Source organism: Microbulbifer variabilis ATCC 700307 (assembly GCF_000380565.1).
GTDB classification, from domain to species: domain Bacteria; phylum Pseudomonadota; class Gammaproteobacteria; order Pseudomonadales; family Cellvibrionaceae; genus Microbulbifer; species Microbulbifer variabilis.
Window position 1 is genome coordinate 1 of the sequence record NZ_AQYJ01000025.1, and the last position, 57,671, is coordinate 57,671.

Genomic DNA, 57,671 nt, shown 5'->3' on the forward strand with positions numbered 1-57,671 from the left:
GTACTTTTCTACAGAGTTGGCGCCGGTCTGTACAACATGAATCTCTACGGGCACACCTTCGTCGCCAGTGACAGAAGACTTGAACAAACCACCGGAAGAAGCGTCAATACGCTTGGTGAAAGTGACTTCGCTCAGGCTGGGGCGAGAGGCTTCACGGTTGGAGGTAGCACCAGCTTCCATGGTGATACCACGGCCAACACCAAAGTTGAAGCTGTCAACTTCGATCCAGTCTTCGTAACCTTTGGCGGTGACGTTGCCTTTGGTGGCTTTGTTATTGAAGTTCATGTAGATAGCCATGGGGATTCCCTCTTGGTTGGCTTTTGATGTTGGTGGTTAATCCTTTACCAAAGCGATGAAGCGGTAGCTCAGGTAACGTCGCAGTGGCAACTGGGGTGATTTAAACAGAGAGAAAAGCAAAAAAAAACTATATTTTTTCGTTATTTAATCGACTCTGGCACCAATTAACTGAAGCCCTTTTACTGTTGTTGGGAATATGCCTGCTGAGCGTATTCGACTCTGACACCAATTAAATATACAGACAATTACAGTTTAATTTTCCGTCTCGCAAAAATTTGGAAGGATTTTGAAAATTTAAGAATTGCTAGCTCTCTTATATTAATTGAAATTATTTTAATAGGGGCAGAGTTGAAAGATAAGATACGTATTGTTTGGCCTAGTGGCTCTTCGCCCGGCCCAGAGCAAGCTGAAAGTGGGTTAACGGAAGATGGTGATGTCACTGTCGTTGTGCGTCAGGATGCTGCCGGCTCCAATGACCGTCCACCAATTCCTGGAATTAATCATCACTGGTAGAATTATTAATATGGAAGAAGCTTGCCACATTGGATTAACCAACTGAGTGGTACCAAAGGGAACCGCTTTAAATCGTGCAGTTGAGCTGACACAGTTTATCTCTCCCCTTCCCTAGCCAGTTATTCATTCCGATAAAGGGGCTGCCATTCGCAGCTAAGGACAAGGTCTTAAAGACGGTCAGAGTATTGAAGCTGAATGCTTAAGCAACACACGGCACATGCAGCAGTTGCAGGTACCCTAAATTCTTCCGATCGTCGAACCATTATTCGGATGAGTGAAGAATTCCTTTGGAGTTACTTTCGATTTTACCGAGCTGATCAGTGGACCTATCGTCTATTCGGAGTAAGTGATTGTTGAAGAGGTTGGTGCCCTATCATGCCAATAGTTTTCGTGGTGATAGCGCTTGTTCTGATTTGCTGAATTAACGACCTATTGCGAGCTCCCTCTTTAATAACAATATAACCCAGCTGGAAATAACAAATGGAGCGCTTAAAATAATAATATCAGCACCCATAAGGGCCATCGCAATTGGAACGGTTAATACACTACCTGCAAGAGGGGCTAGCCACTGCTTACTTCCATTTGATAGTGCAATAGCACTCAGAGATGCGTTGTAGCCAAAGATTCCAGCTAGGATTAGTGTTGGTGGTAAAGCTAGGAACATGGCCAGGAATGTGGCAAGCAGTCCACCAATTATGCTCCAAAGCGCATGAGACTTATTCGAAATGAAAAGTCCAACTAAAAAGCAAATACCGGTAATGGCATTGTTTTGAAATATAATCTGACCTATACCTTCAAATATCCCCCATGTTGAAATTTTTTCATTCATGGATGTTACGGCTGGCGCTAGGTCCTGTGTTGGGGCAAATATCCATATAGCCCATATCACCAGAATGTATGGTGCAGTATAAGGCGGAAGGAAAATGTGAAGCATCATAAAGCGTATGATCAATACTGTTAGAGCGCTTCCACCAATAATTAATAAAATAGTAATTGGGGATGGAGCATATAATAAGAATATGACTATACCGATCAAGGCTCCATTGTACCCAAATAATCCCTCTTCAATGTGTTTCACAGGGTAATGCAAAATTCCTGCACAAACGGTCGCTGTGATAACACCAAGTACTGCTCCAAGAGCCATGGTAACCGAATTAACTGCTACTCCGGATAAGAATAAAACACCACTTAATGCGTTTTTTTGAAGGATGACTTGGCTTACGCCTCTGAATAGACTAACTAGATAGTATCTGATTTTTGTAGGTGTCGACTTTGTCATTGAGATTTTACTAGGGACTTTTGATGAGGTTTTTACTCTTCGGGCAATCGTCAGCAAGTGCTGCCACTTGATTTCGGTAATCTTCATTTAGGATTGCTATGTACAAACTATTGCTCCTATTTTTCTACTTGATTATGAGATGCTCTATTAAATTATATGGTGTTCTCGAGGAAGCTTTGAAGATTAGAGTGAGGGAGCTTGTACTCATTAAATTTCTGTCATGATGATGTGAGTAAAGTGCGACGCTAGATACAGCATGTAAAGGCTACCCTATGTGTCCAGCTGTAGTGACTACGGCACGCTAGGTGATTAAGTTGGAGCAATATGTCGCGATACACTCGGAAACGATAACCTCAGTATGGCCGGGCCTTCGTCCTGCCAATAAGACAAGAGTGTAATTTCCAAGTGCTGTAAAGAAATAGTCGATGCGCTATGCCCTAACAAAATACCAGTCAGCTTAGCTGACTGGTATTGGGCTATATTGGTCGCCTTTTATGTTATTTGATCACAGTTACCTGGGCCGGAACTGGTATGGACCCACCCTACAGAAAACTAACTATAGGGCGGGTGTCAGCCTAATTACTGAGCACTAGCGCTAAGAGTAACGCCGGAGTAGTCTGAGTAGGCGCGAATGCTGATATACCAGGTGCCTGCATCTGGATTGCTGATATTGCAGCTTTCATCATTGCCCCATTCGTAGGGACGGCAGTCATATGCCGTGCGGGAAGGCTCTTGGCCGTAGCGCACGTAGAGGTCAGCATCGCCAGAGCCACCTTCCATAACGGCGCTCAACGTTGAGGCTCCGCTATTAACATCAATGGTGAAGTGCTGCCAGCTGTTGCTGGAACCAGTAAGGCCAGTCTGTTCCCAGTTATCGCTACCGCCACCGCCGTTACCTCCGGTGTAGCTACCTTCGAGGCTCACGCCGGAGAAAGAGCTATAGCCACGCACCATGACGTGATAAGTTCCGCCCTGTACGTTAGCGATGTCACAGGTTTCGTTGTTACCTGATGTGTAGGGGCGGCAGTCATAAGTGCTGGTAGTCGGTGCGCTGCCAAAGCGAACATAGAGGTCAGCATCGCCGCTTCCACCAGACATTTTAAAGGAGAGGTCCGTGGCATTTTCGGGGACATCCAGGGTGAAGTAAATTTCCTCACCACTGCTACCCTGGATACCGGTCTCAGTGACACCGTTTTCGAGTTCTCCGCCATCGTTACCACCACCGCCACCATCACCACCGTTGGCCATGGCTACGGCCGCAGCTGCATCGACTATACCGGTACCACAGCTGTTGCACGAAGCAGGGAAACTCCTCGCGGTGCTCGTGAGAATTGATTCGACTTCGTCTGGTGTAAGACTGGAGTCTACGGAATAAAGCAATGCCGCAGCGCCTGCAACGTGGGGCGCAGCCATGCTGGTGCCCTGGATGTAATAGTAACTGTCACTGCCGGGGTCAGTGGTGCCGTTGTTATAGGTGGAAAGAATGCCATCGGAATCGTTGGCGAAGCTCTGTGCTCCTCCTGGCGCTGCAACGTCTACCACATTGCCGTAGTTAGAGTAGTAAGCACGGCCGCCACTGCGATTAGTCGCAGCGACTGAGATCACCCCATTACAGTTCGCAGGGGTAAATTGGCTTGCATTAGTATTGCTATTACCGGCGGCTACAACAACGGTAGCGCCGAGGCTGCGAGCGGTATTGATGGCATTCTGCGTGGTAGTGCCGCAGCTGCCGCCGCCGCCAAGACTCAGATTAAGCACCTGGGCAGGATTGGCGTTGTTCGGCAGGCCACTGACAGAACCGCCGGCGCCCCAGATCATGCCATCGGCAATATCTGAGGTATAGCCCCCGCAACGGCCGAGTACACGTATTGGGACTATCTTGGCCTCGTAGGCGACACCGGCAATGCCTATATTATTGTTGGTAACCCCAGCGATAGTGCCAGCGACATGGGTGCCGTGCCAGCTGCTGTTGCTTGAAGAGCTATCGCCGCAAGTTCCAGAACTATACCAATCACCGGGATCGGTAGCATCACTATCGCGGCCATCGCCATCCACTGAGACGAAGGTATCGGAAATCATATCGTAGCCCGGCAGAATATTGTCTGCCAGGTCGGCGTGGGGACGATAACCAGTATCGAGCACTGCAACCACTGCCCCATTGCCCTGGGTGACATCCCAGGCTGATGGAAGATTCAAACCGCCGGTGGTTTCATAGTAGTGCCACTGATTGAGATAGCTTGGGTCATTGGGTACAGCCATCGCTCGCATGATCAGATCCGGTTCTGCGTATTCAACATCCGGGTCCTGGTTCAATCGCTCGATAATTGCGTTTACTTCAGCTCTATTTTTCCGACCTTCCAGGCGCATTACCTGGGCGCCAGTAGCCATACGACGTAGGTGCTGCATTTTATGGCCGGCACGACGGGAGGCTTTTTCTACCGTTTCCTTTGCCATGATCGTAGCCCGTCCGACCTTAGCGCTTTCCTTGTACTTCACAATGATGCGATCAGTCAGCAGTGTGTTGTCCGCCTCTTCCGCATGGGCAGCGAAAGGCGCTGTACAAAGTAACGAAATTGCACTTGCCAGAGCTGTCTTTTGCAAAAGAATTTTCAATGATGATTTCATTATTGTGGTTTCTCCGAAGTTATTTTTATCCAAGTATCAAAAAATATTTTGATATTTGGATACTTCTGAACCGCCCTGTCTTAGCTAAATAAATTCGCTAAAAGGTAAACCCAAAAACTGCTCAATTTAGGATTATTTAGTTAGCCAGGGCGAAGTTGGCACCACTGTTTCATTTTTGGTGCGAATCTATAACGACTTAGCAAATATTGTCCTCATCGAAGACTCTGAAAGTGACGTGACCTACAGCGACAAATTTAAACTTTTCATAAAAAATTTAAGTGATGTGTAATTTTCCGCAAAAAAATCGTGATGTGGTTCACGGGGGATGCCAAGGAAAGAGGTTAATAAAACTCTTATGAAAAAAATTATGATTCACTTTCGTTGAAATAATATAATGTTATATCATATCAAAATAATTTTTCTTAACTAGAATTGCCAGTAGTTGGGAAGCCGCCTTAGTAGGGTAAAAAGTTGCCTTTCACATCTGAGATAGCAAAGAGTTCCTGTTGATATTTCCTCAACATTTCAACTTAAAGGAACTTCGACTTAGCAGCCTTGGCCTTCAATACGCGATACGCGTCTTACGGGTTTGTCGGGGAGTGGGTCCGGATTATGCGCCTGTACTCTCTAGATCATTGAGCGTTGCCGGGAGCTGTGAATGGAGTCTCGCCATGTTGGGTCTTGTATCAAGTCCAACTCGATAACGCCTTTTTGAACGAAACAACTCCACGGCATGGACCAATCTTAGAGGATTGTTAAAATAATGATTAGCGACACCCACCAAGGGTAGTGAATTCCGTGTTTGTCGATACTCCACTTAGTTTTCAGCATTTATATTGTTAAGTTGTAGTTTGTACCAATGAAAAATTTTTTGAGAAAAACCTACGTTATTTTAACTTCTCTTTTGGCGACAGGAATGCTCGCAATGAACATTCTTGCTAAGGACAGATATTCCGAGATCCACGGTCCTGTAATTTTGTATGCCTTTACTTCTCAACTTGTACTTTGGTTGCTGGTAATGCCAGCTCTATTTCTGAATAAGAAATGGGCATACTTTGCGTCCATTTCTATATTGCTGTTCCAGCAACTGACGCTTGTTGTACAGGGAACTTGGAAACTAGATACTTTCGGATTTTTTGGAATCTCTTTGATATTGTTTCACTGGTTTAGTGATGGGGAACTCTTCACTAAAGGAACCTCCAGACAAGCCGTTAAAACCGATCCGTCGAATAGATATGCTCCACCTCAATCGGAGTTGTAAGCGCCCATGGGTAGGTTTTGGCCTACCCCAGTTCCTCAGAGTCCAGATATTGAAAAGAGCTTATGGTTCTCAATTAGGCTTAGAAAATCATTGATTTTTTTGTCACTTAAGGACTTTGATTTACGAGAAACGCCTAGCCGAGTACCTATCTACACTAAACATCAACTCATATATATCAGTGAAAGCGAACAAAAGCTTAACGATCACAGCCACTTTACAAAAGCGGCTGAAAATTACACTACCCCTATTCCAAAGTCAGCCACGAGAGGACTGAAAAGCTTTAAGGGGTATCTCTAACCAAGAGGATGAGATCATTGAGCGGGTAGTTGTATTTAGACATTGCCCATTGTGGTAATTTGGCGTTCAAAGAGTTTATTTTCAGCCGATGTCACAATGAGCCAAAAACCGCCTGCACAATTCAATATCCTGATCGTTGAAGACGATCGTGAGCTCAATAATCAACTCAGTGAAATGATCCAGAGCGCGGGGTATCGGGTGAATGCCTGCTATGACGGCAATAGCGCACTGTTGCAAGCTGCGAAGGAACAACATCAGTTAATTTTGCTCGATTTGATGCTTCCAGAAATGGACGGTATTTCCTTGCTTAAAATATTACGCAAGACAAACCAAGTGCCGGTCATAATCCTAACGGCTATGGGGGCCGAGGAGGAAAGGATCACTGGACTGCGCCAAGGGGCGGATGACTATGTGGCTAAACCATTTAATAAGACTGAACTGCTATTAAGGATTGAGGCCTTATTGCGCCGGAGCCAGCCTGTGCAGGCAGAAACTCTCAACCATATGGAAATCGATAACCTCCATCTCAACCTAAATGCTCAGCAAGCTTTTGCCGGGGAATTGGCGATTGAATTCACTGCTATCCAGTTCAAGCTGCTGTGGGAGCTGGCGGTGCATCGGGGGGAGGTCCTGAGTAAAGCATACCTTTCTCAACAGGTTCTCAACCGCACTTTAGGTGCTTATGATCGCAGCTTGGATATGCATTTAAGTCGGATCAGACGTAAGTTGGCCTGTGCAGGTTGGCGTGGAGACCGGCTGCAGACAGTACACGGCAAGGGGTATTGTCTAAAATGAGCCGCAAACTCCTTTGGAAGCTTTGCCTCCTAATTACCGCAGGTATAGTCGCCCTCTTTTACACGATCAACTCCCTGACCATCCGTACTGAGGAGCAGATGAGCCTGCTTGAGCCATCTCATCGGGAGGAGTTGAAGCAGTGGGGTCAGGAGGCCGAAGCACTTTTTCTCTCTGGCGATAATTCGAAGTTAGATCGGTGGCTAAAAGCATTGCAGAAACAGGAGAATACCTGGGCCACCGTTACGCAGTATGAAGTGACACATATCGCTGGTGAGAGGGGTAACGAGCATCGCTATATCGGATACAACCTGGGCCGCGATGTTGAATGGAAGGTTCACCTGTATTTTGAAGATAATCCGGTGATGGAAATCCCTTTTGTAACTAAGCAAACCAGCCTGTTGATACTCCTTCCCGATAGAATGCGCCCCGGCGGCTACTGGCAAACTACCCGGCTGGTGCTTCAAATACTCCTCCCCATGGGGATTTTGGCCTTAGTCTCTCTATTGCTCTACCGCCACATTATGAACCCCCTGCGCAAACTGGAGCAGGCAACTCGGGAGTTCAGCCGCGGCAACTTCGATATACGTGTACATCGCCAACTGGGCAATCGCGACGATGAGATTTCCCAACTGGCAAAAACCTTTGATCAGATGGCCGCTCGTATTGGTGAGCAAATTGTCAATCAACGCCAGTTGATTGCAGATCTCTCCCATGAACTGAGAACCCCTCTCACTCGCTTGGATATTGCTATCGAAAGTGCCAGCACTTCACATTCAGATGACAAAAATATCCAGCGCATTCAACGGGAGTCCTCCCATATACGGCGCTTGGTGGAAGATACGCTTACCCTTGCCTGGCTGGACAACGAGCAGCCTTCCGCAGGCATTGAAAATCTAGATCTGGTAGATCTTATCGATGTGATTGTGGAGGATGCCCGGTTTGAATTCCCCGATCGCACTATCTGTACCTACTTGCCAGACTCTGCGGAAATAAAACATTCCAATCACCAAGCGGTTGGCCAGGCCCTGGAAAATATACTGCGCAACGCAATGCGCTATACACCGGAGGGGCAGACCGTCCACGTCCTTCTTGAGAGAAACCGGGATGGAAACTTTGTTATTGATGTTGAAGATTCTGGGCCCGGAGTCCCAGAAGCATTATTGGACAGCATTTTTAAACCGTTTTTCCGGGTGGATCAGTCGCGTACATCGAAATCCAAGAATTTTGGCCTTGGTCTAGCCCTGGCGCGGCGCCAACTAAACAGTGTGGGCGCTACAGTGGTGGCCTCCAACCGCCCTGCCGGGGGCTTGTGTATGAGGATCATTCTTCCGGCTCAACCACCGATGTGCTTGGAGCCCGCATAGGCCAGGACTTTAGAAAAGCCTGAAGCAATCAAATGTAACAAATGCAACACCGCTGTACTTCATAAGTGCCAATAGGAATAATTCGCATTTGCAAATAAGTGACTCTGTGAAGGACAGCGAAATGGCCCGCAACATTTCTCACAACAAATACGCGTTAGTCCCCTTTATGATATCCAGCGCTCTGGCTTCTGGTATCAGCCAAGCCCAGCAGACGCAGCAAGAAGGTCCGACTGAAGAACCTTTAGAAACCGTGGTAGTTGTCGGCGTCGCCACAGATACCGAAATCACACCTGAAGAACTCGATAAGCAGCAGGCAAATGATCTTAGCGATATTTTTCGCCAGATACCGTCCGTATCTGTAGGTGGATCGCTGGGTATCGCTCAAAAAATTTACATCCGCGGTATGGAAGACACCCTTCTCAATGTAACCGTTGATGGTGCCCCACAAACCAGCACCCTTTTCCACCATATAGGCCGGGTATCGATAGAACCAGAGTTGTTGGAAAAAGTTGAGGTGCAAGCTGGAGCGGGCGAGGCTACCAGCGGGGCCGGTGCAATTGGAGGAGCAATCCGCTTTGAGACCAAAGATGCCGATGATCTGCTTGATGAAGGTGAACAGCTTGGCGCAATGGTGAAAGGCGGTTTATTCAGTAATGATGGCCAAAAGGCCAGTGCCTCAGTTTATGGCAAGCTCTCTGACAGCTGGGGACTACTGGGTTCATTTGTGACGGTTGATCGCGATGATATGGAGGATGGCGACGGTGACACTATCTATGGCACAGCCTCCGACCAGGATCTCGCATTTATAAAATTGAGTGGCAATTTATCTGAAGATCAAAAACTGAGTGTCAGCTTTGAACAGCGGGAAGAGTCCGGGGAATTCAGCAAGCACCCCAACTGGCCCGCCCTCCAGAGAGCCATTCTCTACCCAATGGAAACTGAACGACAGACATTTGTCGTTAACCACCAGTTTTCACTCAATGAACTGATCAATCTGGAAACAACGGTTTACCACACAAAATCAGAGGCATGGCGGGAGCTATACGATTACAGGGCTTCCGTGGAATCCCTTGGCTTTGATTTGCGCAATACCAGTAGTATCGGCCAGCACACCATCAACTACGGTATAGAGGCCCGAGAGGATGAAGTGGAAGGCCTGGAGGGGGGGCTCTATTCCTGGCTTGAAGAAGGCCAGGTTCGCGGTGCCTATATTCAGGATCATTGGCAGGCTACAGATGCTCTGTTACTGAGTTTTGGACTGCGCTACGACAAGTATGAGTTGGAGCAGGTAACCCATGATGATGAAGCCGATAGCCAGGGCTTCAGCCCCAATATTGGTATGAGCTACTCGTTTACTGATGCGCTCACCCTCACCGTGGGCCATGCAACAGCGATGCGTGGCAAGGAGGTTGGAGATGGATTTACACTTTGGTCGGCAGAACTCGCTCCTGACCTGGATCCTGAGACCGTCGACAATACCGAGCTTGGGTTAGAATATAGCCAGGATGGCCTTGGGCTAAAAGCTGCTATCTACCGCAGTGCTATCGATGACGTTATTTTTGATCAGGTAGGGCGTCCAGTTTACTACGAAAATATTGGTGAACTTGAGACTGAAGGATTTGAACTCAGTGCCTCTTATGTGTGGGATCAGCTAAGCATCAGCGCCGCATTTAATCACAATGATTCGGAGCTGAATGGAGAGACTGTAGAGGGATATGAACACAACGGTTTGGCGAATGCTCGTGGTGATACATGGAACCTGACTGCCAGCTACGCGATTACAACTAAGTTGGAGCTGGGCTGGAATTTCACCCTGGTACAGGACTTGAATGATATTGAAGTCTTACATCGCTCAGTAGAAGTTGACGACGAAGTCGACACCACCCAAAAGGTCGATAAGCCAGGTTACCAAGTACACGATCTTTACTTGCATTGGGAACCTGGGGCAGATGATCGCCTAAATGTGAATTTAGCGGTGCAAAACCTGTTTAATGAGCATTACCGGGATCACTCCAGCGTAGCGGATTATAGCGATATCCCTGGATTTGGTAACGTAGCTGGCATTTATGAGGCAGGTCGAGATATTCGACTATCGGTAGACTACAGATTCTAATTTCCTCTAATTATTTTATTTACTATCAGGGCGCAATGCACTTGTATTGCGTCCTTTATTGCTTATGAAATCCAGAAACCGTTTATTGTGGATCAAGCTCCACACCTACTTTTCCTGCTTTTTTTTACCGATTGCAATATTATACATTGCCACTGGTGTACTTTATCTTTTCGATATAAAAGGCGGTGCTGAAGAAGAATATGAATATACTCTCTCATTGCCTGAAGGATTACCCAAAAGCGAGACAGAAACCCTGGGTGTTGTTTCCCCACTTATCGAGCCCAAACAAATCGCCCTGCCCTCGGATTTTTATCTTGAAGATGAATACATCGGTTGGTATGGCTACAAACGGGAAGTTTATCTAGAGCCGAACAAAGACCAAAATGGGGCTACCCTCCACATCAAGGAGCATGACCTCTGGCATCAGTTTTTACTGATTCACAAGGGGCATGCCGGACCTGTGTTTTGGTTGTCGGCAATTATGTTGGGGGCAAGCCTGGTGTTTAGTTTGATCAGCGGATTGGTAGTTGCTTTTGCTGTACCAAAATTCAGGAAAGCTGCCGTACAGTTTACCTCGCTTGGCCTCATCTCCCTGATTATTGCTTTTTTTATGGGAGGGAGCGGGATATAACTATATCTGGCATATCAAGATTTTAAAAAAATGGCGTATCGGAGTGGTTTACCATCACAAGCAATCGACCTGATACGCCAAGGGCGTCCCATTTTATAGATGCTTTACTTTTGTTGGTTCGCCCTCTTCATTAAGTCTGATTCTGGTAAGGATTGTGAAGATGATGCGTCTTAAGTTGTATCTTAGCTAGCTGAATCCATATTCTTACTCCAGGCCATAGGCAAAAACGCATCATCAAGACTGACTTTAAGATTGTGAGTGGAATAATTTGAGAGCACTTTAAGGCTGGTGCCAACAATCACTTCTAAAACAGCCTCCTTGGTATAACCAGCTGCGAGAAACCTCTCAACCTCTTCTTCTGTTGCCCATCCACGTTTCTCATTGATAAGGATGCAGAAAGTCCGTAACGCCTCGAGCTTAGGATCACCAATTGGCGTGCCGTTGCGTAGTGCCTTGACTACCTCCTTATCAACACCAGCCATTTTGGAAACTGCCGTATGTGCAGCCATACAGTAGGTGCACCCATTCAGGCGACTATTTGTCATCAAGATTATCTCCCGCTCTGTTTCACTCAAACGAGATTTATCAAATAGCTCCATAAGCGTTAGATAGCTCTCTACCATTACGGGTGATTCAGCCATGGTGGCCATTAGGTTGGGCACAAACCCCATTTTTTTCTTAGCGGCTTCTAGGGTTTTTTTAGAGGCATCTGGAGCTGTTTCAATTGTGTATCTTGTAAAATTGACCATGAGCTTTACCTTTATATTGCTCGATATAAAATTGCATTGAATATCCACAAAGTTTTGAACCATCAAAGCAATTATCTCAAATTGCTCTGTACCTCTTTGGCACTTGTTTTGTGTTAAAGAGGTACAGATGTTGTCCCACTATGCAGCCGTAGACTGACTCAACTTATCAAGCACTGGAAATAGGTCATTCGGCTCAGGACGACGTGTATAGTCAGGATTGACTTCCGCATAGGTGATAACTCCATCAGTACCTATGACATATCTTGCGGGCATAGGTAAATTCCATTCTCCATCACGGTGGATGATTGGGAGTTCGACTTTGAACATCCTGTGGAACTCAATTACATAGGGTTGCAATGTCCAGCGGATACCAAACTTGGCAGCGAGTTCTCCTCCCTGGTCAGTAAGAATTGGGAAGCTCAATTTGTTATCTCGCTGGGATTTACGACTTTCAGCGGGGCCTTGCATGGAAATAGCTACCAGAGTTGCACCACGAGCTCTGATTTCGTCGGCAACCTCTTCCAGTGCCCGCAGCTCAATATTGCAGTAAGGGCACCATACCCCGCGATAAAAAGTTAGAATGACGGGGCCTTTAGCGAGGAGTTCATCCAAGACAACTTCTTTGCCTTCAGAGTCTTGCAATGCAAAATGTGGGACTTTCTCTCCTACTTTGATTGACTGCTCAACCTGACCACTATCAGCCAATTCCTTGGAGGACCGAGCAAAGGCTTCGAGCGCACCTGCTGGGGCCTGCTTCTTAAACACCTCTTTAAAAGCATCTAGTTTCTCTTGAAGAGACATAATCTATTCCTCTAATCGTTTAAATTTTCAGCCTGGGGCGATGGGTAAACTCCGATGTAACCAAAAGGTTACGAACATGACTCTTGAATTAGCCTTCAAGTAAGTATCTACGCCAAGCCACTATCGAGAAGATTAGTTACTTTGAAATGTGCTATAAACATGCTATTTTGAAACTCATTGTATCCACGAAGGACACAATCAATGTTTCAGCAAGCTCATTTGAACGAGATAGTCGTATTTATCGCTGTAGCCGAGCATGGGAGCTTTACAAAAGCTGCAGCATCATTGAACTCAACCAAATCAGGCACGGGTAAGGCCGTTAAGAAGCTTGAGGAGGAATTGGGCCTTAAGTTATTCAACAGAACAACACGCAGTATCAGGTTGACAGAAGAAGGCAAGATATTTCTTGATGCCGCTAAACATGCGATTGAAACAATCAATGACGCTAGGTTACTGCTGAATGCTAGAAAGGATGAACCCGCTGGGCGCTTACGTATCAATTTACCGATAGGAATTGGTCGAAATATTGTAAGTGCTTTAAAAAACTTCACGCAGTTACATCCCAAGGTTACTGTCGAGGTTTCTCTTTCAGACAGCCTAGAAGATGCTATCAGAGGTGAATGGGACGTCGTTGTGAGAATCGGTAAACTAGAAGATAGTTCTTTTATCGCAAAAACATTGTGCGAATCCAAACGTATCCTGTGTGCTTCGCCAAAATATCTATCACAAAAAGGTAAACCTAAGACTTTAGAAGAGCTGAGAGAACATGACGCGCTTGTATTTCGAGCACCTACTGGAAAAGTGAGAGCCTGGTCATTTCGAGAAAATGATGGTTCAATTATTGAGTTTTCCCCTTCCCCACTGGCAATATTTAGAGATGGACGAACTTTAATAGACGCAGTTGTTTCTGGTATGGGTATAGCCCAGGTATACGATAAAGCACTCGACTCTTCTATTCAGAGTGGAGAAGTTGTTGAGTTATTTCCGGAGAAAGTGGTGCCTGGCCCACCTGTTAGCGCACTGATTCCTAGCGGGAGAGCTATGCCTGCAAAAACCAGAGTTTTCATCGATTTTTTGAAAAATGAGCTTAATTAAGCTTCCGGATACTAAATGTAATAATCCAAATACCATCTGGTGCTGGCTCTGTTGTTTGATCCAAAGGTTCCAGGAAGTCTGTAAAGCTCAGCACTACAACTTAATCCTTAGCAGACGAGTCCCCATTTTTATTGGATTCTCAGCTCCAACATTATTCTCTATTATATGTCATATTAACTAACATATCTTTGAGCCCAGGCTCCAATAACATTGCCGACATATTCAGCATCTGATTTCTTCATAAGCAAGTGATCGGCTTTATCTAAGGAAATAAAACTTTTTGGATGGTGCGCAGCGCCAAATATTTTTGCAGCATGATCAATAGAGACAGTACTATCTAGTGGTGAATGCATAACTAGTAAGGCTTTCCTTAATTCCTTAAGGTTTACCAAGATGTCTGCTTCATTGATGTCATCGATAAACTGCTTTTTTAGTGTAAACTCTCGGCCAGCAAGCACCACTCTTGCCTGTCCTGTTTTATTGATGTTATCGAGCTCATCTTTAAACATATGCTGGATATGTTTAACATCACTTGGAGCGGCTATAGTAACAACAGCTTTGGCTGTCTTTAACATACCAGCAGCTTTTAATACGGCAGCACCACCAAAACTATGGCCAATTAGCAATTTGGGTGCTTCAAAGCGATTTTCAATTTCATTGTAAGCACTAAGCAAGTCCTCAACATTAGATGAAAAATTGGTATTGGAAAAATCTCCATCACTGTTGCCTAACCCAGTAAAATCAAATCTTAATACTGATATTCCTTTACTAGTTAATGATTTGCTAATAGCGCTCGCAGCAATGATATCTTTTGAGCATGTGAAACAATGAGCAAAAATTGCATAGGCCTTTGGATTCCCGGCGGAATTCTCTAATTTACCCTTTAATTCTACGCCGTCACGATTTGGAAAATTAAACTCCATAATGCTATCCAATATATGTTGATTATAAGGCATTCTAATCTTAACAAAGAAAAACCCCTCTCTATTATAGAAAGGGGTAAATGAGTAGGTGATAGTCTTCTATGTACCAATTGATACAAGATATGCCTGTTGCTTAGCTCGATAGAATATTCTTGCTTCATATAATCGATATCCGCTGATTTGAAGGCACTCTCACTATCTTTACCTGATCCAGTTAATATTTCCGAATCTCCAATAATGTGGCTAGCTAGAAACTGATCCTTCGCTCTCCATGGGCCAATAGAAAACCTCTATAAAAACATCAATAGAAGCTTTGTTATGCAGTACTTTTAAGAGTTGGGGTAGCTTTTAAAGTCTGCGGCTTTGAGCTTTCAAAAACATGTAGGAATGTTGTAGGGTTTGGGCGTCTCCGATAATTATCTGTCTCATCGCCAAATAGCACCTTACCCTCTTCATCTAAAGCTATCACTGTCGCCATAACCGTATCTTTAGGATACCCAGGCATTCCCACAGGGGAACCATCAATGTCTTCAATACCTAAAATTTTTGCTCCCTTCAGATCTTCATCTTGAAGAATTTCAAAGTGATTAGGCAAGTCAAGTTTCCGCGCAAGATTTTGTGAATTGTCGAAGCCCTGATTTGAAATAAATTTCACACTCACATCATATTGCTTCAACTTTTCAGCATACTTCTTTACCTCTTTTAACTGGTTCATACAGAATGGGCACCAGTTTGCTCGAAAGAAAACCAATAGCGTTTTGGTCCCACCAAAAGATGATGAAGAGACATCAGTTCCATCCAGTCGATTAAAATGCATTTCAGGCAGTTTCTGACCTTTTGATATAGCTTTGCTCTTTCCACGGTTGTAGTAGGAAAATGACCATATATACCAATGAAGAGACACAAAGCCCAGAGCAGTAATTGCAACAGAAACATATTGAAGCAAAGATAGTGGAGCCTGATTGAAATAAAGTGTATAGGCAACTAATGCAATACCTGCAAAGTTAATCACCTGAATAACCGGTAATCTTTCTGACGTTCTTGAAATACTGAACACATTTGTTATTACCATCAAGAAAAATGGTAAAGGCAAAGTTGCTAAAAGTGCCCCTATCCAAATCGGGTTGCCCCCAGACACATAGATCATGATGCCAGCCGCTATGCCACTTAGCATATTGGATAGAATCATTGGTAAGATAAGTTTTGTTTTCATTTCAAGCTCCTAAAGCATTTAGTTAATGTTCAAAACTTGTGATCTACCATAGTGCACAGTGTTAATTTGATAATCCTCTTAATTAGAGGAACAGAGTTTCCCAAATGGACACAATCGAGCTTACTCGATAGATCCATGGCCATAAATATCAGGACTTACATCAATATGTATCTAGGATTATATGAGGTTCCTGGGATATGTCTGCTTTCAATAGCTGACCTGATAAGAGGCGACCTCAGTTGTTTGCCCTGTGGGAGTAAGCTCCTTATGCGCGCTTTTGCCACCTGAGGGGACATATCTCTTGCATTGCATATCTGCTATGGGATGGCCAATAAGTCAAGCGATGAGATATTTGAAGCTACAGTAGTGAAAAAGAAATTATCAATATTGCTTTGACAACGATGATCCGCATGATAATCATGGGTTGACCCCCAATCTTATCCCTATTGAGGGAAAGACACCCCATTGTCCGCTCCAGCTACTTCAACTATTACATGGACCTACAAAGCCGCATTTGACTTTGCCAAAGTAATTAATGGTCGTATCGCTTTCTATCCGAATCAAGTGGTAACCAAAAAGGTTAATGCCTTATCATAATATTATAAATATTGGTGATTACACCGGTATAAGATAGACGGCTATTAGAACTGTACCGATCAATCCATATGACAGCTGGAATACAAGTATTCTACGGATTTCCTTGAAGGCTTAATGCGCCCTAAAGAAAGTAGAAACTTTGCCATTTGTTATACTTCCCTACCTTTCTGCTGGCACTTGTAGCGAAGGATCACCCCGCCCGATTTAAGGGTGTCCGCCCGCATGAGCTCGAAATTCTTCTGGATGGCGTCAGCTTTGAAGAGAGGTGAGCCTGCTCCAAGTACGATGGGTGCAAGACATATCCGGTATTCGTCTACCAAGCCCCTTGCGAGCAGAGTAGCCACAAGGTCTGCGCTTCCGAAAACGAAGATATCTCTCTTCCCTGTCTCCTTCTTCAGCTTGCTAACGTGTTCGACGGCCTCGCCTTTTAAAAGGCGAGTGTTTGACCAATCGGCGGTCTCAAGTGTGCGCGTGATGACAGCTTTCTCAAGTGAGTTCATCATGTCCGCAACCGCCCCGGTTTCATTCCGCCAATGACTGGCCATCCCCTCGTAGGTGCGACGTCCAAACAACAAGGTGCCGATTTCATCGCCCTGCTGAAGAGAGAAAGCTTCTAACTCGTCGCCCCACACGGTTCCGTGATGGTCCAGCGCCCAGGGCGTAGTGCCTTCAAAGTACCCGTCCAACGTCATCACATTCCAAACAACTAAACGCCTCATATCCTGTTTCTCCTAAACAAGCGCAAGCATAATCTTGAGCAACAATCGTAAAATGCAACCTTGAGATCGCGTGCAATCAACTGCAGCATAAAGTGCATAACCAATATTCAGCACGCCCGCGAGCAGACCGCCATTGAATACCGCTAACCCCTTTTTTTAAATGAGCAGATGAATCCTTCCCGTTGTAGCTGGATGATGTGTGGCGGGCACCCGTATTAGCCATATTCGTTGTGCCTCCGCCACCAATGATACGGCTGTGTCTGCTGAGTGCCGTCGGGAGCCTCTTCCCAGTTTTCCTGACGGCCGAGCGGTGTGATATCCAAAAGAGTCCACACCGTGCCAAGTGTTTCGACACCTCGGCCGTTAGTGAAATAGGTTCGATAGAGGTCCTCTCCATCGCGATAGAAAACGTTGATACCAAATCCGGTAGCCACATCGAAATCAGCGTTGAAGCTGTCCTTGGTTTCATACCAGGGGATTGCCCAACCCATACGTTTCCGGAATGCCTCTATCTCAACGATCGGTGCTTTTGAAACAAAGACGAGAGAGGTGTCTCGGGCATGCAGATGGGCAAGATGAGGGATCTGATCGGCGACCATGCAGCAGCCTTCGCACGGGCTGGGATCAGCGGGTTTCAACATATGGTGGTAAACGATTAGTTGTGAATGGTCATCGAACAAGTCAGCCAGAGTCGCAGTGCCTCCTGGACCCGCAAAGGCATAATTTTGTTCGATCTTCACCCAACCCGAATACCGTCGCTTTTCTGCCAGCCGGTCGTGCGCTCGGGTCAGCTCCTTTTCTGCTTTGCGGAGTTCAGCGAGTTCATCCTTCCAGGCCTCTGGTGACAGGATCTGCCGGACGACTCCGGAGATCTCCTTAGTTTTCCTGCTCTGAATTAAAGCCATAATCAGCTCCAGATCTTGAGTTAAGTTGAGAAGAGTACTTCCCCATGAACTCATACCTCCTCGGCCGCCGCCTCGATCGTGGCGATATCGATCTTACTCATGGACATCATCGCCTTAAAGGCACGCTTCGCCTTGTCACGATCAGAGTTCGTTGTCAGATCCAGAAGTTGTCTCGGTGTAATTTGCCACGAGTGGCCCCAGTGATCCTTGCACCAACCGCAGGCGCTTTCCTGCCCACCATTACTGATGATCGCCTCCCAGTAGCGGTCGGTTTCTTCCTGATTCCCGGTGATAACCATGAAACTAACCGATTCATTTGGTGTGAAACGCGGGCCGCCGTTCACGCCAATAAACTTGCGCCCGAGTACGGTGAATTCGACAGTCAGTTCACTGCCTTCCTGACCGCCGGGATAGTCTGTCACCGCTCGATTAACTCGGTCTACATGACTATCTGGAAAAGTTGCAGCGTAGAATTCTGCCGCCTTCTTTGCTTCGCCATAGTCAAACCACAGGCAGTTTACGAGTTCGGTCATATGTATTCTCCTATGTTTTGGACAGTTTGATTGTTTGCTCTAATAAAAATCTTTGGTATTTACAGTCATATCGCATCCTCCGTCGGATGCTCTGCAAACCATTCGACGATTTTGGGCATCTTCATCTCAAATGGTCCGCCAATGTAAACGTTGAGAACGCCGGTGCGTTGATTGCTACGGTTTTCAAAGTCGTGCTGGACGCCGGGGGGGATCAAAATGACAGTGCCTTTTTTTGCATCGCGCCACCGCTGGCCTACCAGGAAAGACATGGTGCCTTCCAACACATAAAACAGTTCGATCTCAGCCTCATGTGAGTGCGCGCCGAAGCCTTTGGTGTTCGGCTCAATCCACCATTCCGACACTGAGCATTGATTTGCGGTCTCTTCACCGTCAGCTTTGAAAATTGCTGCAATGCGCCCCATATCGTAACTGCGTCCGCGTTCAGGTTCGATAAAGATCCCTGCTCCTGTTGTATTAGTCATGAATGACGGCCTCCGTTCCTCCCGAAGAGGATGTTCTGTTACCTCACTCAGCATGAAAAATATTGTCTAGGACCGCTTAGCCAAATCAGCGCTATACCAAAGACCGCTCTGCACGATAGTGAGTCGTGGTATGTTCACCCATGCTTCGCTTTTATCGTTCCATAGCGCCTTTGCCAGCAATTATTTTTTCGCGGAACTTCGCTATTCTCGAAATGCGTGTAGCGGATTTCTTGGCTGAACTAAGGTTAAAGGTATAGCTTCGCTGACGCCCCGGCGTTAATGCATGAAACGCTTCTGCAAGCTCAGGATCTCCATCCATGGCTTCTACCAGCTCATCAGGGAGTTCGATATCGCGTTCTGCTCTTTGGGGCTTAATACCTGCTCTAGCGTATCCTTTCGCTTCCTCGATATAAGCCCGTATGATTGGTGCAAGCTTTTCCACCTGATCATTGGCCTTCAGGAGGATCATGTGCGGATACTGCGTATTCGCGCCTCGCTTTTGAAGAACACCCTCATGATCCTTCATCAGTGCAGCATTCATAAAGCTAATGAGGAATCCCTCTCGAAATGCCCCCAGGATGACAATATTTCGACCGGCAAATATATAGCAAGGCTGCCCCCACTTAACGGACTCTTCCAGATCCATGCTCAGGCAAATCCGTTGCAAATCCGTAAGGCCAGGTTTCCATTTCTGGGTTGAGCAATCGGACGTTGCGAAACGCTCACAACGTCCACAACCTTTTGAAAAATAATCTGCGATATCTGAAATCATGGCCATAATTGGTTGTCCCGCACGAGCAAAGTCGCACCCACTATCAAACTATCATTTTCCCGGAGTCCGATTTTGATGCCCCCTCCCCTACGGCTTCTGTCTTTGAACCCTCGTAATTCAGCATCCATGGCGTTCCATATTTATCCGTGAGTAAAGCAAAACGTTCAGCCCAAAATGTTTCGACGGGGGCCAAATCTATGGCTTTTGCTTCCTTTGAGAATACGTTATAGATACGATCAAATTCCCTGAGCGATTTAGGCGGAATAAAAATACGGAAACCTTGCGGTTTCTCGTACATTTCGCGGGAGTTATCAGAAGCCATCAGGGTGGCACTGCCCAGTGTCATGGCCATATTCATAACCATATCGTCGCCACCGGGCATTCTACTTTCGGGGTTGGGCGCATCTGCATTTAGGAGGGTGCCCCAGATCTTGCCACCGAGTGTCTCGGCATAATGCGTCATCGCCTCAAGGCAGTTTCCATTGAATGTCAGGTAAATGATGGGTTGCATAACTATCGAGCTCCTTTCGCTATTGTCTCAACGTCAGCTTCTGCGTTTTGATTCCATCTAAACTTGAAGTCTTATAAAGGGGGCGGACTTCAATTTCATATGCACCTTCCATAGGGTTTGGACACCGAGCTGCCCATACCATCGCTTCTTCAATATCACGTACTTCCCAAAGCCATAAACCTGATACGAGTTGCTCGAATTCCGGGAATGGACCATCAACTACTGATATTGCACTCCCATCAGATACAAGACGCTTCCCTTCTGCCGTGGGCTTGAGGCCTACCGCTATGCGTCGGATATCGGCGTCGAGAAGTTCTTCATTAAAGCGGTCCATCGCATTACAAACAGCCTGTGAGGGCAATTTGCCTGCCTCACTTGCCGCCGTAGCTTTGATCAGTACCATAACCAGCATTCAAAATTTCCTTTCATTTACGCCAACATGAATTTGGGCTGCCGGCGCTAATCTTATTGAAGGGAGAAATCTCCAGTGGTGATACTTCCATCCCGCATATAGGTCACACAAATAGTGCCACTGTCTGTCATCGTAGATTGTTGTACATGGAACCCAATAGGGATTACACCGGCACCAAAGAGGCGCTTTCCTTTGCCCAGAATCAAAGGAAAAATCAGCAATTTAAACTGATCAACCAGGTCTGCTTTGAGTAGAGTCTGGATAAAGTCAGCACTGCCCGGTACCAGTAAGTCAGGACCATTGCTGGCCTTGATTTCACGAAGTCGTGCTACCGGGTCATTACCCAGCCATTCGCTGCCTTCCCAGGTAAATTCGGGTTTCGTGCGTGAAGCGACATACCGTGTTGTGCCATCGATTTTTTTAGCCATCTGGATTTCGCCATCATCAACGCCTTCTGGTGGAGGATCAGCAGCTACTTTTGGCCAATAGGCAGCAAAAATATCGTAAGTCCGATGGCCAAGCAGCAGCTCGAATGGGGATGCGAACACATCCCCCATAAATTTACCTACACCTTCATCGAAATAGGACGCCACCCATCCACCATGCTCAAAGCCCCCTGAAGTGTCCTCCTCTGGACCACCGGGAGCCTGCATCACGCCATCCAGACTAACAAACGTGTTTACAATGATTTTTCGCACACAGTTCTTCCTTGGTGATTTTGTTGATCAAAATGGCGTCGCAAGTTGTGCTTAGGCTATTGCTTTCAATCACCATTGAGACTTGAAGAGATAGGTTATTGATCTTCTTTATTCGACTTCCACCCTTGTTGCTTCCAGGTAAGCGGCGAGATTAGAAAGAGCGCACTGCCATCCATTGCGTGTTCCGTCGATCATTCCCAAACCGACCAGAGAGGCGATCTGTATCGTCACCTGGAGTTCAGTCGCGCGCTTATTTTCGCTAATCGCCACGGTGATCAGAGAGGCACTCAATAAAGAGTCGTCTGTATATACACGCTCGGTAAAAAGCAGGCGATGCGGCCTACGGATGTCGTAGTAGTGTGTTTCGACCCGGAATTGCAGATCATTCTTTTGGCCGCACCGATGTACGTCAAGGCCTCCGGCGCGAAAGTCGTTTTGAAGAAACTCGATTGCCTCATCCTTAGAGGGTGCCCCCCATAATGAGCGGGTTTTTGGGTTTTCCCATGCTGAAAAAACCTGCTCTGCCGGTGCTTTGATTGTTTTGCTGATGGATATGGTGTCGTGCGATAACTGTTGGCTCATGTTAGCCCCTTTGCTTAATAGCGGTTCCCAGGCTACCGACTAATAGTTAGCTGATTGGATAACTATAAAAAGCAATAACAGTTAGGTCAATGGATAACTTACTAGTGGCGCAAAAGAGTAAGAGAATTGACCTCTATCTGCTCAAAGTGAAGCGCAACGACATAACAACTATGATCGGCAATGTCATAATGGGGTGCGATATGTGAACCGATCACGCCCTTTATTTCTTTAACAGAAGATCAAGTAGCCGGCTATTGGGATGGAGGGATGACCTACAGCCTTGTAATGTGGCACCCTGTATCTTTATCGTACTCAATCATCCTGTCCTTCAGCGCCAAGTGCTTCGACAAAGCTCGCCATTCGTGCCATTCGGCCTTCCCACTGGGCCGTCTGTTTATTAATCCAAGTTTCTGCAGCTGTCAGTTGCTTCGGCTTGATCTCGCAGGTTCGTACGCGGCCAATTTTCTTGGATCGGATCAAACCCGCATCCTCCAGCACACCAATGTGCTTCATGAATGAAGGTAGTGCCATTTCAAACGGTTTAGCGAGCTCGGTGATCGATGCCGGTCCGCTGGTCAGGTGCTGAATGACAGCGCGGCGCGTTGGATCTGCTAAGGCTTGGAAGACTGTATTCAGATTTTCGTGATTGTTACCCATTCGACTAAGTATATAGGTGTAAAATCGTTAAGCAATGGCCGCAGTTTGGTAATGCCCGTTAAAATCACCCTAATAAAAGTGCTTCATCCCATCCCTATACCAGCCGTTATTTGGATGCACCGTTGTGGAAATAGAATTACTGCAGGAAAAAGCTGACATACCGATAGCAACCCGGATCACCTTATCGATCAAGGCAATGAAAACTTTTCAGGTTCATCAGTGAAAAGCTTATGGCCAGTATGTTCAAGCCTGCCATCCAGTCAGTCATCAAGAGGACCTATGCCTTGTTTGGCCAGTTCTGCTATGCCGGCTTTCATGGCTTCTAGCGCTTCCTTAGGATGGCCCTGCCATTCCTTCACCTCGCCGATAACGCGTAAAGGTTTATGAGACCGGAATGACTTTGTAGGGTTACCGGGAAACCTTTTATTGGTCACATTGGGGTCGTCTTCGATTGGACCCGTCGCCTCGACGATGTAAATCCGTTCTGGCCCGTCACCCAGCGCTAGTTCCGCTCCCCAAACCGCAGCATCAAGTGTTCGCGCGAGGTAAATATGGCCGAGCGCCTTTTTGCCGAAATTCGGATTACCTCCCGGCATAAGCATATCTCCCATTTCGAGGTCCGCGCGCGTTCCGTGATAGTAAGTCCATTCACGGACTTCCGATTTAACTCGTACCCGCCCTTTCGATCGATGTGACATATAAGGGTGGCGTGGTGCACTCTCAACTAAAAGCTCGGTCGCATCCTCTATATCACCTTCCGTCTCCACGATATACACTTTCGGTGGTCCATTGCCTTCGGCGAGTTCTGCGGCCCATATGGCTGCATCCAAATTGGGCGACATGTAGGTATGCAAGGTCTCAACATTGTCACCTGCTATGCCAAATGGGCCGCCGGGCGTGACAACATCTCCTGGGCTGAGATTTTTTCGGGAGCCGTGGTAAAACTCCTTCATGCCAGAATGAACCGTATGGCTCTCTGATTCGCTGCTTGGCTGTTTATCATTCATGCTTAAGGAACCTCCATGTATTTTGAACTGGTCATGATTGGCCTAAGATCATGAGCCACCAAATTTCGATTACGCCCTGGGCAACCGCTTAAGACATTTGGGAGACTGTAATAATCCTCTCTTCGAGATAAGAGGTTGGTCCTGTTTATGAACGCCTAACCTGACCGGTTTTCCGTCAATCTAGTCATATTTTGAAAATCGTCTTTACCGGCGCTTTCGAGAGCAGCAATATCGGCATTTTTATTTCCATCATGGTTTGTTGGCCACATCCCCTGCTTTCCTGTCGGGCAACGTGAGCTCTTAAATCAGTACTCCCGGGGCAAAATGATTGCCAGGGGCTGAAACACTGATGAGTGCGCTATCTGAGGTACAACTGAGTTGCCATATTGATTATAGTTAGCCTACAGGGTAACTATAGTGGATAACAAAATTAGGTCAACATGTCACTATTTACGGCCGAATATAGGAGGATAAGCCCCAAGTAGCCATGATATCTCTGGAGCGCAGTAAAGATATGTTTTAGTGTTAACAGAAAGCAGGCCCCCCCCCTGATAAAAAGAACAAGGTATCATCGTGATCGATTTTTCCTATCAAGCGAATGTTCGAACCAAACCTATCTCCTACACGGTCAGGGCAACACCGGAAGCGGTCTTTACTGCCTGGGTTACGCCGAGCATGGTTGAAAAATGGTGGGGCCCCGACGGTTTCACTACGCGCGTGCTCAATCTCACGGCAGAGGTTGGCGGGAGTTTTGCTTTTGAGATGACAGCTCCAGACGGCAGCTCTTGCGTAATGTCTGGAGTATATCGTTGCGTCGACAGACCGAAGTTACTGAGCTTTGAGGTCCATGAACATTGCAATCTCAGCTTGCCACATGGCACAGAACCGCAAAAGAATTCGTCATTGGTCGAAGTTGTGTTCAGAAGCAGTGAACTTGGCACTGTCGTTTCGCTTACGCATACACTTCTTAACCCTGACTACGCAGAGTTGGCGGTGGTCAGCTGGGCCCAATCACTTCGAAGTATGGACGCCCAATTTTCCGGATCGGTAAATCTGATCTGAGATGGCAAGGTATATTGATGGCAGTCATGAGTCTGTACACAACTTACCACGCTCACTAATTCTTAGACTAAACGCAAGTCAGCGTACTGCAGTGGTCAGTTTACATAATTGTTCAGCCGTTCTTACTTTCCATCCCTACGGCTGGAATTAAGGTTGGCTGTCTCTCAGCACATTGAACAGAACTAATAGCTTTGACTTCTTAGTGAGTAGCTAGCATCAGACTCAACTTAATTGCTTTCAAGTATTAGAAAGAGCATTAAAAGCCGGTATTGAAAGGCCAGCACTATAACCACCATCTACATTAATGGCTTGACCATTTATAAATCCACAGTCACTTGCTGCTAAGAAGTGTATAAGCGCTGCGATTTCTTCAGGTTTTGCTATGCGTTGCAAAGGAACCGCGGTTTTTTCCATTGCAAGCTGTTGCTTCCCTCCTCTTGCATGAGCCATTGGTGTATCAACTGAAGTAGGGCATACTGCATTAACTCTAATATTCCTGTCTCCCAATTCGAGCGCTGCCGTTTTGGTAATACCAATGATCGCCGACTTTGAAGCAACATATGGCCCCAAATAAGGTACTCCTGATATTCCGGCAACTGACGCGATATTAATAATTGCCCCACCTTTTTTCATATATGGCGCGGAATACTTAATACTATAGAAAACCCCTAAAGTATTAACCTTAAAATTCTTCATAAAATAGCTATAACTACTATTGCATAGTGAACCGTAGCCCTCATTAATTCCTGCGCAATTAACTACGATATCAATCCTCCCATATTTCTTTTCTGTCATTTTCATTAGCTCTTCAACTTGGGGCTCTATAGAAACATCTGTTTGTATATAATGCCCTCCCCCAACCTCCTGCAATACTTCTTCTCCTCTTCTGCGTGCTGCAATAACAATTGTTGCGCCTGCCAAATAAAAACGTTTTGCTGTGCTCAAACCTATCCCAGAGCTTCCTCCCGTAATAACAGCAACTTTATTCTCCAAGCTAAAAAAATTACTCATAATGTTTGGGTCCTACCAAAATAAAATTTCAGACACATTAATCGAGAGCAGCTCGAATATATATGTTCAGTATTATTGATCAAGCAGAAATTCTGAGGTGCCTCTTAATTAAATTCATTTGAAAAATAAGTGGTTGACCTATCATATGCCAATAAGCTTCACGTATTAAACTAAGTGCATTCAAGTCTGGCCCTGTGTGACTTAGCGAATCACCTCAATTGACATAACCCTATAACGATGATGGCAATATAGGGCTGACTATAAAATTGGTTCACATTAAGAAGCATTTGGCTCTATGCTTTTGGGAATTTATTGCAATTTTATATTGCGATTCATAATATCTGGTGAGGCTTAATGCCGGACTGAAAAATAAAACGACAACACGAACCACCTATAAATATTAAACATTATTAGAATAATGTGGAGAGGACCTATGAGAAGTTATTTAATATCCATTTTTTGTTTGCTGTTAACGTTACCTCTTTATTTGCCGGCAGATGACGGTAGAAAATATCGTTTGATGGAGGAAATCAATTCCGATCAGGTAGATTTCAAAGATTCTCAGAAAAATAGAAAATCAATAGTAAAAAGAGGAAGGTTTAATGGTGAGTTGCGAAAAATAGTAACTGGTGATGAGTTGGAGGTTCTCATAGATGGTAAGTTATCACGATTTAAAACCAAGAATGTTAATAGGAAAAAAAATAGAATCTCTTTTGCTGCATTTGGTCAGAGGAAAGGGGATTTTGTAACGATTGCCGAGAATAATGGTAATGTTGTAGGGTCTATACAAATGTCCGGAAAGCTATACAAAGTTAGGCCGGGTGAAGGTAATACTACAGATATCATAGAGGTGCCTACCGCTACCCTGATTGATCACGATATTAATTATTACGAAGATTTCCCCATGGATGTAGGCGAAAGACCTTCAAATATTGATTCTAGCTTGGGGTCTTTGGATTCAGCCGAAAAAATTACTGTTATTGTCGCATATACCAGTAATTTTGAGAGTGACGCTGGTGATGTTGTCGCTTATATGGATCTATTGGAAGAGGAAACAAATATTTCCTTCTTAAATAGTAATGTAAATACATCCGTTGAAATTGTACACTCATACAAAACAAGTTATGAAGGTAGTGGTGACTTTTATGTTGATAGAGATTTTTTCTCTAACTCAGAAAACCCAGAAACATCTGAGTTACTTCGCCTGAGAGAAACATATAAGGCGGACATCATGATGGTATTGACCGGGAATTCTGGTTATTTCTATTGTGGCGTAGCCAGAGAGATTGGTGCAACCGAATCTACAGCTTTAGCCTTAGCCAGAGAAGGATGTGCAGCTGGATACTTCAGCTTTGCACATGAGATTGGCCATCTATTCGGAGCAAGGCATATTATAACACGTGACCCCAGCATGGAGCCTTTTTCATATGGCCACGGATATTGCAACTCTACGCCATCTACATGGAGAACAGTAATGGCTTATGGTTGCCCATCAAATACTGGAGGTCCAAGGATCCAGCAGTGGTCTAATCCAGGTGTATTTATCAATGGTGAAACCACTGGTTCTATTAATGTGGAAGATAATGCCCGGGTTTTAAATGAACGAGCATTAGAAGTTGCTAACTTCAGGGTATCTGAGGCTTCTGAGTAATATCTAAAGCGTTCAAAGTTATTTTCGCGGGTAGTTTGACAGCTCGGTTTGTATTTTCAATGAGAACTGAGCTGTCATATCCTACCCTCTCCTATCCCACCTGAGCTGGATGGAGATAAGCATCACTCAGAGAAAATTACTGCATATACATTGACCATATCAATCAATTCCAATCGAAAGCAGATTTTAGATAAGATAAAGCCCATTGACCAACGTCATTTCTGATATCACGATTCGAGCTCGGGTCCTTGATGAGAACCACCGGTATCCAAGGGACGGGATAGGCGTATTCGAATCTGTTTCTCAATCTCGATAATTGCAAACAGCGCAACACCTACACTAACGATAAGTATCCCATCCTGTAGAGATACGGCTTCGGTGGAGAAGATGCCTTGCAAAGGCGTGAAGTAGGTGATGGCGAACTGACCTATGGTAACTACGATCACCGCTAACCATATGACCCTGGTTCCGCATACCGCTTTCCATGTTAAGGAAGTACCGTACATATTGCGGATAAAGAAAAGGTGGAATATTTCCATTACCACCAGTGTATTCATTGCCATAGTACGAGCTAGGTCGAGGGAATACTGCCGCTCAATTGCATAGGTGTAGACCCCGAATACGCCGCAAAGAAACAGGATGCTCACCAGTGCGATATGCCATATCAGTACGCCTGTGAGCAGTGGCTGGCTGCGAGGACGAGGTGGGCGGCACATGGTATTTTCTTCGGTCGGCTCGAAAGCGAGGGCAATACCGAGAGTGACCGCAGTGATAAGGTTCACCCACAGAATCTGAACAGGTGTTATCGGCAGCACCATACCAAACATCAGCGCCACAATAATGGTTGAGGCCTCCCCAGCGTTGGTTGGAAGGGTCCAACTGATTACCTTTTTGATATTGTCATAAACCGTACGCCCCTCACGTATGGCGGCGTCAATTGAAGCGAAATTGTCATCGGCCAACACCATTTCCGCAGCTTCCTTGGCTGCCTCGCTCCCTTTTTTGCCCATCGCAATGCCGACTTCGGCACGCTTCAGTGCGGGCGCATCGTTAACACCATCACCGGTCATGGCAACGGTCATTCCGTGGGCCTGCAGGGCAGTTACCAGTCGCAATTTGTGTTCGGGACTGGTGCGGGCAAAGATGTCGACGTTCAACACTTCTGTTCCCAGTACCGTATCGTCGAGATTATCAATATCCACACCGGTCAGCGCATTTTCAGTGTTTTGCAGGCCTATCTGTTGCCCAATAGCTATGGCGGTCGCCTTGTGGTCACCAGTGATCATCTTCACTCGGATACCGGCCCCTTGGCATTCCGCTACTGCCAGAATCGCCTCCTGGCGGGGTGGGTCAATCAAGCCAACCAGGCCGAGAAAGATCAGCGCATTATCCAGGTCAGTTTGTTCCAATACGGTATGTTCAGGTTTTACGGGCTTGGTGGCCAAGGCCAGCACCCGATAGCCTTGTGCTGCAAGTTCGTTTACCCATTCCTGCCAATAAGCCTCATTCAGCGGAGCAGTGCCTCCCTCAGCGGTACGACTGCTTTCACACATCCCCAGAATCTGTTCTGGTGCCCCTTTAACAGCGATTAGCGCATGGTTTTCATGGTTATGGTCCAGGGTGGCCATGAACTTGTGTGCGGAATCAAAGGGAATGATATCTGTGCGAGTCCATTGATGGCGCGCCTCCCCGCCATCCATTCCTGCCTTGGCAGCAAACGCCAGAAGCGCACCCTCCATAGGGTCACCTTCAACAGTCCAGACACCTTCGAGTTTTCTAAGCTCTGCGTCGTTACATAGGGTTGCTACGCGGGCCAACTCGAGCAAAGGCGAAGGGCCTGATATGGAGGTCGGACTATTCTCGTTTGAGATATCCCCTAGTGGCTCATAACCAACGCCCTCTACGGTATACCGGTGCTGAAGCGTGATCACCGATACGATGTTCATCTCGTTGCGTGTAAGGGTTCCGGTTTTATCTGTGCAGATCACCGAAACCGAGCCCAACGTCTCAATGGCTGGAAGACGGCGGACAATGGCATTTCGTCTCGCCATGGCCTGCACGCCAACTGCCAGCGTAATGGTCAATACTGCCGGCAGGCCCGCCGGTATGGCTGCCACCGATAGACTCACGACGGCCATAAACAATTCGGAAAAATCGTGATGTAAAACAAATAGCCCGAAGGCGAAGATGAGCGCGGCAACTGCCAGGATAAAGAATGCGAGCCATTTAGCGAATATTCCCATCTGCTCCACTAATGGGGTTGTCAGGGTTTCGACCCTGGCAAGCATACTGCTGATACGCCCGACTTCAGTTTGGGCTCCGGTCGCTACTACCACGCCCATGCCCTGCCCGCTGGTAACATTGGTACCGCTGTAGGCCAAACAGGTACGATCACCTAGTGCAGTTTCGATGCCAACCGGATTGGTTCGTTTTTCTACGGCAAGAGACTCCCCTGTCAGTATTGCCTCCTGGATCTGCAAACCGTGAGTCTTCAACAGCCGAAGATCCGCTGGTACTTTATCACCAGCTTCAAGTAATACTATGTCGCCGGGAACCAGCTTCTCGCTATCAACGGTATATCTCTGGTTACCACGCAATACCCCAGCCCGCGGTGCCAGCATATGCCGGATAGCATCCATCGCCTTTTCAGCCTTGCCTTCCTGAATAAAGCCGATAATGGCATTGACGACAACCACGGCGAGAATTACCCCGGTATCCACCCAGTGTTGAAGCAGGCTGGTGATAAACGCAGCCCCCAGAAGAACGTAGATCAGTATATTGTCGAAGTGCGAGAAAAAACGTCGCAGCAGCCCCTTCCTCGGTAGTGCTGGCAAGCGATTGGCCCCATAGATTTTGAGCCTTGCGAGTGCTTCACTTTCGCTAATACCTGCTGAAGTCGTCTTCAGTTCGGAAAGGACTTCATTTTGTGGCAACGCATGCCAATTCTTCTCAGGTCTCATCTCGAATCCCTGGTGGATTCCATTTTATCTCCGGCTGAGAATAGCAATAACCTGAAGCCTTCTGGGGTGTGCAACATACAGGATGCATGAGCTAGAGTTGTCTATCTGCAGATTTAAGGAATTCCATATTTCTCTGCCAGCCGGTCAATTTCTGCCTTGGACCTGGAATTATCGGGGCATTTAGCCCGAAACCATGAATTTAAGTCGCTATTTGTGTTTCCAGGTGGCAAGTCTTTAACATTAAAACATCGGTCCCCAACCTCAACAAAAGTGCCTGTAGTCGTTGTATACATGGCTTCTGTGCGTTCAAGCCGCCGAACTCTATTGCGTTGCTGCGCTAGCTTTCTCTCTAAAACCGGATCAAAAACTGCGGGTTGGCTTCTGGTTTCAGAGTCGCCAGATGCTTCTAATGTTGGCGTCGGCTTTTCCATACCTAGGTGATCAGGATTCTGCGGCTGATCGATTTGCTTACTGATTGTTGAAGAGGAATCTGCATTGGTTATTGATCCGCCATTGATATTAGGTGTCGAAGGCGCTTCCTCTATTACATTGTTGCCGATTGTTTCCGCGGTATAACCCTTAAGCTCCTGGGATTTTATATGGGAAGGAGGTAGTTCGGTGTCATCCGTTCTGGGTACTTCTATTTTCTTATTCACCGACAAGTTGATTTCAAGCGGAGATGCAATGCCTGGTGACGTATCTGGTGCAATTGACATCGGTATAATGAGCAGCCCTATATGCACAGCAACAGCAATAACCAATGATATAGCCAGTCGCCGGACATTTATTGTTGTCTTGCTATTGCTGCACAAAGAAGCCGTTATGTTTAAATCCATTTACTTCGTGGACCAAATACTCAGTAAATTTGATCAAAATCCTTGTTTCAAAAGGCAACTGATGATCGGTAAGCTTGGAGATAGGACTCTTTAAAGGCTCGAAAGTTCTAACTCTAATTATAAGATTACAATTTGCCTGCCGACAAAACTAATGTTCAACCTTACGTTCAACCACTATTTACTTATTGAGAACCAAAGACTGAGTGATAGAGGGAAGGCTTTCCAGATCAGACTGACGGAGAGTTTTTATTGAAAGCGAAGCTTGGTTATTACTCATATTCTCTTTTTATATATTAATTTTGCGAAATAGTTCTCACGAAAACCTAAAAACCTTCCAGGGTGAGTTAATCTTTTTGCAGACTCTTTTAGATATTATCCCAGTTGTAGGTATCGACTTGTTAAGGCAGTTGTACTTTCGGTCATACAGTATGACATTTCGAATGTTACCGACAGCAAATACCTATAAGCATTTAATAGTCATATGAGACAGCACAGTAAGAGCTGTTTAGAAATCACTAATAAAATAACAGGAATAATAATGAAAAATATCCGCATAATATGGTTGTTTCGACGCTTGCAATCGGTTTGCTTGGCATTAATGGTCAGTACTGTTTTTATGGGTTCGCCACTTGTAGCGGAAACTGATCCGTACACAATGTTGGTGCAGTTCAATCTCTATTACGATTATGAAACTGAACAACGCACCGATGATCACGCTAAATACGCCTTAGAGCTTCAGCGACGTCTTACATACTCAACACCCATTCGCTACACCCAGGTATTGGCGACACATAATAGTTATAACTCTGATGCTTATGGTGCAATCTGGGTCGGTGCAGAACAATCCCTTAGGGTAAAAGATCAGATTGATGTTGGGGCGGAAATTATAGAATTGGATTTACATCAATTCAGTGGTGAACAGGTTTTTTGTCATGGATCATTTTATTGTAACTTCTGGTTCGACCCTCAGCGTGTCCCCATTGCAACAGTACTGGGAGATTTGAGAGACTGGGCCTATAAGCAAGACCAACACGGCACTAATCGAACAGTAATAGTACATATAGAAAATGCAGTATCCTCTGGTGCTCAAACCACTTTTAAAAATCATCTTATCAGCCAAATTGGCCTGGATTATATTTACACACCGGAAGACTATAAAGAGGACTTTCCCAACGGCCTTGAAGTGGCTAATCACAAGCGAACCTCACTTCCTTCCCGTGAGCTATCAAGAGAAAAAATTCGGCAGCATGATGGCCTGAATGGCAAGAAAAGATTCGTATTTTTCTGGACAAAAAATGACAGCGATACCGATGATAATCATGAAACATTCGATGTAGTATTTGATGGCTGGGGCGGATTGAACCGGCACTGGAAAAGTGGCGACGATGATAGCCTGGACAATTGGGATGATGGCATCAACACGGTAGAGCACTACGATGTCAGTGCCACAGATAGCCGGTTTCAAAATAAAGGTCTATGGTCTTGGGGCGAGGGTGAGCCCAATGACCATGGCACAGGTGAGGACTGCGCCGCTATTAGAAGTGATGGGCGCTTCAATGACCGCCGGTGCGACCGAACCAGTGTATTTGCCTGCAAAAGACGTTTAAATGGTGCCTTGCATGCAGACGATCTAAAGGATGATGGTGCCGCAGACTATCCCCTTATGTGGTCACTGACAACAACAAAAGGCGCATGGCCAGATGGAGAGAGTGAGTGTCAGGCGCTGGGCTCCCAATGGCATTTTGACGTGCCGCGCAATATGGTGGAATCCCTAACATTAAAGGATAAGTTAGCGGTTGCTGGTGAAACGGTTGCCTGGATTGCTTACACCGACCAGGATAGCGAGGGTACGTCGGAAGGTGACTTCGTTATAACAACTGTCGACTACTAATAACTTTATGTTCTTCGCCTAACCACCACCATGTGGTTAGGCTCTCTAACCCCTCCCCCCTTCTTTCACCCTCATATGCGAGAGAGTTAAGAGGCGAGATATTTGTCGTTATCCTTAAAATTCGCCAGCTAGACTTTATCCAATCAAAATTAAGGACTAGGCACGACTTCTAAGGAACTCATCTATGCGTATTCCCGCTATCTCTCCAGATGATCTTAACGAAGAGCAGATACCTCTCTACGACGACATGAGCGATGAAATGAGTGGCTACTTCTCTGGATTCGTCAAAAAACGTAGGGATGGTGCTCTGCTTGGCCCTTGGGCACCGGCTCTCTACTATCCGCAATTTGGCAAACCCTGGTGGGAAAATATCAAAGCCATTGCCGCTAAACCCAAGCTTCCAAAGTTGGCTCGGGAAGTTGCCATCCTAGCCACCGGCGCTCACTTTAAGGCGGGATATGAACTCTATTCTCACACTGCTATCGGTGAAAGCCTTCACTTGGATTCGGATAAAATTGCCACCATTACTGCAGGGCAGCGTCCCCACGACCTGACCCGGGATGAAGGGATCGCCTACAGCATTGCTACCTCGCTTGCCTCTGGAGGCAGGCTTCCTGAGGCCACCTGGATAATGGCAGTGGACGAATTTGGGGAAGATGGGGCTGCAGAGCTGATCTTCCTGATAGCTGGATATCACCAGTTATCAGCGATTCTAAATGGCTTTGATGTTGCTATTCCCAGTGAAGATACTTAGGTCTTAGCCTCTGGCTGCAACAAAAATTCCACTACTAATCAATAAAGCTCCTGAACCACACTTCAGAGCAGGCGCCTTGTTTGAATTTCCGAATGAGAGCTTTGCCTTGATGGAAAAGTAGGCATAACCTGCCATAACACTGCCCACTGACAATGTTGCTATCGTGAAGATAGCGAAGATATCGGTTGAAGTAACACTGGTCAGGTCGAGAAATGCTGGGAAAAAGCTCGCATAGAAAAGGATAGCCTTCGGGTTGCCCAAGGTTGTTAGCAGGCCTAACAAAAAGCTCGAAAAGATACCGCCACCACTTGATTCTGGTACTTTCTCTTCATTTTTGATGGCCTTCCCTTTACCAGAAGTGAGAATCAGGTTCACTCCGAGCCAGATAAGGAATGCCGCTCCCGCATATTTAATGATGACAAAGAGGCTACCCATGGCCTCGGCCAATGTGCTTAGCCCTAGTAGAGCCAATAGGATAAATAAATAATCGCCTGCAACAATTCCGGCTGCAGCGATCAGGCCCTGACGCAGGCCTAATGTAAGGCTGCGGGATATCACTGCCAACACGCCAGGCCCTGGAATAAGGGCTAGCACCAGCATTGAAGCGAATAAAGCAAAGGAAGCTGAGATAGTCATTGTGCGTTATCAGTTGGCAATTTTCCCTGCCAGCGATTCTAGCGTTTAACAAATCCTCGGCAACTGTTCTCCGGGTAATCGCTGTAACAAACGGTCACAACCCAGGCTGTTCCGCAGTATTACCTGGGCGTAGCCCTCGCCTTCAACACGACCTATGATTTCGCAAGACGTACCCACGTCAGTTTCACGCAGGGTTGCGATAGCCAATTCGGAAGCGCTTTCGGGAATGATGGCTACAAAGCGCCCTTCATTGGCAACATAAAGTGGATCTAACCCCAGTATTTCACAGGCTCCCTGCACTGCCTCACTAATGGGGATGCTGCTTTCCTCCAATACAAAGCTCCTGTTGGAACTCTCCGCCAATTCAACCAGTGCAGTAGCCAATCCGCCACGAGTAAGATCCCTCAGGCAGTGGATTTCAACCCCGGCCCGCAGCAGTTTGGATACAGCGCCGTTGAGGGGAGCACAATCACTCGCCAGGCTGCTTTCGAATTCAAGGCCTTCGCGGCTGGCCATTATGGAGATTCCATGACGACCAATATCTCCCGAAAGCAGAATCAGATCCCCACTGCGGATACGACTGGGGTCTATAGATTGATTGCTCTCCAGGACGCCGACTCCACTGGTATTGATGTAGATACCGTCACCTTTGCCTCTTTCCACCACTTTGGTATCGCCGGTAACCAGCTTCACTCCGGTTTTACTGGCTGCTTCTGCCATTGATATCAGCACCCTTTCCAGTATTGCCAGTGGCAGTCCCTCTTCCAAAATGAGCCCACAGCTGAGGAACTTCGCTTCAGCTCCTCCCATTGCCAGGTCATTTACGGTGCCATACACCGCTAGCTCACCGATGTTGCCGCCGGGGAAAAATAGTGGAGTGATTACAAAGGAATCGGTGGTAAAGACCAACCTATCGGCATCCCAGGGAAGAGTTGCGCTGTCATGGGCTTGCGATACCCAGGAATTATTAAATAATGGCTGGATATAGTTTTTAAGCAGACGCTGCGTCATCTCTCCGCCACTGCCGTGGCCAAGCTTGACGATCTCATCCGTTTTTGTGGGCAACGGACACTGGATGTTCACGGGGTTTTTCCTGTTGGCTGTAGCGATAATAGGCGGAGCAGGCGCCCTCTGAAGAGACCATTGGAGCACCCAGAGGCTGCTCCGGGCGGCACCCCTTTCCAAAGTGGGGGCAATCTTTGGGTTTTTTCTGGCCCAACATAATTTCGCCACTGATACATTGATGACACTCGGCAGTGCTAATGCGTATGAGATCAAATTTTGACTTGGCATCCAGTGCGGCGAACGCATCATTAAACACAAGGCCGCTCTGGGGAATCCAGCCAACACCACGCCATTGCTGCGCTGAAACCTTAAAAACTCTCCTTATCAGTTCCTGTGCTTGCCGGTTGCCAGCTTGCTCTACCGCGCGCAGATATTGGTTTTGTACGCGGTAAGCACCCTGCTCCAGTTGGCTGATGCACATCAGGATTCCCTCAAGGATATCAAGAGGTTCAAATCCGGTAACAACAATGGGGATATGGTGCCTCTGTACGAGTGGCAGGTATCGCTCATAACCGGTGATTGAGCAAACATGGCCCGCTGCGAGAAAAGCCTGCACACGCGATTCTGGTGAGGAGCAAATGGAATCAATTGCTGGTGTAACCAGAAATTGCGACACAAGCATGGAAAAATTATCCAGTGCTTTATGTAGGGCTTGGGAAGCCGCTATCGCATTGGCTGCTGCAGTGGTTTCAAACCCTACCGCGAAAAAGACCACTTCCCTGGATGGATTTTGCTCGGCAATCTGCACTGCTTGTAGTGGTGAGTAGACAATTCTGACATCGCCACCCCGGGCTTTGACTGCAAGCAGATCACTTTCTGAACCCGGTACGCGCAACATGTCTCCAAATGAGCAGAAGATAACTTCAGGTATGGATGCAATGGCAATTGCGCGATCGACCATTTCAAGAGGGGTCACACAAACCGGGCAGCCGGGACCATGAACCAGCTCCAGCTCTTTGGGGAGTAATTGGTCCAGACGATTCTTAACGATCGCATGGGTCTGGCCACCGCAGACCTCCATTAGCGTCCAGGGCTTTGTGGTGACTTTGCGGATTTCTGTAGCTATTTTCCGAATGTTATCGCTTTGGCGATACTCATCAAGGAATTTCATGGCCTCTCCAGGGTGCCTGACTCGTCCAGAGCATCCAGGTAACGAAACACCCGCTCGGCTTCTGCTTCCTGAATCTGGCTGATAGCGATTCCCACATGGACAATCACGTAGTCACCGACTTGTGCATCGGGCACCAGCGATAAGTTGATTTCCCGTGCTATACCGCCGAATCGTACCTTGCCCATGCGTTCCAGCGGCGAGTTGCCGGTGATTGCTTCTACCAGGCCGGGGACCCCCAGGCACATAGTGCTTAACCTCCCAGTGGTTGGCCGGCAGCGGCCATGCAGTGGGCGTAGTACACCTGGCCAAGGGCAATACCTCCGTCATTTGGAGGTACCTGGCTGTGTGAGTGCACCGTAAAGTTGTACCGCTGAAGCAGAGAGGTAACCGTTTCTGTCAGCCGCTTGTTTTGGAAAACCCCACCCGACAAAAAAATTTGCGGCTCAGCAACTTCTCCAGCTACAGACAGGATCATCTGGGCCAAGGTATTGTGAAATGCCACTGCGCGCTGCGGTAAGGATCTTCCTTCATCATAAATTAACGCACTGACACTGGGTGCCCAGTCTAGTTGCCAGCGGTTGCCCCGCTTTTGCAGATCGAATGGATAGGCATCCCGGCTTTGGATACCGCGAGCCGAGTGCTCCAATGCCTGTGCAGCCTGCCCTTCATAACTGGTATGGCTTCTGAGACCAAGCAGAGCGGCAACAGCATCAAATAAACGGCCGGCACTGCTACATTGTGGGCTGTTAATTTCCCCTTTCAACATAGTGACCAGGTTTTGCCGCTCACCGCGGGAAAAACAACGTTTGATTAAATCGTGCTGCAGGGCCACGAAGCCGGATATTTCGTACAATAGCCCGGCTGCGGACCGTCGTGGTTCACGTACGGCTTTCTCACCACCAGGCAAAGGAAAAGTCCGCAGGCTGGCAATATTTTTGACGTCAGAATCGCCATTCCAGTAAAGGAACTCGCCTCCGCGAACCACACCGTCAATATCATAACCAGTGCCATCCCAACAAATACCAAGTGCGGGGCCACTGTGGTTATGCTCTGCCATACAGGAGAAAAAGTGCGCAATATGATGTTGCACACCGAGTTTTGGGGTTGGCTTACTAAGCGCCCAGCGATGAGAGTTAAAGCCGGGGTGCAAGTCGTGAACCAGGGTATGTGGCTCGCACTGCTGAAAGGCAGTCAGATCCTCGATGGTTTTGTCGAAGCGCTCAACACTGGTGGCGTTCTCCAAGTCACCAATGTGTTGGCTGGAATAGATCCAACCGGAATGAGATAGGGCCACTGTATTTTTTTGATCTGCTCCCAACCCCAAATAAATGGCTGGGTGCTCAGTACTTTCCTGCGTAATTTGTGGGCGCATGAGTGGAAGAGGCGCAAAACCACGGGCTCGGCGCAGCATGACAGGACGATTATCAATCACCCTGAGTACGGAATCATCAAGGTGGCGCAAAATCCCGCGATTATGCATAAGGAAACAATCGGCAATTTTGCCAAGCCGGGTCAGTGCTTCATTATTTTCAGTACAGATTGGCTCATCGGCCAGATTTCCACTGGTAGCAACCAGCGGTGCACCATATGTCTGGACCAAGAGCTGATGTAAAGGCGAAGCAGGAAGCATCACCCCCAATTCTGGGGAATCAGGAGCTACCAGGTTATGTATTCGCTGCCCGGCATCAGCTTTTGCCGCTAGTAGAACAATCGGCCTTTCGGGAGACGTAAGTAAGTCGGCTTCCACTTTGGAAACCTCACAATCCCGGTGTACGGCTTCCAGTGAAGGATATAAAAGCGCAAAGGGTTTGTGTGGACGCTGTTTCCTTTTACGCAGCTTCTCCAGTGCTGCGCCATCAGCTGCATCTACAAGCAATTGGAAGCCACCAACACCTTTTAACGCAACGATCTGTCCGCTGGATATCTCCGTCACGGCTCGTTCCAGAGCGTGCTCATTTGGAGCCAGCACTTTGCCTGTGCCATCAGATAATTCCAGTTGCGGGCCACATTCCGGGCAGGCATTGGGCTCAGCATGAAAACGGCGATCGGAAGGGTCTGTATATTCTTTGTGGCAACTGTCACAAAGGGGAAATGCAGACATGGTGGTATTGGCCCGATCATAGGGGAGCTTATCGATAATGCTGAAGCGTGGGCCGCACAGGGTGCAGTTGATAAACGGATAGTTATAACGCCGGTCGTTGGGGTTTGCCAATTCGGCCAGGCAGTGATTGCACGGCGCTAGATCCGGAAGGATAAGGGTGGACTTTTCTGCATCCTTTGCACTTGCACGTATCTCAAACCCGCTGTCCCCTTTTATAGGAACGAGTTTGGTGAGGACACTAAGGATTTGACTGTGAGGTGGTTTTTCATCCGGGACCCTGCGCAAAAACCCCGCTATATTCAGGGGATCGCCTTCTACCTCTAGCCGCACGCCACCACTATGGTTGACCACCCAACCATTGAGTTTACATTCCCTGGCCAAGCGATAGATAAATGGACGGAATCCAACCCCCTGCACCAAACCTGTAATTTCTACTTGCTGGCGTTCATTGTCCATCCTTGGCCTCAAACTGAAGATTCTCCAGGATAATGTCCTGGGCCTCGGCATGATGGATATCAGTGAGTACCTCAATTTCCAGGCGCAAACCTTCCAGGGCAGTACCGAAAATTTCCTGCTCGAAGTGCTCGCGAAGGTGTGTTGGTGAAATATGTGCCAGTGCCCCAAGGCGCAACTTAGCCCCAACAACCTTGCCATCTTCAGCGGCGGAAAGTTGTTGAATCTTTTCGATCAGGTTCTTAATCAGTGATTGTTCGTGCATTGCTGACCTCCATTGTCAGCCTGTACAAGTTCAGTGATTTGTTGCTCCGCGAGAACTGCCCCCCTCTTTACTTCAGCCGAGAGGCGATTACCGCAGGTAAAGTTCTCTGCGCATATAGCGAAAATCTCCAGCCGTCGGGGCAGTAGCCGTACATTCTTTCCCAGCTCTATGGCCTCTTTCAGGTTGAAGCCATGACTGGAGGTATTGCACAAGCTGGGGGCCAGCAAGTCTGCCAATCCATTGGCACGGATTAAATCTCCCTGCTTCCGCCCACTCACTTGAACCGCATCTACCAGACAAACCCGGCGATCTTTCCACTGCCCCAGTAGACCAACCATATCCCCGCCGCTTTCATAGAATTCTGCAGCATGGCCTAGGGATGCTTTTAACTTTTGAAGTAAAAAGGGACCTACTCCATCATCGCTGCGAAAGCGATTGCCCAGGCTGATGAGTAACCAGCGTTCAGAGACTTCCTGGTTGGTCATGTTGCAAATGTAGCTGCAGGAAGTGGGTTGAGCAGGAAATACAGGGGTCATAGTTACGAATGGCGCGCTCACATAAACCTTGTAACTGGTCCTCCGGCAAGTGCATAAACTTTGGCAGCATCAGGCGCAGGTCTTGCTCGATTGTTTTCTGGTTTTGTGAAGTGGGAGCAACAATTTTTGCGTGGGTTATCTTGCCCTGTGCGTTGATGCCGTAGCGGTGGTACAAAAGTCCACGTGGAGCTTCGGTAGCGGCGCAGCCACTGGCCTTCCGTGGTTTGACGGTGAGGTAGGGATGGGCTGGAGGCTGGTAATTCTCGATAATCCGCAGTGCCTCATCGAAGGCATAAAGCACTTCCAGGCAACGCACCACAATGCTCTTGAATGGGTTGGTGCAGGGCGGCCTAAAATCCAGCTCTTCTGCCACTTGCTTGACCCTCGAAGAGAGGCGGGAATAGTTAAGATTGAAGCGCGCCATTGGCCCGACCAGGTAGGCGCCGCGTTCGATCAGAATACTGTGAAGAGCGGTGCTGTGCGGTACCTGCTCTTCACGAAAATATTGCTCATAGTCACCTGCTGAAATATCCAGTCCTCTACTCGATTGAATGCGACCTTCATTCATCGGGTATTCGTCTGGATTGACTAAGGAAACAAACTCAAACTCCTGGTTGTTTTCCGGGAATGGCAATCTAGCTGACCATCGACACATTTGCTCGGCTAAATCACGAGCGGCCAATAGCTGTTCGCGCAAGCTCTCGAATTGCTCCGGAATAGGTGTTCGATAGAAGCCTCCAACCCGGACATTGATCGGGTGGACCTCCCGCCCTCCAAGCAGTCGCAGCAGCGCATTGCCTGCTTTCTTTATCTCGAGAGCTTGGCGGACTATCTCCGGGTGACCCTTGGCCATAGCTACAGCACTGGGGTAACCGAGGAAGTCTGGCGCATGCAGCATACTGACATGCAACATGTGGCTCTCAATCCATTCCCCGCAGTAGAGCAACCGGCGCAGGGTCCTTAGCTCTGGCGTGGGCACCAAGTCCAGAGCATCTTCCATAGCATGTAGGGCACTCATCTGGTAGGCCACTGGGCAGATGCCACATATGCGGGCAGTAATGTCGGGAGCCTCAGTGTAATCACGTCCGCGCAAGAAGGCTTCAAAAAAACGCGGAGGCTCAAAGATCTTCAGCTGAACATCGTGCACTTGATCATCATCGTATCGAATAAAGAGCGCCCCCTCGCCTTCAACCCGCGCAAGATAATCAACTTTGATGGTTTTGCCTTTACCCGACACTCTTCATAAACTCCTTTAAGTAGTACGTTTTTTATTCACTTCCAGACTTTCACCTATTTTCTTAAAAGAACCTGCTAATGCATTGTAATTTCTAATATTTTCAATAATTGTTGCTTTGTCTGTACCCAGTTTTTCTGCCCACCAGTGGCAAAGAGATTCTCCATTAGGGTTTTCCTTTGGGCCATAGCAGGCATAGCAGCCACGGTTATAGCTTGGACATAGCGCGCCACAACCTGCATGGGTGATTGGCCCCATACAGGGGGTACCGTGAGCCACCCAGACACAGACATTGCCTTTCAACTTGCACTCAATACAAACGGAGTGTGCAGAAACCTGCGGTGCCCGTTGATTCAAAAATGCACTGATTACTTCCAACAATTGAAGCTTGTTGATTGGGCAACCCTGTAACTCAAAGTCCACCGGAACATGCGCAGAGATAGGTGTGGAATCTTTCAGGGTTGCTATGTAATCAGGCCGGGCATACACAACGGACGTAAATTCAGTGACATCGGCAAAATTGCGCAGAGACTGGATGCCCCCAGCGGTGGCACAGGCGCCAATAGAAACCAGGAACCTGGATTGCTTTCTGACCTTCTGAATCCTTTGCACATCATCAGGTGTGGTGATTGAGCCCTCCACCAGGGAAATGTCATAGGGTCCCTCTTCCACCTTGCTGGACGCTTCCAGGAAGTAGGCAATCTCCACTTCCTCAGCAAGCAATAGGAGTTCGTCTTCACAGTCAAGCAGACTCAGTTGGCAGCCGTCGCAGGAAGTAAACTTCCATACCGCCAGCTTGGGTTTCCCCTTTTCGGTTGCTATAAGCCGTGGATCTGGAACCATGCGCGGATATCCTGGTAGCAGAATACGGGGCCGTCCTTACAGATAAAGTTTGGCCCCCATTGGCAGTGTCCGCAGAGACCAATGGCGCATTTCATATTACGCTCCATAGAAAGGTAGATAGCAGATTCAGGAACCCCTTTGCGCAGCAGCACCTGAATGCAAAAGCGCATCATAATTTCCGGCCCGCACAGGAAAGCGACCGTATTGGCGCCGTCGATATCAGAAGCCTGTAGAGGATCAGTAATGACGCCAATATGCCCGGGCCAGGCGTTGTCGCCGTGATCAACAGACATCACCACATCCAGCTTTGTTATCCAGTGTGGAATTTCATCTCCATAAAGAAGCTCTGTTGGGCGACGTGCACCGTAGAAAAGCCGGGCCCGACTGGCCTTCAGTTTCCCTTGCCAAGCCCTGTAAACGACAGGTCGCAAAGGTGCCAGGCCCAGGCCACCTGCTATAAGCAGCAGCTCCTTGCCCTCAATGCCCTGTAGTGGCCAACCTCTTCCAAACGGGCCGCGAACTCCCAGTGAATCCCCTTTCTTTAATCGCTCCAGTGCTCGAGTCACAGTCCCTTGTGCCCGAATGGTATGAACCAACAGACCCTCCTCCACTTCCAGACCACTGAATGAAATAGCAGATTCACCAGTACCAAAGGCATAGAGCATATTGAACTGGCCTGGCCCGTAGACCATGGGTGGTGATGCCGGACTTTCTAGATGCAAGGTGAAGGTTCCCGGGTACTCTTCCTGCCTGTGAATCACCTTGTAGACTTCGGGGATCACGGAGTCGTACCCGGCTCAGGTGGGGTGGAGCCATAGATATCGAGTAATTGAATACGAGCGGACTGCAATCGCTCGGTTGCAATCCGGGCAAAGCGCTTCATCAATTCGAAGCCGAGACGAGGTTCTGTTTCGCACTTTTCCCGCAAGCAGGCGCCACCGAGGCGTATGCTGCGAACTTCCTCCAGAGCACGTGCATCGAAGGCTGAAATGTAAGGTGGAAAGAGCCAGGACCAGCCGAAAATATCGCCGCCGTGTAGGGTCAGCAGGCATAAGGCGCCGCGGTTAGGCACAAAGGTTTCTACCGCCACCCGCCCACTGCGGATCAGAAAGAAATGATTGGCCGGCGTATCCTCCTTAGCGAGATGTTCTCCCTCGTGGTAGACGCAGTTTTCCGCACATGAGGCAAGAAACTGCAGATCGCTTTCTGGCAAACCATGAAAGAAAGGGTGTTCATGCAGCAGGTTGGCAATAGTCTTCATGGCTGTTCCAGGTTGCGAATAGTCCTGACTTCCTCTGTCAGGTCGATACCCACCGGACACCAGGTGATACAGCGGCCGCAGCCTACACACCCAGAACTATCAAACTGGTCATGCCAGGTAGCAAGCTTATGTGTCATCCACTGCCGATAGCGTGAGCGCGTGTCTGCGCGCACCGAGCCCCCGGTGATATGGCTGAAGTCCGACGTAAAGCATGAGTCCCAGCGCTCCCAGCGCTCGGCATTTTCTCCGCTGAGGTCTGTAGTATCTTCAACGGTAGAACAGAAACAGGTAGGGCAGGCCATGGTGCAGTTGGCACAGGATAAACACCGTTCCGCCACTTTATCCCAACTGGGGCTCTCAAAATTGCGGTACAGTAACTCCTTTAGATCAGAGCTATCGAAGTGACGCGGTCCCTGTCGCATTTGAGTTTCAGCGCTTTCTATGCCCTTCTGTGCCTGCTGCTTCTCCTCTACCGTGGAGGGCTTGAGGGGTAACTGCGCCAGGATCTGCGCTCCTAACTCGGTACCGCTTTCAATCAAAAAGAAGTGGCGCTTACCCTCCAATACTTCTGTCATCGTTAGATCACTGGTAAGAGTCACAGCAGGACCTGTTTGCATAGCCGTGCAAAAGCATGTGGGAGCCGCAGTGGTACAGTTTACTGCTACGGTAAATAGCCCACTTCTTCTGTCTCGATAATTACTGTTGGGGTAGTCACTCTCTATCAGGACACGATCTTGGATAGCAATGGCGTGTAGCTCACAGCTACGCACGCCGAGGAATGCCAGCTTGGGGACGTCCTCCTTGATTTCGATAATTTGAACTTCTTGTTCCTGACGAGAGGATTTCCAAATGGGTCGATGAGGTAATTGCAGGTATTTTTTCCACGAGTGGGGCCCCACGACATAGCCAAAGTAGGCATTGTCCGTACGGCGCTTTACCCGGTAATGCCCCCCTTCTTGTTCATCAGTCCAACCTTGGGGTAGATCGGCCGACGAGAGAATCTTGCCATAAGTGATGGCCTTATCGACCAATGTAGGACCATACACCTCATATCCATGCTCGAGGATCGCTTGAATTAAGTCATCCAGGTCGGCAGCTTGTAACAGGTGTTCATAGCTATCCATATTTGCTGAATCAATTTGGCCCAGGTTAGCCATGCTGCCAACTCTCATCTTACTCACCACTGAAGCGAATAGCGCTTAGGATTGCAATTGAGAGTAGATTGATAAGGAACTCAGCTGAACAGCTAATTAGGCGGAGAATGCTTTCAAATCTTTGTCGTTAAAGTTGAAGTGGAGTCACCTCTACAGCATTTCATCCTTAGAGAGTTCCTACTGCTTGTCTGGCTTTCTAGGTAAAATAGAGGTGACACTGGAAGTATAGCGCTGGGTTGCGGAAGTTATCTTTAGGAAGAAGGTCTCAAAAAGCTGGGAATAAAGTTTAAACATATAGGGGTAATCAGCTTAGTAAGAAATTCCTATATTTCTATTGTTCATAGTTAACTAAATAATACTGCTATTGCGAAACTACGATGATATTTCCCGTTCCATCCTGAGTAGTGTAAACAGTATTACCATTAGTAGCCTGGTTGATATTTAATGCATTCGATGCGCCAGCCTGAATGGCCACTACAACATTCGATGCTCCAAGCTGGTTAATTGTTGCCGTATTTAGCGAACCGGTTTGGTTGGCTACGACAGAATGAGAACTCCCTACCTGGGTGATAGACAAGGAATTATTTGCACCTTCTTGGCTTAAATAAGCTTGAATGTAGGAACCTGCTTGTAAGATTGAGACAACATTTGTATCACCAGTTTGATTAATCTCAGCAATACCGTTGGAAAGTAGTTCCTGCTCGATTATCGCGGTGTTTGATTGTCCGGTTTGTGTCGTTGAGGCAACGCTGTTAGAAATAGACCTTTGTGACGTTGTTGCGTTATTGCTGTCTCCATCCTGGCTAATTGACAACGTATTCGCTAGACCCAAGGTTTGCAGAAACTCTGCTGAATTGGAGTTACCTTTTTGAGAGACCACCACTTTACCAGAGCTTTCTTTTATCTGGCCTCCTTCTGCACTATTGTTATCCCCATGCTGATTAATTACGATCGTATTGTTTGTTGTCGTTTTCTGAACAACTGAAACCAGGTTCGAGGATTCCTTTTGACTGATTAGTAGACTGTCATTATTTGAATTTACCTGCGAGCTATAAGATTGGTTTCCACTTCCCTCCTGTAAAAAAGTTATTGCGCTGGATACAGTACTATTTTGTAGCGTTTCTGCCAGATTGTCGTCACCAACTTGATGAACTTTAACTGAAGCTTCATTACTACTGTTTTGCTCAATGACTGGAATCAAATTACCCGTTCCGCTCTGTGTAGTGGAAATTGTATTATTTAAGCTGTTATTCACTTGATAAGTGGTAACAGAGTTACTGGTCCCGTTTTGGATTAATGTACTGATATTTCCATTTGTATTTGCGCCCGTTTGAATAGAGCTTGCAATATTCTCCCATCCGGTTTGATACAGATCTACGGAATTGTTAGCGGCAAAAACATTTCCATTGAACATAAGTGCGGCTATAGTCAGGAATTGAGCGTGAGATTTCATATTAACGACCTTTGTATAAAAGGGCTTTGTTTGTTCTGGCATGCTTAAAGCAAGTTTTAAAATCTGAAATGCAGCCGAATGGGTAATCGGGCGGGAAATACTTTGTAAATTTCCTTAAGATCGATCAGGAACTTCCATGCCGATTGACGCATAATGGCATTAATTCGTTAGGTATGGAGACAATAAATAAAGATTAGTGCCAGTGGCGCTTGTATGCTGTAGGAAGAAAATCCTATTTACATGAGAAGAAAGTTTGGAAATAAGAAATGACTGATAGGCCGCCCTGGATCCTGTATTGAGCTGGATTGTAGCGCCACTCTCCCTTAGTATTGGGTCAATCAAGGAAGTGGAGGTCCTATTTAATACTGGGCTTAATCAGGAAAAATCAGGGTTCTATTTGAATAGACACCTGGATTATCTTCCTTGTTCAAAATAGGGGTCAGGAGATATAACTTTGAAACAGAGCAGCGATGATATCGCTTATACATCGACGCCCCCATTGGCTAAAGGGTGGCTGCGCTGGTTGTGGGGTGCCCTAGCCTGTTTCTTTTTGATAGTGGGGATAATTGGGGTTATATTGCCGGGCTTGCCTGCAGCCGTTTTTATTGTTCTAAGTGCCTGGGCAGCTTCACGTAGCTCAGAGCGTTTGCATCAATGGATTGAGGATCACCATCTATTTGGGAACCTGATAAAAACCTGGCGGAGCGGCCATATCAGTCGTAGAACCAAGTGGCTGGCAACATTAACAATGCTATTGTCCATGGCCGTTGCCCTTCATCATTTCAGTAATCTCTACTTATTAATCTTTATCGTGGGTGGCATTGGTTGCGCAATGCTTTGGATATGGACGAGGCCTGAACCCAAAAAGTGAACAAGCATTATTCAGTGGCCTTTATAGTTTTTGGTTTCCTAACTTGTAAATGGGATATTTGTACCGAATAGATTGTGACACCTGACTCTTTATGACAAATAAAATCTTCAACTTATTACCATTAGGCGACTACCCCAAAGTAGGTATTTACCTCGTCAAAAACCACTTCAAACAGTATGAATTTGAATAAAAACAACAAAGTTAAAGATTAATGTCTCAATGTGGTTAAATTGGTGTTGTAAGCGGTTGACATTGACGTTGAGAGGAATATCCTCTGCGCCCTTCTGTTGATTGGGACGCCTGGTGTGCCCCGGCGCTCTTTATAATGGAAAAGCATCGAGAAGATCTGGCTACAAGAGCAATTTAATAAACTTTGCTCACTAGGCAATAACAACAAGGATGTTTTATGCAGGATGTGTATCAGGCAACGGAAAATTCTCTGAGTGATGAAACATATATCTATAAATCCAGTTTCACCTGGAAGATATTGTTTTTTTTGCTGCTACCAATTGAAATCTTGTCTCAATATGAAGCATTCGTACTGAATGAATACAATCAATCGGTTTGGTGGTTGATTGCCAGCTTCATTATCTATAGCACCTATTTTGTTGGCTTTTATGGTTTGGCCTTTGCAAGGCGAATCGCCACACCGAGATTTTGGGGGTTCTTTCTGCCACTCATAATGGTGACAGACATTTATGAAATAGGGACGGTAGTTGCCACTATGAATATGGCAGTGTTGAGAAACCAGTTAATCCTGTTGTGTATTTCCCCAATTGTACTTTTTTTGTGGTTTATTATTTTTAGGTATCGCAAAGTCCTACGATACATGAAGTAAAAGCCAGCGCGTATAGTCACAAATGTCTTAGTGATTACATAGCTGGCTATTATTCAATAATAGAAACGTGGCACAAAGCTATTGCAAGTGCGTTCCCATATTGCCGGTGCCAAGTTGAGTAACGCTGATTGATTCATTTGTACCAGATTGCACGGCTGTTTCCATATTGGATGTGCCAATTTGTGTAACTATAAGACTGCTGTTAACAGTACCATTCTGGGAAAGGCTGACATCATTGAGTTCACCAATCTGATTTGCGATTAGCACACTAAAAAAGACAGAACCTGATATGCCTTGATCCACGTCTGCTGTATTTGAGGTTCCAGTTTGAGCCAAGGACGCAAAACTAGAAAGGGTTGTTAATGGCACATTTTCATTGCCCTGATCCAGGTCGGCAAAGTTAGAGGTCCCAGATTGAATAATCTGGCTTGTCGAGGAAGTTGTTGCCTCCTGGTCTACGCGTCCAGTGTTTGAATCTCCAGTTTGCACCACTACCGCCACACTGGAAACTACGGCACCCTGATCGCCCTCCTGTTCTATATCCCCAAAGTTTGATGTGCCATTCTGGTCAATGATTGCAATACTGGAAGTAACGACTTCATCCTGTTCCATGGAAGCACTGTTTGAGCTACCGACCTGGGATACTGATGCCAGGCTTGTGGTTACATCCCTGTCCTGGTCAAAATTTACAAAGTTTGAATCACCGATTTGATTCACAATAGAGATACTACTATCCACCCTTTGAAGCTGGTCTAGAAATATGTCGTTGGAATTGCCTTGCTGATTGATAAGGATAATGCCTCCATTTATATCGTCATTTTGATTTACGACTGCACTATTCATTTCGCCACCTTGGATAATTGTGGCTGAGCTCAACGTGGCATCACCTTGCAAAAAATCCAGGGTATTGTTGTTTCCAGCCTGTGTGGCAATTACTGTACTGGTAGTTGTGCCATCTTGCTGAGTAGACGTTACTGTATTCAGTGAGCCAATCTGGGTTAGGAAGGCAGAACTTCCGTTAGTATTGGTTGTTTGGGTTGCGGTAGAGGTATTGCTATTACCAATTTGGGTTTGAACAATAAGATTGTCGTGGACAGTTGGATCACTTTGGTCAGGATTTGCAGTATTCCCGTTTCCTTGCTGTATAACAATGGAAGTATTGTTGTTCGCTATAGCATTATTGCCAACAATCACTAATAGCGCTGCGGCTATTGATGTTAACCTTTTCATGACAAGTCCTTTTACTTCATTAACTCTCAGAGAGAAAGCTGGCTAACAATTTGGAGTAGTCAGCTGTTACGGAGACCCTTTCCAGGGATCACCCGAAACTATTGCAGGTTTGTACCCGTGTTTCCTGTACCAATTTGGATTGCAGTGATTGACTCATTGGAGCCAGCCTGACTGGCAAGGTAATCATTAGAGGTTCCAAATTGGGAGGCTAGGATACTGCTTGAGTTTGTATCGTTTTGACCGATAACAGAGGTGTTCATAGCTCCAGACTGTAACAGAATTAATGTGCTGAAAAATGCTGAGCCACTTGTCCCCTGATCTACATCAGTTTCATTCAGTGAACCTAATTGGGTAACAGAGGCAAAACTGGACACAGCTTCAGAGCCAGAAAAATCTTCACCCTGATCAAGTCTCGCAAAGTTGGAGGAGCCTGATTGAAATAGTAGCCCTGTGGTTGATATAAGTGCTTCCTGGTCAATATCTGCGAAGTTTGAATCACCAAGTTGGATAACTGAGCCAAAACTAAATGAAATGTCCTCTTCCTGCTCATTAAATGCAGTATTGTTAGTTCCTACTTGCTGAATTGAGGCAAAGCTAGCAGTAATAGTCTCATCTTGCTCCATATCAGCCATATTGGATGAACCAAATTGATTCACTAAGGCGGTACTGAATACGACATCCTGATCCTGCTCAAAGATGGTGGAGTTTGAGTCTCCCACCTGATTTACTACCGAAAGACTGAGATCAACTCTTTGTAGTTGCTCCAGAAAGACAGAGTTTCCAGAACCAAATTGGCTAACAAAAACCGCGCTTGCTGTGATGTCTTCTTGTTGTATCATCGTTGCGGTATTGGAATTACCACTTTGTATAATAATGCCAACCGTTTGAGAAATATTATTATTCTGGCTTGCATCCGCTACATGGTTATCCCCAAATTGATTGACAAGAATTAAACTGCTGTCAGTAGTGTTTTCCTGCATGGAAGTTACAGTATTCATAGAGCCAACCTGAGTAAGGATGGCGGCACTGTTGGTTGTGCTTGTCGCTTGGGTTGCTGTGGAGGTGTTGTCATCCCCAATTTGGGTTTGAACAATCAGGCTATTGCTGACAGTAGGATCACTTTGATCGGGAGTTGCGGTATTTCCATTACCTATCTGGTTAATAATGGATGTGTTGGCGACTGCAATATTGCCGACAGCGAATAGTACTGTGGCTGCGATCGGTCTTAACGTCTTCATAGTAACTCCTTTTACAATATTTGACGCTAATAAAGGGGATACCAATCCAAAGGGGTGGACTGACCGGTGAATTGGGGCTGGTGGTAACTCCAGATTCTGAATTCAATCAGGAATAGAGTTTTCAATGGATGGGAGGCTCCCGTAACTGCTAACTTCTTGAGGCATTAGATTTGCTCAAAGCCGCACGTACAGCAGAACCATTGCGAATTTGTTTATAAATCGTGCAGTAAGCCTGGACCATCTCACCTCTCCCGACCATAGGAAAGAAGGACCGTTTTACTGAGAAAAAAGCCTGGAGTTTGGCAGTTAACCCCCTTGGACACAGCTTGACTCTAAACCCTCTCCAAATAGCTATGCGCATGTGGTGAACGGATGGTGATTGGTGGGTCAGCCGAGGGATTTGTCCATCCAATCAACTTGCTGTATAACCATACAGTTTTTTGGTTGCCCATATCCCGATGACTGTCGCCGCAGAGCTTCCTGCTGATTACTACTTGACCAACTTCTTAACCTTGATGAAGTTTGTCACCGCCCGTTATAAATCATTGCTGTCAGCAGAAGAGGATCAATTTTACGAGCGCTTTATGTCACTTGGCATCAATGGCCAAAAACTATATGTAAGACTTTTGTCTCGCAAAGGTGCCCCCTCATCAGCTGGGGCCTTGTTCCGTCTCAGTAAACTGCAATATGCAGAAATAGAAGATCTGGAGCATGCATGTCGGGAACTGGAGGTAAGTGGATTATTGCGACTAAACCCTCAGATATCTAACCAGGAGTTGTTACCTCTTTTCACCAAGCCTGAACTATTCAGAGCGAGTAACAAGCCTCTACCAAAAGCACTTAAGCGAGCTGACCTGATAGCTGCCCTCCTGGAACAGGGCGTGGATTCTGGCCTACATAAATTATTGGCCGCTGATACTCTATTAGCTGTTCAGCACGCCAGTTGCTTTGAAACCTTCAAGCTTTGCTTCTTTGGCAATCTTAACCAGGACCTGACAGATTATGTTCTGCGGGATTTGGGGCTTTTCCGTTACGAAGATTATCCATTGGATCGACAGAATCTGCCTTTCCAGAACCGGGAACAGATAGATCAGCACTTGAACTATTACCATTGTCTGGATCTGGCCGAACAGGCGTTGACAGGCGAGACATCTGATATCCTCACCCTGGCAGAGCAGCTGCCATCAGGAATAACGGGGGATGCCGCGCTTCACCGGCGCCTGGATCGCCTGCGTTTAAAACTGGCCCGTCAGCTAGAGCGTATGGGTGAACTAGCGGCAGCAGATCGGCTATACAAAATGTGCCAACGGCCACCGGCTAGAGAGAGGCGCGCACGTATTGCAATTAAGAATGGTGATACTGGCAAAGGGCTTGGACTTTGTCAGCAGATTCTTGAAGCGCCTCTGGATGAAGCAGAAAAAATATTTGCCGAGAGTTTTGGCCACCGTACAGCCAAAGACCTGGATTGCGCTAAAGAATGGCCAGCGCCGAAGCGCTATCGCCCTCCTACGGAAACGATAGTCCTGCCCCAGAGTCCTGAGCGAGTTGAGATTCAGGTTGCCTTACATCTGGAACAGTTGTCAGAGGGCAATTGTTACTATGTTGAGAACTGCTTGCTAAACGGCATTCTTGGTCTCTATATCTGGGACATCTTGTTTGCATCGATACCAGGGGCTTTCTTTAACCCCTTCCAGTCTGCTCCCAGTGACTTCAGGACAGCTGACTTCTATCTTTCCCGCCGTACCCTACTTGATCAGAGGTTGGCTGAACTGGATAAAGATACCCTGCGAGAGAGGGTATGGTGTAGCTATCGCGATAAGTGGGGGATTTCCAATCCGCTGGTTGCCTGGGATGCTCTGCCCAAGGAATTAGTAACTACCGCAATGGAAAGAATACCAACCTCCCATTGGCGCTCCCTCTTCCAACGGATACTGAGTGATATTGCCCATCACCGCAACGGACTGCCGGATCTTATCCTGTTTCCTGCAGCTGGGGACTACGAACTGATAGAAGTGAAAGGGCCCGGAGATCGGCTGCAACAAAACCAGCAACGCTGGCTTACATTTTTTGCCAGCCAGCGGGTGCCCCATAGGGTAATTCACGTGGAGTGGCAATAGTCTTGAATGAAGCGGCCACAGAACTCCACTCAACGACAACCATTAGTGCTACTAAACAGGCCTCGTTCCTGCGCCTTTCGGTTGGTGAGCTGGTCGCATTTTCCTGTCGTAGCGGCGACCTGATTAATGACGCAGGTTCCGGCCCCTCCGCCCAAGAGGGCATTCGCACACACCAGAAACTGCAAAAGAAGCGCCCCAAAGGCAGTGAAGCTGAATATCCATTGCAAGTTCAAGTACGATGTGAAGGCTATGATGTGGTTCTTACTGGCAGGGTGGATATCTTTCACCCGCAGGCAGATCTGCATACCCCTGTACAGATCGATGAGATCAAAACCACTTACTGCCCTCCTTCCAAATTACCAGAGGCTATTCGGCAGTTGCAGTGGGCTCAGCTAAAAGTCTACGGATTCTGTTACCTGTTCCAGCAAAGGCATGGGCAAGGAGGCACCGGTGAGGGCAGCGATCGTGTGGCACTGCAAATGCTCTGGTACAACCTTAAAGAGAAGAAGCCTTACCCGGAATTGCAGGAGTTCAACTGGGAAGCACTGGAGAGTTTCACCCTCGCTGCGCTTGCAGATTATATCCAATGGCACAAGAGCTGGCAGGAACATCGTCAACAGGTGGCTACCAGTGCCCAAGACCTGGCATTCCCCTTTCCCAAGTATCGGCCAGGCCAACGTCAGCTAGCCGTAGCCACCTATCGTTGTTTGAGAGATGGTGGCGAGTTGGTCGCAGAGGCGCCCACGGGAATCGGTAAAACCATCAGTACCCTATTCCCTGCCATCAAGGCCCTGGGAGAAAAGCAGCTAGACCAGCTGGTTTACCTTACTGCAAAAAACTCAGGGCGGCAGGTGGTCAGGGAAACCGTAGAGAGCCTACATAAGCGTGGCCTAGAGTTATCCCTGCTGGAAATACAGGCCAGGGATAAAACCTGTGCCTGTAGTCTTGGTATGTGTAGCCGCGACCAGGAGGATGTTTGCCCACGCACAATAGGTTTTTTTGACCGATTGCCGGCTGCGCGCAAGAAACTTCTAGGCTTACCTCTTCTCTCTCCGCAACTGCTGGCAAAAGTCGCAGAAGAAATGCAGCTGTGCCCTTTCGAGCTGTCCCTGCAAATGCTGCCTTGGGCAGACCTGATAGTATGCGATTTCAACTATGTATTTGATCCCCTAGTGCGACTGACGGCTCTACAGGAGCAGAACCAGCGCCGTGCGCTACTTGTGGATGAAGCCCACAATCTCAGTGACCGCGCCTGTGATATGTACAGTGTGACCCTGAGCCGCAAGGAAACCCGCCGTGCCGCGGCAAGCTGTAAAGGAAGTCACCCCAAGCTGCAGCGCAGCATCCAGGCACTGGTGAGGGCGATTGACCGGTGGGTTAAACAGCTTAAAGATCCTGAAGCCACCAACAAAAGCCACGCTCAATTAAACAAATCAGGCTCCGAAGTGTGGGTGACTTCTCTCACATCGCCAGAAAACCAGCCGGTGACCGTTTCCAGGGCAGCCCATAAAGTGCTCTTAACAGTCAGTGAGCTATGGGAGAGCTCTCAATCGCCGCCAGAGGAAATTAGCGAATGGCTAAAGTCCATTTACCGCTATGTATGTATTGAGCAAGACTTATCTGGACAACATCAAGCTCTCACTCGGGTATTTGACGCGGGCACGCCCTGGCAGGAGCAGCAGTTCAAGCTGCTTTGTTTGAATGCCGCTGGGTATATCCAGCAAACTATTCGCCAGTTTCATGGAGTTATCTTATTTTCTGCCACCTTGCGCCCGGCAAATTATATCTTTCAGCAACTGGGGGTGAACAGCTCGGCTCCATACATGAAGCTACCCTCTCCCTTTCTTCCATCACAGCAAGGCGTCTTCCTCTGTCCATATGTTGATACCCGCTATAAATCACGTAATCAGGCTACAGAAAACTTGGTAGAGATCATCGCTCGTACTTACCAGGGCCATCCAGGTAACTATCTGGTGTTTTTCCCCTCGTACCGATTCCTCCAACAAGTGGCAGTCGCATTTAAGCAAAGCTTTCCTGAAGTGGATTTATTGCAGCAGGAACCTGGGGCCAGTGAAAGCCAGCGCGCAGCATTCCTGGCAGCCTTCACTGAAGGTTCCCGTACTTTGGGCTTTGCAATTATGGGGGGAGTTTTTGGAGAAGGCGTAGACTATGTGGGTAATAAACTGATCGGTACCATCATTGTGGGTACCGGCCTGCCACAAGTTAATGAAGAGCAGGAGTTGATCCGCAAGGGTTTTGATGATGGAACCCCAACCACGGTGGGTACTGGTTTTGATATTGCCTACCGCTATCCAGGGTTAACCAGGGTTTTGCAAACAGCAGGGCGAGTAATTCGCTCAGAATCGGATCGTGGAGTGATTGTCCTGGCTGATTATCGCTTCACTGACAGGTTTTATCAGTCACTTTATCCGGAACACTGGAATCTCGAAATATGCAGTAACGGTACAGCACTTTCGAAAAGTCTGGAGGCTTTTTGGAATAGCTGGCTGAAATAGGCAGTTTCACGAAAAAACTGGGGCAAGTAAAACCTTGCCCCAGCCGATCAGGACTAGTTCACACTTTTTGAGTGGTAAACAATCGCTTGCCAGACGTTCTGCTGCCCGCCGATGTAGTTCTCAAAGGTGGGGTTCTTGATATAGTTCCAGGCAACTTTACCGTTACCCAGATACATTGGCTCATCCAGTCCGCCCCACCCGTAATCGGTGAGTTTTACCGGCCCCTCGAGCACATTCAAATCCGCATCAATCTCCATCACATAGTAGGCTTTAGGTACCAGCATACGCATGGCCTCGCCTTTCTTGTTATAGCTACGATTATATGGAAGGTTATCGGAAATACACTGGAATTGTGCATAGCCAAACAGGTAGCGTCCATTCTTCAGGTCGACCAGTTGCGGGTCGCTAATCTGGCAATCTGAGTCTTCAGCCAGCCATTTGATGCCAACCCCCTCAATATTGCCTTCCCAATCAACCTTGGCGATACCCACGCGAGTTAAGGAAGATTTATCCAGGGCGCCGCCAGAATAGAGTCCTTGCCTTGGTATCAGTGAATAGTCACCCTCATCATATTCGATTTCCTCGAGATACGAGAAGAAGCAATTCTTATTGGCCTTATCAGCACATTGATCATCAAAGGGACCATCTCCACTGGTATCAATACCGAGTGTATCCTGTAAGAACCTATCCATATCCTCATCTTCGATGTACTTCGGTGAAACGATAACAGATAAATTAGTATTAGCATCAACTGGGACTACTGTGTGCCCTCCCCCGTTGGAAATCATTGCACTTGTTGTAGGAACCACGTGATTGTAGGTTCCTTCAAGGACAGAGGAGCCATCATCTTCCATTTTGATGGCAATTGCATTCAAGCCAGGAGAGGGATGATATTTATTCCCATCACTGGTACAGAGCGCACCAAACATTTCGTTGCCAGGGTTATAGAAAGCCCGGATATTCAGTACATGACCATGTCCACATAGCCAATACCACCCCCTACGCTCATCCCCCGTCATGGTCATTGACCAGTCATCCCGGTCGATCACTGTAAGTCCCGCAGAATAGTGAGAACCGCTAACCAGTACTCGAGCAGTCACGGAAAATGCATAACTGGTTCGTCCCTTACTGTCATCCTCAACATATAATAGTTCTTGGGTGCCAAGATGAGTGCCACCATGCATTTTATTAACGACGTAAGCATCAGGTACTTCGGACAAAGGCTTGTTATCCCACTCCATCAGCCAAATCTGATCGTTATACTTTTTCTCATTATCGGTACCTGCAACAGCGTCAAGATTGTCCTCAATCTTCATCCAGCCAATACCGTGCTCTTCAATTAGATCTTTCTTAACATCGTATCGCTCACTAGCCTTATATTCTGTGTTACACAAAACAGCAACCCTGGAGCAGTCTGCGCTAGCTGTTATACCGTGAGACTCATAACACTGTTTCAGAATCGTGGTATTGCCAGTTTGATCAAAACTTGAAGTTTCAGGGTTGTATTGGAGTTCATAGACGGAGCCATAGGTTGGATTTGAGGCACTTTGTCCTTCAGATAAGGTCGTGGATACAAACATCCTAGGCTTATCTGTATCAGTCGCGCAGGTCGCAGTGTAGCTACGAATAGGGATATCGATATTTTCTTCATCTTGCTCACTATCTGTTCGGCCAATATAGTGTGCAAGCTGGTAAACTTCCTGGGCGTTTACCATTGCATCAGGCAGGGTGATATCTGTAGCAGTTATTGTGGCAAACCCCAGATCGGAAGTAGAAACATCTCCGACCGTTACGGTTGAGGGATCATTATCTGGAAGCGGAGTGTTACTCCCAGTATCGCCGGACCCACTACCATCTCCCTGGTCTCCGCTACCCTGATCACCACCATTGTTGCTGCCACCATCCCCTACGGCTGGTGTCTCAGGTTCGGAGTCTGAAGAGCCCCCACCCCCTCCACCGCAAGCTGCCAACGCCGCGGTTAATGCCAGTACCAATAATTTCTTGCTAAATAACTTGTCCATAAACGCCTGAAGTTCGTGTTTTTTTGATTTTGAAGTTAGGTGGAGATTAAGAGATTAGTTCCAGTAAGTCGCGAAATGAAAATACGAAAAGAATTTTATTTTTTCGTGAATAATTTTCTGTGTCGCATTTAAAAAAATGAAGAAACTAAAGCCTGCCTATATCGGTGCTTTTCTGACGATATTTGTCACCTATATACAAATTGGGTGAAAAATACACTCCGCTAACAAAAAGACTCATGAAAGCAGCTGATCATACTCGCGTAGCTACTTTCCAAAGTTGACTTAAAGGGATTCCAATTTTGATTCTTACCGAGTAACCGGTAAGCTTAATGGTCAGACAATAAGCATTTAGTGATGGATCTAATAAGCACTTAGTAATGAAGGGATCACAATTGCCTCACTTCCTGAAGTAAACTTTGCTCAGTAAGTGAAGCGCTATCACTCCTAGATGTATTTTTGTACTGCCCAAAAGAAAGTAACAAAGGGATTAAGATTAGGGTAATCGGTGTAGCAAATAGCTCCCCGAATACCAGGGATATAGCCGCTGGCTTTAAATATTGGGCTTGCTCGCTGGTTTCGGCTAATAAGGGTAGCAACCCACAGATAGTAGTCACCGTAGTTAAGAAAATTGCCCTTACGCGACTTTTCCCAGCTTGAAGTAGCGCTGTTTTTACTGGTACGCCCTGCGCGTAGAGCTGATTAAATCGGCTCATTAAAACCAGGGAATCGTTA

Annotated in this window: 51 protein-coding genes and 2 pseudogenes (1 of these 53 running past the window's edge); 14 read left to right on the plus strand and 39 right to left on the minus strand. The window is 47.0% G+C overall.

The features are described from left to right. A partial coding sequence (locus tag G367_RS0108755; RefSeq protein WP_020411089.1) for an Hcp family type VI secretion system effector occupies positions 1 to 297 on the minus strand: 297 nt, incomplete at its 3' end. A gap of 348 nt (positions 298 to 645) precedes the next feature. Here G367_RS0108755 and G367_RS26105 point away from each other — a divergent pair. Continuing rightward, positions 646 to 810 carry a hypothetical protein gene (locus G367_RS26105; protein WP_020412745.1) on the plus strand — a complete coding sequence of 55 codons (165 nt, stop codon included), beginning with the start codon at positions 646 to 648 and terminating at the stop codon, positions 808 to 810. A 421-nt stretch (positions 811 to 1,231) separates the two neighbouring features. Here the strand turns inward: G367_RS26105 and G367_RS0108765 are convergent, their stop codons facing one another. After that, entirely contained in the window at positions 1,232 to 2,176 is a 945-nt protein-coding gene (locus G367_RS0108765) for an urea transporter (RefSeq protein ID WP_020412746.1), read from the minus strand. Positions 2,177 to 2,668: 492 nt separating this feature from the next. Further along, positions 2,669 to 4,714 carry a S8 family peptidase gene (locus tag G367_RS0108770; RefSeq protein ID WP_020412747.1) on the minus strand — a complete coding sequence of 682 codons (2,046 nt, stop codon included), beginning with the start codon at positions 4,712 to 4,714 and terminating at the stop codon, positions 2,669 to 2,671. 859 nt (positions 4,715 to 5,573) lie between these two features. On the opposite strand from G367_RS0108770, the gene G367_RS0108775 reads away from it, so the two are divergent. From G367_RS0108775 to G367_RS0108795, 5 genes are all read left to right on the plus strand, one after another. After that, positions 5,574 to 5,975: a hypothetical protein gene (locus G367_RS0108775; RefSeq protein ID WP_157533434.1), complete on the plus strand. Its 402-nt coding sequence runs from the start codon at positions 5,574 to 5,576 to the stop codon at positions 5,973 to 5,975. A gap of 393 nt (positions 5,976 to 6,368) precedes the next feature. Continuing rightward, positions 6,369 to 7,067 (plus strand): response regulator transcription factor, encoded by a 699-nt coding sequence (locus tag G367_RS0108780; protein ID WP_020412749.1) that lies wholly within the window; start codon positions 6,369 to 6,371, stop codon positions 7,065 to 7,067. Further along, positions 7,064 to 8,431, plus strand: a complete 1,368-nt coding sequence (locus G367_RS0108785) for a sensor histidine kinase (RefSeq protein WP_020412750.1) — start codon at positions 7,064 to 7,066, stop codon at positions 8,429 to 8,431. The genes G367_RS0108780 and G367_RS0108785 overlap by 4 nt, the downstream gene beginning before the upstream one ends. Positions 8,432 to 8,552: 121 nt before the next feature. Continuing rightward, positions 8,553 to 10,544 (plus strand): TonB-dependent receptor, encoded by a 1,992-nt coding sequence (locus G367_RS0108790; RefSeq protein WP_211214919.1) that lies wholly within the window; start codon positions 8,553 to 8,555, stop codon positions 10,542 to 10,544. Positions 10,545 to 10,629: 85 nt separating this feature from the next. Further along, entirely contained in the window at positions 10,630 to 11,175 is a 546-nt protein-coding gene (locus tag G367_RS0108795) for a PepSY domain-containing protein (RefSeq protein ID WP_020412752.1), read from the plus strand. Between the two features lie 182 nt (positions 11,176 to 11,357). Here the strand turns inward: G367_RS0108795 and G367_RS0108800 are convergent, their stop codons facing one another. After that, positions 11,358 to 11,924, minus strand: a complete 567-nt coding sequence (locus tag G367_RS0108800) for a carboxymuconolactone decarboxylase family protein (RefSeq protein WP_026305015.1) — start codon at positions 11,922 to 11,924, stop codon at positions 11,358 to 11,360. Positions 11,925 to 12,062: 138 nt separating this feature from the next. Beyond that, the gene (locus G367_RS0108805) at positions 12,063 to 12,725 is read right to left on the minus strand and encodes a peroxiredoxin-like family protein (RefSeq protein ID WP_020412754.1); all 663 of its coding nucleotides are present in this window, start codon (positions 12,723 to 12,725) and stop codon (positions 12,063 to 12,065) included. Positions 12,726 to 12,926: 201 nt separating this feature from the next. On the opposite strand from G367_RS0108805, the gene G367_RS0108810 reads away from it, so the two are divergent. Next, positions 12,927 to 13,820, plus strand: a complete 894-nt coding sequence (locus G367_RS0108810; protein WP_020412755.1) for a LysR family transcriptional regulator — start codon at positions 12,927 to 12,929, stop codon at positions 13,818 to 13,820. 173 nt (positions 13,821 to 13,993) lie between these two features. Here the strand turns inward: G367_RS0108810 and G367_RS0108815 are convergent, their stop codons facing one another. The 14 genes and pseudogenes from G367_RS0108815 to G367_RS26775 all read right to left on the minus strand — a co-directional run. Continuing rightward, complete coding sequence (locus tag G367_RS0108815) at positions 13,994 to 14,743, minus strand: alpha/beta hydrolase family protein (protein WP_040628594.1); 750 nt, start codon at positions 14,741 to 14,743, stop codon at positions 13,994 to 13,996. Between the two features lie 316 nt (positions 14,744 to 15,059). Further along, positions 15,060 to 15,956: a peroxiredoxin family protein gene (locus G367_RS24995; RefSeq protein WP_020412757.1), complete on the minus strand. Its 897-nt coding sequence runs from the start codon at positions 15,954 to 15,956 to the stop codon at positions 15,060 to 15,062. A 746-nt stretch (positions 15,957 to 16,702) separates the two neighbouring features. Next, entirely contained in the window at positions 16,703 to 17,272 is a 570-nt protein-coding gene (locus G367_RS0108825) for a dihydrofolate reductase family protein (RefSeq protein ID WP_020412758.1), read from the minus strand. 215 nt (positions 17,273 to 17,487) lie between these two features. Beyond that, positions 17,488 to 18,177 (minus strand): DUF899 domain-containing protein, encoded by a 690-nt coding sequence (locus tag G367_RS0108830; protein ID WP_051089496.1) that lies wholly within the window; start codon positions 18,175 to 18,177, stop codon positions 17,488 to 17,490. Positions 18,178 to 18,227: 50 nt separating this feature from the next. Next, entirely contained in the window at positions 18,228 to 18,710 is a 483-nt protein-coding gene (locus tag G367_RS0108835; RefSeq protein ID WP_020412760.1) for a VOC family protein, read from the minus strand. Between the two features lie 65 nt (positions 18,711 to 18,775). Further along, a complete protein-coding gene (locus G367_RS0108840; protein WP_020412761.1) occupies positions 18,776 to 19,192 on the minus strand; it encodes a cupin domain-containing protein in 417 nt (138 codons plus the stop codon). A 151-nt stretch (positions 19,193 to 19,343) separates the two neighbouring features. Further along, positions 19,344 to 19,970, minus strand: coding sequence for a YdeI/OmpD-associated family protein (locus tag G367_RS0108845; RefSeq protein WP_020412762.1), 627 nt, complete (start codon positions 19,968 to 19,970; stop codon positions 19,344 to 19,346). 37 nt (positions 19,971 to 20,007) lie between these two features. Continuing rightward, on the minus strand, positions 20,008 to 20,475 hold the full coding sequence (locus G367_RS0108850; protein ID WP_020412763.1) for a VOC family protein: 468 nt from the start codon (positions 20,473 to 20,475) through the stop codon (positions 20,008 to 20,010). A gap of 19 nt (positions 20,476 to 20,494) precedes the next feature. Further along, positions 20,495 to 20,887 (minus strand): YciI family protein, encoded by a 393-nt coding sequence (locus tag G367_RS0108855; protein ID WP_020412764.1) that lies wholly within the window; start codon positions 20,885 to 20,887, stop codon positions 20,495 to 20,497. Positions 20,888 to 20,940: 53 nt separating this feature from the next. Beyond that, on the minus strand, positions 20,941 to 21,585 hold the full coding sequence (locus G367_RS0108860; RefSeq protein WP_020412765.1) for a dihydrofolate reductase family protein: 645 nt from the start codon (positions 21,583 to 21,585) through the stop codon (positions 20,941 to 20,943). A 108-nt stretch (positions 21,586 to 21,693) separates the two neighbouring features. Continuing rightward, positions 21,694 to 22,167, minus strand: coding sequence for an SRPBCC family protein (locus tag G367_RS0108865; protein WP_020412766.1), 474 nt, complete (start codon positions 22,165 to 22,167; stop codon positions 21,694 to 21,696). 312 nt (positions 22,168 to 22,479) lie between these two features. Beyond that, positions 22,480 to 22,824: an ArsR/SmtB family transcription factor gene (locus G367_RS0108875; RefSeq protein WP_020412768.1), complete on the minus strand. Its 345-nt coding sequence runs from the start codon at positions 22,822 to 22,824 to the stop codon at positions 22,480 to 22,482. Positions 22,825 to 23,084: 260 nt separating this feature from the next. Further along, positions 23,085 to 23,465, minus strand: a pseudogene (gene arr, locus G367_RS26620) (NAD(+)--rifampin ADP-ribosyltransferase); the annotation flags it as partial. Between the two features lie 15 nt (positions 23,466 to 23,480). Continuing rightward, positions 23,481 to 23,831 (minus strand): annotated as a pseudogene (locus tag G367_RS26775) (NAD(+)--rifampin ADP-ribosyltransferase); the annotation flags it as partial. 573 nt (positions 23,832 to 24,404) lie between these two features. Here G367_RS26775 and G367_RS25005 point away from each other — a divergent pair. Further along, on the plus strand, positions 24,405 to 24,893 hold the full coding sequence (locus G367_RS25005; protein WP_020412771.1) for an SRPBCC family protein: 489 nt from the start codon (positions 24,405 to 24,407) through the stop codon (positions 24,891 to 24,893). 237 nt (positions 24,894 to 25,130) lie between these two features. Here the strand turns inward: G367_RS25005 and G367_RS0108895 are convergent, their stop codons facing one another. Continuing rightward, complete coding sequence (locus G367_RS0108895; protein ID WP_020412772.1) at positions 25,131 to 25,904, minus strand: SDR family NAD(P)-dependent oxidoreductase; 774 nt, start codon at positions 25,902 to 25,904, stop codon at positions 25,131 to 25,133. A gap of 433 nt (positions 25,905 to 26,337) precedes the next feature. Between G367_RS0108895 and G367_RS25010 the strand changes: the two genes are divergently transcribed. Beyond that, positions 26,338 to 27,555 (plus strand): M12 family metallo-peptidase, encoded by a 1,218-nt coding sequence (locus tag G367_RS25010; RefSeq protein ID WP_169337102.1) that lies wholly within the window; start codon positions 26,338 to 26,340, stop codon positions 27,553 to 27,555. A gap of 227 nt (positions 27,556 to 27,782) precedes the next feature. Here G367_RS25010 and G367_RS0108905 read toward each other — a convergent pair whose 3' ends face one another. Together G367_RS0108905 and G367_RS0108910 are read right to left on the minus strand one after the other, a co-directional pair. Then, entirely contained in the window at positions 27,783 to 30,515 is a 2,733-nt protein-coding gene (locus tag G367_RS0108905) for a cation-transporting P-type ATPase (protein WP_020412774.1), read from the minus strand. Between the two features lie 113 nt (positions 30,516 to 30,628). After that, positions 30,629 to 31,351 (minus strand): hypothetical protein, encoded by a 723-nt coding sequence (locus tag G367_RS0108910; protein WP_157533437.1) that lies wholly within the window; start codon positions 31,349 to 31,351, stop codon positions 30,629 to 30,631. A 538-nt stretch (positions 31,352 to 31,889) separates the two neighbouring features. Between G367_RS0108910 and G367_RS0108920 the strand changes: the two genes are divergently transcribed. Further along, positions 31,890 to 33,242 (plus strand): hypothetical protein, encoded by a 1,353-nt coding sequence (locus G367_RS0108920; protein ID WP_020412777.1) that lies wholly within the window; start codon positions 31,890 to 31,892, stop codon positions 33,240 to 33,242. A gap of 184 nt (positions 33,243 to 33,426) precedes the next feature. After that, a complete protein-coding gene (locus G367_RS0108925) occupies positions 33,427 to 33,996 on the plus strand; it encodes a carboxymuconolactone decarboxylase family protein (protein WP_020412778.1) in 570 nt (189 codons plus the stop codon). A gap of 3 nt (positions 33,997 to 33,999) precedes the next feature. Here the strand turns inward: G367_RS0108925 and G367_RS0108930 are convergent, their stop codons facing one another. The 13 genes from G367_RS0108930 to G367_RS0108990 all read right to left on the minus strand — a co-directional run bounded on the left by G367_RS0108930 (position 34,000) and on the right by G367_RS0108990 (position 46,108). Then, the gene (locus tag G367_RS0108930) at positions 34,000 to 34,632 is read right to left on the minus strand and encodes a LysE family translocator (protein ID WP_020412779.1); all 633 of its coding nucleotides are present in this window, start codon (positions 34,630 to 34,632) and stop codon (positions 34,000 to 34,002) included. Positions 34,633 to 34,677: 45 nt separating this feature from the next. Next, a complete protein-coding gene (hypE, locus tag G367_RS0108935; protein ID WP_026305020.1) occupies positions 34,678 to 35,715 on the minus strand; it encodes a hydrogenase expression/formation protein HypE in 1,038 nt (345 codons plus the stop codon). Next, complete coding sequence (gene hypD / locus G367_RS0108940; protein WP_020412781.1) at positions 35,678 to 36,808, minus strand: hydrogenase formation protein HypD; 1,131 nt, start codon at positions 36,806 to 36,808, stop codon at positions 35,678 to 35,680. The genes hypE and hypD overlap by 38 nt, the downstream gene beginning before the upstream one ends. Further along, positions 36,805 to 37,053: a HypC/HybG/HupF family hydrogenase formation chaperone gene (locus tag G367_RS0108945; RefSeq protein WP_020412782.1), complete on the minus strand. Its 249-nt coding sequence runs from the start codon at positions 37,051 to 37,053 to the stop codon at positions 36,805 to 36,807. The genes hypD and G367_RS0108945 overlap by 4 nt, the downstream gene beginning before the upstream one ends. Before the next feature lie 5 nt (positions 37,054 to 37,058). Next, positions 37,059 to 39,365: a carbamoyltransferase HypF gene (gene hypF, locus G367_RS23440; protein WP_020412783.1), complete on the minus strand. Its 2,307-nt coding sequence runs from the start codon at positions 39,363 to 39,365 to the stop codon at positions 37,059 to 37,061. After that, the gene (locus tag G367_RS0108955; RefSeq protein WP_020412784.1) at positions 39,355 to 39,627 is read right to left on the minus strand and encodes a hydrogenase/urease maturation nickel metallochaperone HypA; all 273 of its coding nucleotides are present in this window, start codon (positions 39,625 to 39,627) and stop codon (positions 39,355 to 39,357) included. Before G367_RS0108955 ends, hypF begins: the two co-directional genes overlap by 11 nt. Beyond that, positions 39,609 to 40,112: a hydrogenase maturation protease gene (locus tag G367_RS0108960; RefSeq protein ID WP_020412785.1), complete on the minus strand. Its 504-nt coding sequence runs from the start codon at positions 40,110 to 40,112 to the stop codon at positions 39,609 to 39,611. The genes G367_RS0108955 and G367_RS0108960 overlap by 19 nt, the downstream gene beginning before the upstream one ends. Further along, positions 40,090 to 41,400, minus strand: coding sequence for a Ni/Fe hydrogenase subunit alpha (locus G367_RS0108965; protein ID WP_020412786.1), 1,311 nt, complete (start codon positions 41,398 to 41,400; stop codon positions 40,090 to 40,092). Before G367_RS0108965 ends, G367_RS0108960 begins: the two co-directional genes overlap by 23 nt. Positions 41,401 to 41,415: 15 nt before the next feature. Further along, a complete protein-coding gene (locus G367_RS0108970; RefSeq protein ID WP_020412787.1) occupies positions 41,416 to 42,240 on the minus strand; it encodes an NADH-quinone oxidoreductase subunit B family protein in 825 nt (274 codons plus the stop codon). Then, complete coding sequence (locus G367_RS23445; protein WP_040628575.1) at positions 42,216 to 43,022, minus strand: FAD/NAD(P)-binding protein; 807 nt, start codon at positions 43,020 to 43,022, stop codon at positions 42,216 to 42,218. The genes G367_RS0108970 and G367_RS23445 overlap by 25 nt, the downstream gene beginning before the upstream one ends. Continuing rightward, complete coding sequence (locus G367_RS0108980) at positions 43,019 to 43,501, minus strand: cyclic nucleotide-binding domain-containing protein (RefSeq protein ID WP_020412789.1); 483 nt, start codon at positions 43,499 to 43,501, stop codon at positions 43,019 to 43,021. The genes G367_RS23445 and G367_RS0108980 overlap by 4 nt, the downstream gene beginning before the upstream one ends. Next, the gene (locus G367_RS0108985) at positions 43,498 to 44,673 is read right to left on the minus strand and encodes a 4Fe-4S dicluster domain-containing protein (RefSeq protein WP_020412790.1); all 1,176 of its coding nucleotides are present in this window, start codon (positions 44,671 to 44,673) and stop codon (positions 43,498 to 43,500) included. Before G367_RS0108985 ends, G367_RS0108980 begins: the two co-directional genes overlap by 4 nt. A 343-nt stretch (positions 44,674 to 45,016) precedes the next feature. After that, positions 45,017 to 46,108 (minus strand): hypothetical protein, encoded by a 1,092-nt coding sequence (locus G367_RS0108990; RefSeq protein WP_020412791.1) that lies wholly within the window; start codon positions 46,106 to 46,108, stop codon positions 45,017 to 45,019. Between the two features lie 454 nt (positions 46,109 to 46,562). Between G367_RS0108990 and G367_RS0108995 the strand changes: the two genes are divergently transcribed. After that, positions 46,563 to 46,979 carry a YbaN family protein gene (locus G367_RS0108995; RefSeq protein ID WP_020412792.1) on the plus strand — a complete coding sequence of 139 codons (417 nt, stop codon included), beginning with the start codon at positions 46,563 to 46,565 and terminating at the stop codon, positions 46,977 to 46,979. 916 nt (positions 46,980 to 47,895) lie between these two features. Here the strand turns inward: G367_RS0108995 and G367_RS0109005 are convergent. Further along, entirely contained in the window at positions 47,896 to 49,047 is a 1,152-nt protein-coding gene (locus tag G367_RS0109005; RefSeq protein WP_157533439.1) for a hypothetical protein, read from the minus strand. Between the two features lie 98 nt (positions 49,048 to 49,145). Then, on the minus strand, positions 49,146 to 50,285 hold the full coding sequence (locus tag G367_RS0109010; RefSeq protein WP_026305025.1) for a hypothetical protein: 1,140 nt from the start codon (positions 50,283 to 50,285) through the stop codon (positions 49,146 to 49,148). 458 nt (positions 50,286 to 50,743) lie between these two features. On the opposite strand from G367_RS0109010, the gene G367_RS0109015 reads away from it, so the two are divergent. Both G367_RS0109015 and G367_RS0109020 read left to right on the plus strand, forming a co-directional pair. Beyond that, on the plus strand, positions 50,744 to 52,402 hold the full coding sequence (locus G367_RS0109015) for a VRR-NUC domain-containing protein (protein ID WP_020412794.1): 1,659 nt from the start codon (positions 50,744 to 50,746) through the stop codon (positions 52,400 to 52,402). Next, positions 52,393 to 54,918 (plus strand): ATP-dependent DNA helicase, encoded by a 2,526-nt coding sequence (locus G367_RS0109020; protein ID WP_245556678.1) that lies wholly within the window; start codon positions 52,393 to 52,395, stop codon positions 54,916 to 54,918. Before G367_RS0109015 ends, G367_RS0109020 begins: the two co-directional genes overlap by 10 nt. Positions 54,919 to 54,971: 53 nt before the next feature. On the opposite strand, the gene G367_RS0109025 is transcribed toward G367_RS0109020, so the two are convergent. Then, positions 54,972 to 56,939, minus strand: coding sequence for a hypothetical protein (locus tag G367_RS0109025; protein ID WP_020412796.1), 1,968 nt, complete (start codon positions 56,937 to 56,939; stop codon positions 54,972 to 54,974). A gap of 386 nt (positions 56,940 to 57,325) precedes the next feature. Beyond that, a protein-coding gene (locus tag G367_RS0109030; protein ID WP_020412797.1) for an efflux RND transporter permease subunit crosses the window boundary here: on the minus strand, positions 57,326 to 57,671 show its 3' end. The gene runs 2,789 nt beyond the window's last position; 346 of the gene's 3,135 nt are visible here — the last part of the coding sequence; its start codon lies beyond the right edge, outside the window; its stop codon occupies positions 57,326 to 57,328.

Bases quoted from the DNA above. Each gene is read 5' to 3' on its own strand.
- G367_RS0108765 (WP_020412746.1), bottom strand. From the start codon at position 2,176: ATGAAGATTACCGAAATCAAGTGGCAGCACTTGCTGACGATTGCCCGA.
- G367_RS0108770 (WP_020412747.1), bottom strand. From the start codon at position 4,714: ATGAAATCATCATTGAAAATTCTTTTGCAAAAGACAGCTCTGGCAAGT.
- G367_RS0108775 (WP_157533434.1), top strand. From the start codon at position 5,574: ATGAAAAATTTTTTGAGAAAAACCTACGTTATTTTAACTTCTCTTTTG.
- G367_RS0108780 (WP_020412749.1), top strand. From the start codon at position 6,369: ATGAGCCAAAAACCGCCTGCACAATTCAATATCCTGATCGTTGAAGAC.
- G367_RS0108785 (WP_020412750.1), top strand. From the start codon at position 7,064: ATGAGCCGCAAACTCCTTTGGAAGCTTTGCCTCCTAATTACCGCAGGT.
- G367_RS0108790 (WP_211214919.1), top strand. From the start codon at position 8,553: ATGGCCCGCAACATTTCTCACAACAAATACGCGTTAGTCCCCTTTATG.
- G367_RS0108800 (WP_026305015.1), bottom strand. From the start codon at position 11,924: ATGGTCAATTTTACAAGATACACAATTGAAACAGCTCCAGATGCCTCT.
- G367_RS0108805 (WP_020412754.1), bottom strand. From the start codon at position 12,725: ATGTCTCTTCAAGAGAAACTAGATGCTTTTAAAGAGGTGTTTAAGAAG.
- G367_RS0108810 (WP_020412755.1), top strand. From the start codon at position 12,927: ATGTTTCAGCAAGCTCATTTGAACGAGATAGTCGTATTTATCGCTGTA.
- G367_RS0108815 (WP_040628594.1), bottom strand. From the start codon at position 14,743: ATGGAGTTTAATTTTCCAAATCGTGACGGCGTAGAATTAAAGGGTAAA.
- G367_RS24995 (WP_020412757.1), bottom strand. From the start codon at position 15,956: ATGAAAACAAAACTTATCTTACCAATGATTCTATCCAATATGCTAAGT.
- G367_RS0108825 (WP_020412758.1), bottom strand. From the start codon at position 17,272: ATGAGGCGTTTAGTTGTTTGGAATGTGATGACGTTGGACGGGTACTTT.
- G367_RS0108830 (WP_051089496.1), bottom strand. From the start codon at position 18,177: ATGGCTTTAATTCAGAGCAGGAAAACTAAGGAGATCTCCGGAGTCGTC.
- G367_RS0108835 (WP_020412760.1), bottom strand. From the start codon at position 18,710: ATGACCGAACTCGTAAACTGCCTGTGGTTTGACTATGGCGAAGCAAAG.
- G367_RS0108840 (WP_020412761.1), bottom strand. From the start codon at position 19,192: ATGACTAATACAACAGGAGCAGGGATCTTTATCGAACCTGAACGCGGA.
- G367_RS0108845 (WP_020412762.1), bottom strand. From the start codon at position 19,970: ATGGCCATGATTTCAGATATCGCAGATTATTTTTCAAAAGGTTGTGGA.
- G367_RS0108850 (WP_020412763.1), bottom strand. From the start codon at position 20,475: ATGCAACCCATCATTTACCTGACATTCAATGGAAACTGCCTTGAGGCG.
- G367_RS0108855 (WP_020412764.1), bottom strand. From the start codon at position 20,887: ATGCTGGTTATGGTACTGATCAAAGCTACGGCGGCAAGTGAGGCAGGC.
- G367_RS0108865 (WP_020412766.1), bottom strand. From the start codon at position 22,167: ATGAGCCAACAGTTATCGCACGACACCATATCCATCAGCAAAACAATC.
- G367_RS0108875 (WP_020412768.1), bottom strand. From the start codon at position 22,824: ATGGGTAACAATCACGAAAATCTGAATACAGTCTTCCAAGCCTTAGCA.
- G367_RS0108895 (WP_020412772.1), bottom strand. From the start codon at position 25,904: ATGAGTAATTTTTTTAGCTTGGAGAATAAAGTTGCTGTTATTACGGGA.
- G367_RS25010 (WP_169337102.1), top strand. From the start codon at position 26,338: ATGAGAAGTTATTTAATATCCATTTTTTGTTTGCTGTTAACGTTACCT.
- G367_RS0108905 (WP_020412774.1), bottom strand. From the start codon at position 30,515: ATGAGACCTGAGAAGAATTGGCATGCGTTGCCACAAAATGAAGTCCTT.
- G367_RS0108910 (WP_157533437.1), bottom strand. From the start codon at position 31,351: ATGGATTTAAACATAACGGCTTCTTTGTGCAGCAATAGCAAGACAACA.
- G367_RS0108920 (WP_020412777.1), top strand. From the start codon at position 31,890: ATGAAAAATATCCGCATAATATGGTTGTTTCGACGCTTGCAATCGGTT.
- G367_RS0108925 (WP_020412778.1), top strand. From the start codon at position 33,427: ATGCGTATTCCCGCTATCTCTCCAGATGATCTTAACGAAGAGCAGATA.
- G367_RS0108930 (WP_020412779.1), bottom strand. From the start codon at position 34,632: ATGACTATCTCAGCTTCCTTTGCTTTATTCGCTTCAATGCTGGTGCTA.
- hypD (WP_020412781.1), bottom strand. From the start codon at position 36,808: ATGAAATTCCTTGATGAGTATCGCCAAAGCGATAACATTCGGAAAATA.
- G367_RS0108945 (WP_020412782.1), bottom strand. From the start codon at position 37,053: ATGTGCCTGGGGGTCCCCGGCCTGGTAGAAGCAATCACCGGCAACTCG.
- hypF (WP_020412783.1), bottom strand. From the start codon at position 39,365: ATGGACAATGAACGCCAGCAAGTAGAAATTACAGGTTTGGTGCAGGGG.
- G367_RS0108955 (WP_020412784.1), bottom strand. From the start codon at position 39,627: ATGCACGAACAATCACTGATTAAGAACCTGATCGAAAAGATTCAACAA.
- G367_RS0108960 (WP_020412785.1), bottom strand. From the start codon at position 40,112: ATGACCAACCAGGAAGTCTCTGAACGCTGGTTACTCATCAGCCTGGGC.
- G367_RS0108970 (WP_020412787.1), bottom strand. From the start codon at position 42,240: ATGGTTCCAGATCCACGGCTTATAGCAACCGAAAAGGGGAAACCCAAG.
- G367_RS0108980 (WP_020412789.1), bottom strand. From the start codon at position 43,501: ATGAAGACTATTGCCAACCTGCTGCATGAACACCCTTTCTTTCATGGT.
- G367_RS0108985 (WP_020412790.1), bottom strand. From the start codon at position 44,673: ATGAGAGTTGGCAGCATGGCTAACCTGGGCCAAATTGATTCAGCAAAT.
- G367_RS0108990 (WP_020412791.1), bottom strand. From the start codon at position 46,108: ATGAAATCTCACGCTCAATTCCTGACTATAGCCGCACTTATGTTCAAT.
- G367_RS0109005 (WP_157533439.1), bottom strand. From the start codon at position 49,047: ATGAAAAGGTTAACATCAATAGCCGCAGCGCTATTAGTGATTGTTGGC.
- G367_RS0109010 (WP_026305025.1), bottom strand. From the start codon at position 50,285: ATGAAGACGTTAAGACCGATCGCAGCCACAGTACTATTCGCTGTCGGC.
- G367_RS0109015 (WP_020412794.1), top strand. From the start codon at position 50,744: ATGACTGTCGCCGCAGAGCTTCCTGCTGATTACTACTTGACCAACTTC.
- G367_RS0109025 (WP_020412796.1), bottom strand. From the start codon at position 56,939: ATGGACAAGTTATTTAGCAAGAAATTATTGGTACTGGCATTAACCGCG.